General features: G+C 69.1%; 60 protein-coding genes (2 of these 60 running past the window's edge). 31 read left to right on the forward strand and 29 right to left on the reverse strand.

The genetic code is table 11. The annotated features are described in order from the left end of the window. The 8 genes from infA to JOB34_RS13755 all read left to right on the forward strand — a co-directional run. Positions 1 to 102: the 3' portion of a translation initiation factor IF-1 gene (infA, locus tag JOB34_RS13720; RefSeq protein ID WP_013493543.1), read on the forward strand. 120 nt of this gene lie to the left of the window's left edge; only the last 102 of its 222 coding nucleotides appear in the window; its start codon lies off the left edge, out of view; the stop codon is at positions 100 to 102. 78 nt (positions 103 to 180) lie between these two features. After that, positions 181 to 294, forward strand: coding sequence for a 50S ribosomal protein L36 (gene rpmJ, locus JOB34_RS13725; protein WP_179482544.1), 114 nt, complete (start codon positions 181 to 183; stop codon positions 292 to 294). 243 nt (positions 295 to 537) lie between these two features. After that, positions 538 to 912 (forward strand): 30S ribosomal protein S13, encoded by a 375-nt coding sequence (rpsM, locus tag JOB34_RS13730; protein WP_179482543.1) that lies wholly within the window; start codon positions 538 to 540, stop codon positions 910 to 912. A gap of 74 nt (positions 913 to 986) precedes the next feature. Then, entirely contained in the window at positions 987 to 1,391 is a 405-nt protein-coding gene (gene rpsK / locus JOB34_RS13735; protein WP_179482542.1) for a 30S ribosomal protein S11, read from the forward strand. A 34-nt stretch (positions 1,392 to 1,425) separates the two neighbouring features. Then, positions 1,426 to 2,034 (forward strand): 30S ribosomal protein S4, encoded by a 609-nt coding sequence (gene rpsD, locus JOB34_RS13740; RefSeq protein ID WP_179482541.1) that lies wholly within the window; start codon positions 1,426 to 1,428, stop codon positions 2,032 to 2,034. A 155-nt stretch (positions 2,035 to 2,189) separates the two neighbouring features. Continuing rightward, a complete protein-coding gene (locus JOB34_RS13745; protein WP_208053213.1) occupies positions 2,190 to 3,221 on the forward strand; it encodes a DNA-directed RNA polymerase subunit alpha in 1,032 nt (343 codons plus the stop codon). A gap of 53 nt (positions 3,222 to 3,274) precedes the next feature. Then, positions 3,275 to 4,000 carry a 50S ribosomal protein L17 gene (rplQ, locus tag JOB34_RS13750; RefSeq protein WP_208053214.1) on the forward strand — a complete coding sequence of 242 codons (726 nt, stop codon included), beginning with the start codon at positions 3,275 to 3,277 and terminating at the stop codon, positions 3,998 to 4,000. 146 nt (positions 4,001 to 4,146) lie between these two features. Beyond that, positions 4,147 to 4,302, forward strand: coding sequence for a hypothetical protein (locus JOB34_RS13755; RefSeq protein WP_208053215.1), 156 nt, complete (start codon positions 4,147 to 4,149; stop codon positions 4,300 to 4,302). A gap of 16 nt (positions 4,303 to 4,318) precedes the next feature. On the opposite strand, the gene JOB34_RS13760 is transcribed toward JOB34_RS13755, so the two are convergent. After that, positions 4,319 to 5,554 (reverse strand): MFS transporter, encoded by a 1,236-nt coding sequence (locus JOB34_RS13760; RefSeq protein WP_233767021.1) that lies wholly within the window; start codon positions 5,552 to 5,554, stop codon positions 4,319 to 4,321. Between the two features lie 82 nt (positions 5,555 to 5,636). Between JOB34_RS13760 and truA the strand changes: the two genes are divergently transcribed. After that, positions 5,637 to 6,467: a tRNA pseudouridine(38-40) synthase TruA gene (gene truA, locus JOB34_RS13765; RefSeq protein WP_347813866.1), complete on the forward strand. Its 831-nt coding sequence runs from the start codon at positions 5,637 to 5,639 to the stop codon at positions 6,465 to 6,467. A gap of 9 nt (positions 6,468 to 6,476) precedes the next feature. Here the strand turns inward: truA and JOB34_RS13770 are convergent, their stop codons facing one another. From JOB34_RS13770 to JOB34_RS13785, 4 genes are read right to left on the reverse strand one after another with little or no spacing between them, the layout of a single operon-like run. After that, positions 6,477 to 7,355: a biotin-dependent carboxyltransferase family protein gene (locus tag JOB34_RS13770; protein ID WP_347813867.1), complete on the reverse strand. Its 879-nt coding sequence runs from the start codon at positions 7,353 to 7,355 to the stop codon at positions 6,477 to 6,479. Next, entirely contained in the window at positions 7,348 to 7,974 is a 627-nt protein-coding gene (locus JOB34_RS13775) for a carboxyltransferase domain-containing protein (RefSeq protein WP_208053216.1), read from the reverse strand. Before JOB34_RS13775 ends, JOB34_RS13770 begins: the two co-directional genes overlap by 8 nt. A 10-nt stretch (positions 7,975 to 7,984) precedes the next feature. After that, positions 7,985 to 8,749 (reverse strand): 5-oxoprolinase subunit PxpA, encoded by a 765-nt coding sequence (locus tag JOB34_RS13780; RefSeq protein WP_208053217.1) that lies wholly within the window; start codon positions 8,747 to 8,749, stop codon positions 7,985 to 7,987. Positions 8,750 to 8,759: 10 nt separating this feature from the next. Further along, entirely contained in the window at positions 8,760 to 9,338 is a 579-nt protein-coding gene (locus JOB34_RS13785; RefSeq protein WP_208053218.1) for a DUF664 domain-containing protein, read from the reverse strand. Positions 9,339 to 9,462: 124 nt separating this feature from the next. Between JOB34_RS13785 and JOB34_RS13790 the strand changes: the two genes are divergently transcribed. Further along, the gene (locus tag JOB34_RS13790) at positions 9,463 to 11,181 is read left to right on the forward strand and encodes an ATP-binding cassette domain-containing protein (RefSeq protein ID WP_208053299.1); all 1,719 of its coding nucleotides are present in this window, start codon (positions 9,463 to 9,465) and stop codon (positions 11,179 to 11,181) included. 55 nt (positions 11,182 to 11,236) lie between these two features. Here JOB34_RS13790 and JOB34_RS13795 read toward each other — a convergent pair whose 3' ends face one another. The 4 genes from JOB34_RS13795 to JOB34_RS13810 form a co-directional block, all read right to left on the reverse strand. Beyond that, complete coding sequence (locus JOB34_RS13795; protein WP_208053219.1) at positions 11,237 to 11,731, reverse strand: hypothetical protein; 495 nt, start codon at positions 11,729 to 11,731, stop codon at positions 11,237 to 11,239. Beyond that, positions 11,728 to 12,909, reverse strand: a complete 1,182-nt coding sequence (locus tag JOB34_RS13800) for a zinc-dependent alcohol dehydrogenase (RefSeq protein ID WP_208053220.1) — start codon at positions 12,907 to 12,909, stop codon at positions 11,728 to 11,730. Before JOB34_RS13800 ends, JOB34_RS13795 begins: the two co-directional genes overlap by 4 nt. 182 nt (positions 12,910 to 13,091) lie before the next feature. Next, on the reverse strand, positions 13,092 to 13,778 hold the full coding sequence (locus JOB34_RS13805) for a hypothetical protein (RefSeq protein WP_208053221.1): 687 nt from the start codon (positions 13,776 to 13,778) through the stop codon (positions 13,092 to 13,094). Positions 13,779 to 13,809: 31 nt separating this feature from the next. After that, positions 13,810 to 14,328, reverse strand: coding sequence for a hypothetical protein (locus JOB34_RS13810; RefSeq protein ID WP_208053222.1), 519 nt, complete (start codon positions 14,326 to 14,328; stop codon positions 13,810 to 13,812). Between the two features lie 174 nt (positions 14,329 to 14,502). Between JOB34_RS13810 and JOB34_RS13815 the strand changes: the two genes are divergently transcribed. After that, positions 14,503 to 18,297, forward strand: a complete 3,795-nt coding sequence (locus JOB34_RS13815) for a lipopolysaccharide biosynthesis protein (RefSeq protein ID WP_208053223.1) — start codon at positions 14,503 to 14,505, stop codon at positions 18,295 to 18,297. 9 nt (positions 18,298 to 18,306) lie between these two features. On the opposite strand, the gene JOB34_RS13820 is transcribed toward JOB34_RS13815, so the two are convergent. Further along, a complete protein-coding gene (locus tag JOB34_RS13820) occupies positions 18,307 to 18,885 on the reverse strand; it encodes a helix-turn-helix domain-containing protein (protein ID WP_208053224.1) in 579 nt (192 codons plus the stop codon). Between the two features lie 245 nt (positions 18,886 to 19,130). Between JOB34_RS13820 and rplM the strand changes: the two genes are divergently transcribed. From rplM to JOB34_RS13840, 4 genes are all read left to right on the forward strand, one after another. Further along, on the forward strand, positions 19,131 to 19,580 hold the full coding sequence (rplM, locus tag JOB34_RS13825) for a 50S ribosomal protein L13 (RefSeq protein WP_208053225.1): 450 nt from the start codon (positions 19,131 to 19,133) through the stop codon (positions 19,578 to 19,580). A gap of 41 nt (positions 19,581 to 19,621) precedes the next feature. Then, on the forward strand, positions 19,622 to 20,137 hold the full coding sequence (gene rpsI, locus JOB34_RS13830; protein WP_179482509.1) for a 30S ribosomal protein S9: 516 nt from the start codon (positions 19,622 to 19,624) through the stop codon (positions 20,135 to 20,137). A gap of 137 nt (positions 20,138 to 20,274) precedes the next feature. After that, complete coding sequence (gene glmM, locus JOB34_RS13835) at positions 20,275 to 21,624, forward strand: phosphoglucosamine mutase (RefSeq protein WP_208053226.1); 1,350 nt, start codon at positions 20,275 to 20,277, stop codon at positions 21,622 to 21,624. Between the two features lie 87 nt (positions 21,625 to 21,711). After that, positions 21,712 to 22,134 (forward strand): organic hydroperoxide resistance protein, encoded by a 423-nt coding sequence (locus JOB34_RS13840; protein ID WP_179482505.1) that lies wholly within the window; start codon positions 21,712 to 21,714, stop codon positions 22,132 to 22,134. A 73-nt stretch (positions 22,135 to 22,207) separates the two neighbouring features. Here the strand turns inward: JOB34_RS13840 and JOB34_RS13845 are convergent, their stop codons facing one another. The 7 genes from JOB34_RS13845 to JOB34_RS13875 form a co-directional block, all read right to left on the reverse strand. Beyond that, the gene (locus JOB34_RS13845; RefSeq protein WP_208053227.1) at positions 22,208 to 22,795 is read right to left on the reverse strand and encodes a TetR/AcrR family transcriptional regulator; all 588 of its coding nucleotides are present in this window, start codon (positions 22,793 to 22,795) and stop codon (positions 22,208 to 22,210) included. A gap of 50 nt (positions 22,796 to 22,845) precedes the next feature. Further along, positions 22,846 to 23,745, reverse strand: a complete 900-nt coding sequence (locus tag JOB34_RS13850; protein WP_208053228.1) for a glycoside hydrolase family 16 protein — start codon at positions 23,743 to 23,745, stop codon at positions 22,846 to 22,848. A gap of 416 nt (positions 23,746 to 24,161) precedes the next feature. Next, entirely contained in the window at positions 24,162 to 25,133 is a 972-nt protein-coding gene (locus JOB34_RS13855) for a glycoside hydrolase family 16 protein (protein ID WP_208053229.1), read from the reverse strand. A gap of 97 nt (positions 25,134 to 25,230) precedes the next feature. Beyond that, positions 25,231 to 26,079, reverse strand: a complete 849-nt coding sequence (locus tag JOB34_RS13860) for an MOSC N-terminal beta barrel domain-containing protein (protein WP_208053230.1) — start codon at positions 26,077 to 26,079, stop codon at positions 25,231 to 25,233. A 12-nt stretch (positions 26,080 to 26,091) separates the two neighbouring features. Next, the gene (locus JOB34_RS13865; protein WP_208053231.1) at positions 26,092 to 27,000 is read right to left on the reverse strand and encodes a hypothetical protein; all 909 of its coding nucleotides are present in this window, start codon (positions 26,998 to 27,000) and stop codon (positions 26,092 to 26,094) included. Positions 27,001 to 27,032: 32 nt separating this feature from the next. Continuing rightward, positions 27,033 to 27,527 carry a carbonic anhydrase gene (locus JOB34_RS13870; protein ID WP_208053232.1) on the reverse strand — a complete coding sequence of 165 codons (495 nt, stop codon included), beginning with the start codon at positions 27,525 to 27,527 and terminating at the stop codon, positions 27,033 to 27,035. Then, entirely contained in the window at positions 27,524 to 29,221 is a 1,698-nt protein-coding gene (locus tag JOB34_RS13875; protein WP_208053233.1) for a fumarate hydratase, read from the reverse strand. Before JOB34_RS13875 ends, JOB34_RS13870 begins: the two co-directional genes overlap by 4 nt. A gap of 263 nt (positions 29,222 to 29,484) precedes the next feature. Here JOB34_RS13875 and JOB34_RS13880 point away from each other — a divergent pair, with 263 nt between their 5' ends. The 6 genes from JOB34_RS13880 to JOB34_RS13905 all read left to right on the forward strand — a co-directional run bounded on the left by JOB34_RS13880 (position 29,485) and on the right by JOB34_RS13905 (position 35,097). Next, positions 29,485 to 30,792, forward strand: coding sequence for an extracellular solute-binding protein (locus JOB34_RS13880; RefSeq protein WP_208053234.1), 1,308 nt, complete (start codon positions 29,485 to 29,487; stop codon positions 30,790 to 30,792). Then, on the forward strand, positions 30,789 to 31,754 hold the full coding sequence (locus tag JOB34_RS13885) for a sugar ABC transporter permease (RefSeq protein WP_347813868.1): 966 nt from the start codon (positions 30,789 to 30,791) through the stop codon (positions 31,752 to 31,754). The genes JOB34_RS13880 and JOB34_RS13885 overlap by 4 nt, the downstream gene beginning before the upstream one ends. Before the next feature lie 11 nt (positions 31,755 to 31,765). Next, the gene (locus tag JOB34_RS13890; RefSeq protein ID WP_208053235.1) at positions 31,766 to 32,614 is read left to right on the forward strand and encodes a carbohydrate ABC transporter permease; all 849 of its coding nucleotides are present in this window, start codon (positions 31,766 to 31,768) and stop codon (positions 32,612 to 32,614) included. Between the two features lie 37 nt (positions 32,615 to 32,651). Further along, positions 32,652 to 33,932, forward strand: coding sequence for a sn-glycerol-3-phosphate ABC transporter ATP-binding protein UgpC (gene ugpC / locus JOB34_RS13895; RefSeq protein WP_208053236.1), 1,281 nt, complete (start codon positions 32,652 to 32,654; stop codon positions 33,930 to 33,932). A gap of 78 nt (positions 33,933 to 34,010) precedes the next feature. Further along, the gene (locus JOB34_RS13900) at positions 34,011 to 34,373 is read left to right on the forward strand and encodes a hypothetical protein (RefSeq protein ID WP_208053237.1); all 363 of its coding nucleotides are present in this window, start codon (positions 34,011 to 34,013) and stop codon (positions 34,371 to 34,373) included. Positions 34,374 to 34,404: 31 nt separating this feature from the next. Further along, positions 34,405 to 35,097, forward strand: coding sequence for an SDR family oxidoreductase (locus JOB34_RS13905; protein WP_208053238.1), 693 nt, complete (start codon positions 34,405 to 34,407; stop codon positions 35,095 to 35,097). On the opposite strand, the gene JOB34_RS13910 is transcribed toward JOB34_RS13905, so the two are convergent. Further along, the gene (locus JOB34_RS13910) at positions 35,074 to 36,015 is read right to left on the reverse strand and encodes a carbohydrate kinase (RefSeq protein WP_208053239.1); all 942 of its coding nucleotides are present in this window, start codon (positions 36,013 to 36,015) and stop codon (positions 35,074 to 35,076) included. The genes JOB34_RS13905 and JOB34_RS13910 overlap by 24 nt on opposite strands. 10 nt (positions 36,016 to 36,025) lie before the next feature. Continuing rightward, on the reverse strand, positions 36,026 to 37,036 hold the full coding sequence (glpX, locus tag JOB34_RS13915; protein ID WP_208053240.1) for a class II fructose-bisphosphatase: 1,011 nt from the start codon (positions 37,034 to 37,036) through the stop codon (positions 36,026 to 36,028). 123 nt (positions 37,037 to 37,159) lie between these two features. Here glpX and JOB34_RS13920 point away from each other — a divergent pair, with 123 nt between their 5' ends. Continuing rightward, positions 37,160 to 37,759 (forward strand): DUF4245 domain-containing protein, encoded by a 600-nt coding sequence (locus JOB34_RS13920; RefSeq protein WP_208053241.1) that lies wholly within the window; start codon positions 37,160 to 37,162, stop codon positions 37,757 to 37,759. Continuing rightward, a complete protein-coding gene (locus JOB34_RS13925) occupies positions 37,756 to 39,225 on the forward strand; it encodes an MFS transporter (RefSeq protein ID WP_208053242.1) in 1,470 nt (489 codons plus the stop codon). Before JOB34_RS13920 ends, JOB34_RS13925 begins: the two co-directional genes overlap by 4 nt. A gap of 31 nt (positions 39,226 to 39,256) precedes the next feature. Here JOB34_RS13925 and JOB34_RS13930 read toward each other — a convergent pair whose 3' ends face one another. Further along, positions 39,257 to 39,517, reverse strand: coding sequence for an exodeoxyribonuclease VII small subunit (locus JOB34_RS13930; RefSeq protein WP_208053243.1), 261 nt, complete (start codon positions 39,515 to 39,517; stop codon positions 39,257 to 39,259). 82 nt (positions 39,518 to 39,599) lie between these two features. Then, entirely contained in the window at positions 39,600 to 40,835 is a 1,236-nt protein-coding gene (xseA, locus tag JOB34_RS13935) for an exodeoxyribonuclease VII large subunit (protein ID WP_208053244.1), read from the reverse strand. A 23-nt stretch (positions 40,836 to 40,858) separates the two neighbouring features. On the opposite strand from xseA, the gene JOB34_RS13940 reads away from it, so the two are divergent. Beyond that, on the forward strand, positions 40,859 to 41,884 hold the full coding sequence (locus JOB34_RS13940) for a 4-hydroxy-3-methylbut-2-enyl diphosphate reductase (RefSeq protein WP_208053245.1): 1,026 nt from the start codon (positions 40,859 to 40,861) through the stop codon (positions 41,882 to 41,884). On the opposite strand, the gene JOB34_RS13945 is transcribed toward JOB34_RS13940, so the two are convergent. The 5 genes from JOB34_RS13945 to JOB34_RS13965 all read right to left on the reverse strand — a co-directional run bounded on the left by JOB34_RS13945 (position 41,860) and on the right by JOB34_RS13965 (position 45,913). Next, on the reverse strand, positions 41,860 to 43,080 hold the full coding sequence (locus JOB34_RS13945; RefSeq protein ID WP_208053246.1) for a DNA recombination protein RmuC: 1,221 nt from the start codon (positions 43,078 to 43,080) through the stop codon (positions 41,860 to 41,862). The two genes, JOB34_RS13940 and JOB34_RS13945, sit on opposite strands and share 25 nt — an antisense overlap. Before the next feature lie 43 nt (positions 43,081 to 43,123). After that, on the reverse strand, positions 43,124 to 44,083 hold the full coding sequence (locus JOB34_RS13950; protein WP_208053247.1) for a DUF389 domain-containing protein: 960 nt from the start codon (positions 44,081 to 44,083) through the stop codon (positions 43,124 to 43,126). A 30-nt stretch (positions 44,084 to 44,113) separates the two neighbouring features. Beyond that, the gene (locus JOB34_RS13955) at positions 44,114 to 44,839 is read right to left on the reverse strand and encodes an anti-sigma factor (RefSeq protein WP_208053248.1); all 726 of its coding nucleotides are present in this window, start codon (positions 44,837 to 44,839) and stop codon (positions 44,114 to 44,116) included. Next, the gene (gene sigK, locus JOB34_RS13960; protein ID WP_243758102.1) at positions 44,836 to 45,426 is read right to left on the reverse strand and encodes an ECF RNA polymerase sigma factor SigK; all 591 of its coding nucleotides are present in this window, start codon (positions 45,424 to 45,426) and stop codon (positions 44,836 to 44,838) included. The genes JOB34_RS13955 and sigK overlap by 4 nt, the downstream gene beginning before the upstream one ends. A 70-nt stretch (positions 45,427 to 45,496) precedes the next feature. After that, positions 45,497 to 45,913 (reverse strand): fasciclin domain-containing protein, encoded by a 417-nt coding sequence (locus JOB34_RS13965; RefSeq protein WP_343048540.1) that lies wholly within the window; start codon positions 45,911 to 45,913, stop codon positions 45,497 to 45,499. Between JOB34_RS13965 and JOB34_RS18190 the strand changes: the two genes are divergently transcribed. After that, positions 45,912 to 46,148 (forward strand): hypothetical protein, encoded by a 237-nt coding sequence (locus tag JOB34_RS18190; protein WP_343048539.1) that lies wholly within the window; start codon positions 45,912 to 45,914, stop codon positions 46,146 to 46,148. The two genes, JOB34_RS13965 and JOB34_RS18190, sit on opposite strands and share 2 nt — an antisense overlap. An 87-nt stretch (positions 46,149 to 46,235) precedes the next feature. Here the strand turns inward: JOB34_RS18190 and JOB34_RS13970 are convergent, their stop codons facing one another. Beyond that, positions 46,236 to 47,954: a molybdopterin-dependent oxidoreductase gene (locus JOB34_RS13970; RefSeq protein ID WP_208053250.1), complete on the reverse strand. Its 1,719-nt coding sequence runs from the start codon at positions 47,952 to 47,954 to the stop codon at positions 46,236 to 46,238. 98 nt (positions 47,955 to 48,052) lie between these two features. Here JOB34_RS13970 and ychF point away from each other — a divergent pair, with 98 nt between their 5' ends. Then, entirely contained in the window at positions 48,053 to 49,132 is a 1,080-nt protein-coding gene (gene ychF, locus JOB34_RS13975; protein WP_208053251.1) for a redox-regulated ATPase YchF, read from the forward strand. A gap of 1,368 nt (positions 49,133 to 50,500) precedes the next feature. Here ychF and sigJ read toward each other — a convergent pair. Then, positions 50,501 to 51,436: an RNA polymerase sigma factor SigJ gene (sigJ, locus tag JOB34_RS13980; RefSeq protein WP_243758103.1), complete on the reverse strand. Its 936-nt coding sequence runs from the start codon at positions 51,434 to 51,436 to the stop codon at positions 50,501 to 50,503. Positions 51,437 to 51,499: 63 nt separating this feature from the next. Here sigJ and JOB34_RS13985 point away from each other — a divergent pair, with 63 nt between their 5' ends. From JOB34_RS13985 to JOB34_RS13995, 3 genes are all read left to right on the forward strand, one after another. Beyond that, positions 51,500 to 51,937: a carboxymuconolactone decarboxylase family protein gene (locus JOB34_RS13985; protein WP_208053252.1), complete on the forward strand. Its 438-nt coding sequence runs from the start codon at positions 51,500 to 51,502 to the stop codon at positions 51,935 to 51,937. A gap of 608 nt (positions 51,938 to 52,545) precedes the next feature. Next, positions 52,546 to 53,313, forward strand: a complete 768-nt coding sequence (locus JOB34_RS13990; protein ID WP_208053253.1) for a hypothetical protein — start codon at positions 52,546 to 52,548, stop codon at positions 53,311 to 53,313. 265 nt (positions 53,314 to 53,578) lie between these two features. Further along, complete coding sequence (locus tag JOB34_RS13995) at positions 53,579 to 54,196, forward strand: Pr6Pr family membrane protein (RefSeq protein WP_208053254.1); 618 nt, start codon at positions 53,579 to 53,581, stop codon at positions 54,194 to 54,196. A 3-nt stretch (positions 54,197 to 54,199) separates the two neighbouring features. Here JOB34_RS13995 and JOB34_RS17920 read toward each other — a convergent pair whose 3' ends face one another. After that, positions 54,200 to 54,691, reverse strand: coding sequence for a DUF3253 domain-containing protein (locus tag JOB34_RS17920; protein WP_208053255.1), 492 nt, complete (start codon positions 54,689 to 54,691; stop codon positions 54,200 to 54,202). A gap of 62 nt (positions 54,692 to 54,753) precedes the next feature. On the opposite strand from JOB34_RS17920, the gene JOB34_RS14005 reads away from it, so the two are divergent. Both JOB34_RS14005 and JOB34_RS14010 read left to right on the forward strand, forming a co-directional pair. Continuing rightward, positions 54,754 to 55,191: a hypothetical protein gene (locus JOB34_RS14005; protein ID WP_208053256.1), complete on the forward strand. Its 438-nt coding sequence runs from the start codon at positions 54,754 to 54,756 to the stop codon at positions 55,189 to 55,191. 111 nt (positions 55,192 to 55,302) lie between these two features. Continuing rightward, positions 55,303 to 55,383, forward strand: partial view of a DinB family protein gene (locus JOB34_RS14010; RefSeq protein ID WP_208053257.1) — the start only. The gene runs 693 nt beyond the window's last position; the window shows 81 of its 774 coding nt (coding positions 1-81); the start codon lies at positions 55,303 to 55,305; its stop codon lies beyond the right edge, outside the window.

The raw sequence follows: 55,383 nt of genomic DNA on the forward strand, positions 1-55,383 counted from the left end.
ATGCGACAGCACTACATCCGGATCCTCCCCGAGGACCGCGTCGTGGTGGAGCTCAGCCCGTATGACCTGACCCGTGGCCGCATCGTCTTCCGGTATCGCTGACGGAGCAACTGCACGAACCCATCACTGCCCGATCCCGTTCGCGGGTGTCGGGCACCGACTTCGAAGACAAAAGGTGCGATGAAAGTCCAGCCGAGCGTCAAGAAGATCTGTGACAACTGCAAGGTGATCCGCCGTAACGGCCGGGTCATGGTGATCTGCGAGAACGCCCGCCACAAGCAGCGGCAGGGCTGACCCGCAGCCAACCGGCAGCGGTCGCGTTCTTCGCCTAGAACGCGCACGTCACAACTTCATACGACGACACATATCAGTGCGACGACGTACGTCGTCGCTATTGCAGGTACCCGGCCCCGGTGAGCACTCCTCACCGGACGTCACCCCCGGCTCGGAGGCCGGGGACCCATCTCAGCCCACTCCGGCTGGTCATGGGACCGGTACCCGCACCAGACCTCCGAAGACACACAGGAGAACCGCCAGATGGCACGCCTCATCGGTGTCGACCTGCCGCGCGAGAAGCGCGTCGAGGTCGCACTCACCTACATCTACGGCGTGGGTCGCACCCGCGCCACTCAGACGCTGGAAGCAACCGGCGTCAACCCGGACACCCGTGTCCGTGACCTCAGCGAGGAGGAGCTGGTTCAGCTCCGCGACCACCTCGAGGCGAGTTTCCGCCTCGAAGGTGACCTGCGCCGTGAGGTGGCCGCCGACATCCGCCGCAAGGTGGAGATCGGTTCCTACCAGGGCCTGCGTCACCGTCGCGGCCTGCCCGTGCACGGCCAGCGCACCAAGACCAACGCGCGTACCCGCAAGGGCCCCAAGCGCACCGTCGCCGGCCGCAAGAAGGCGAAGTAAGACCCCACCGGGGTCCGTCCCTTCGCTCTTCCACCCTCGTTACTCGCTGAAGTCGAACCAGGAGATTCATACATATGCCTCCCAAGAGCCGCCCCGCGGCCGGCGCCAAGAAAGTGCGCCGCAAGGAGAAGAAGAACGTTGCGGCAGGCCACGCCTACGTTCGCAGCACCTTCAACAACACGATCGTCTCGATCACCGACCCCAACGGCGCCGTCATCGCATGGGCCTCGTCCGGTCAGGTCGGATTCAAGGGCTCCCGCAAGTCCACGCCGTACGCCGCGCAGATGGCCGCCGAGGCCGCTGCGCGTCGGGCGATGGAGCACGGCATGAAGAAGGTCGACGTCTTCGTCAAGGGCCCCGGCTCCGGTCGTGAGACCGCGATCCGCTCCCTGGCCGCCGCCGGCCTCGAGGTCGGCGCCATCCAGGACGTCACCCCTCAGCCGCACAACGGTGTCCGCCAGCCCAAGCGTCGTAGCTGAGCGCCGACCCGAGTCTTTCAAGGAGATCTGAATCATGGCCCGTTACACCGGCCCCATCACCAAGAAGTCGCGTCGCCTCAAGACCGACCTCGTCGGGGGTGACAAGTCCTTCGAGATGCGCCCCTTCCCGCCCGGCCAGCACGGCCGCGGCCGGATCCAGGAGAACGAGTACCTCCTGCAGCTGCAGGAGAAGCAGAAGGCTCGCTTCACCTACGGCATCATGGAGAAGCAGTTCGTCCGCTACTACAAGGAAGCCGTCCGCCGTCAGGGCCGGACCGGTGAGGTGCTCCTCACCATCCTGGAGTCGCGGCTGGACAACGTGGTCTACCGCGCCGGCCTCGCCCGCACCCGTCGTGCGTCGCGTCAGTTGGTCAGCCACGGCCACTTCCAGGTCAACGGCAAGAACGTCGACATCCCGTCCTACCGGGTGGAGCAGTACGACATCATCACCGTTCGCGAGAAGTCCCGCGAGATCTTCCCGATCCAGCTGGCTCGCGAGACCTTCGGTGAGCGCCCGGTCCCGGCCTGGCTGCACGTCGTGCCCGGCACGCTGCAGATCCTGGTGCACTCGCTGCCGACCCGCGCGCAGATCGACAGCGTGCTGACCGAGCAGCTGATCGTGGAGCTCTACTCCAAGAACTGATCCCTCCTCGGTTGTCAGCGGATTCCTGGCGGATACGCCTCGAATCCGCTGACAACCGGTGAAGGTCACTGCAGAACGCGCGTGAGTGGACCGAAGCTCACGCGCTGCGTACACGAGGCGTCAAATAGCGGTCGCCCGTGGGAAGGAAAGAAACAGTGCTCATCGCACAGCGCCCCACCCTGAGCGAGGAAGTCGTCGCCGACAACCGCTCACGGTTCGTCATCGAGCCGCTGGAGCCCGGCTTCGGCTACACGCTCGGCAACTCCCTGCGCCGGACCCTGCTGTCCAGCATCCCCGGTGCCTCCGTCACCAGCCTGCGCATCGATGGTGTGCAGCACGAATTCACCACGATCCCCGGTGTCAAGGAAGACGTCACCGAGATCATCCTCAACATCAAGAGCCTGGTGGTGTCCTCCGAGCAGGACGAGCCGGTCGTCATGTACCTGCGCAAGCAGGGCCCCGGCGCCGTCACGGCTGCCGACATCGCGCCGCCCGCAGGCGTCGAGGTGCACAACCCCGACCTGCAGATCGCGACGCTGAACGACTCCGGCAAGGTCGAGATGGAGCTGACGGTCGAGCGTGGCCGCGGTTACGTCTCCGCTCAGCAGAACAAGTCCGCCGATCAGGAGATCGGCCGTATCCCGGTCGACTCCATCTACTCCCCGGTGCTGTCCGTGACCTACAAGGTCGAGGCCACCCGTGTGGAGCAGCGCACCGACTTCGACAAGCTGATCGTGGACGTCGAGACCAAGAACTCGATGGCCCCCCGTGACGCGATGGCCTCGGCCGGTATGACGCTGGTCGAGCTCTTCGGTCTGGCCCGCGAGCTCAACGTCGAGGCCGAGGGCATCGACATGGGCCCCTCGCCGACGGACGCCGTTCTCGCGGCTCACCTGTCGATGCCGATCGAGGACCTGGACCTCACCGTCCGCTCCTACAACTGCCTCAAGCGCGAGGGCATCCACACCGTGGGTGAGCTCGTCGGACGCAGCGAGGCCGACCTGCTCGACATCCGCAACTTCGGTGCCAAGTCGATCGACGAGGTCAAGGAGAAGCTGGTCGAGATGGGTCTGCAGCTCAAGGACAGCCCTCCCGGGTTCGACGCGAGCGCCATCGCCGACCGGTACGACGACGATGAGGATGCACCCGAGACCGACGTCAGTTTTGCCGAGGACGAGCAGTACTGAGCCGCTTTGAGTCCGCTGCCACCGCAGCGTGATTCGTAGACCAAGGAGATTCAATGCCTACCCCTACCAAGGGCCCCCGCGTCGGCGGCGGTCCTGCGCACGAGCGGCTCATCCTGGCCAACCTGGCCACGGCGTTGTTCGAGCACGACCGGATCACCACCACCGAGGCCAAGGCCAAGCGGCTGCGTCCGCTGGCCGAGCGACTGGTCACCTTTGCCAAGCGCGGTGACCTGCACGCCCGTCGCCGGGTGCTGACGGTGGTGCGCGACAAGGGCGTCGTACACCGTCTCTTCACCGAGATCGCGCCCGACATGGCCGAGCGCAGCGGCGGCTACACCCGGATCACCAAGATCGCTCCGCGCAAGGGCGACAACGCCCCGATGGCCGTGATCGAGCTGGTCCGCGAGACCGTCAACGCCAAGCCCAAGCGCGCGGTCGTCGCCGAGGCGGAGGGCGCCACCCGACGTTCCGCTGCCGACAAGGCCGCCGAGTCCGCCGAGTCCGCTGCACCTGCCGAGGGCAAGTACGGCGCCGACTCGGCCGCCCCGCTGGACGGCGGCGCGTCGCCCGACCCCGAGAAGTTCGTGGTCAAGGGCAACGAGGACTCGATGAAGTACCACGTCGAGGGTTCGCGGTGGTACGACTCGACCGAGGCCGAGGTCTGGTTCACCACCGCCGAGGCCGCGCATGCCGCGGGCTTCGAGCCGGCCGGTGGCGAGGCTGCGCAGTCCGGTGCCCCGGAAGAGGCGTCCGACGCCTCCTCCGAGTCCGACGACTGAGCCTGCACACCGTTTCGCCGAAGGGCCGTCACCCAGGGGGTGGCGGCCCTTCGCCGTCCCCGGGTGTGGACGACCGGGTGCTGCAGTGGGACAGCCGACGGGATGCGAGGCTGGGGGCGGCACACTTCGGCCCCTAGGAGGAATCGATGACCGATCCCAGCGACGACGGCACGACCCCTGAGCAGGATGCTCCCGCAGGCACCACCGAAGCGGACGACAAGAGGGCGCAGACGGCCTCGGCCGGAGCGACCGCGGCTGACGCGGAGTCCGCTTCGGATGACCCGGAGGCGACCGACGGCTGAGCGTGCTCCAGCCAGATCAGGGTCGTGGCGCGCCCTCTACGGCGCGCTGCGACCCTGTCGTCGTTCTCCGGGAGCCGGCGTCGCGGCCGAAGGCCCGGGCGAGCGGGACGATCCCGAGGATCAGCACCATCGGGAGGGCGAACCCGTAGCGCAGCGAATCCTTGCCGACCGCTCCGGTCATCACCGACCCCAGCACCGCACCAAGATAGTTGAACTGGTTGAAGCGCGCGATGACCGCGTCGACCCGGGCACGCTCGGCCGCGGGGTCGAGCCCGGACCCTTCGTGGGCGATGGACGCCGCCGCGGAGAAGCTCAGCGGCGCGACCACCGCGACACCGACGCCGAGGACCACGAAGCCGCCCATCGCGACGTACGAGGACGGCGCGAGGACGACGATCGCGAGCCCCACCGCGCCGAGGCACGCGCCCACCCGCAGCAGCGGCGTGGCCCCGAAGCGCGCCGCCAAGCGATCACCTGACCCACGACCGATCAGGGACGCCACGAGGTAGGGCAGCGTGGCGACCGCGACGAGTCCTCCCGGGGCGCCGAACGTGCGGTCCAGGTAGGTGGGCCCCCACGTCGTGACCGCCGTGTCGACCATGTAGAAGAGCACGAGGGCCGCGCCGACCACGAGGATGCGACGCCACGGCACCTCGACGCCCGCGGGTCCCAGGTCCGTCGGCGGCGCCGCCTCGAAGGGTCCGCTCGCCCGTAGGTACGGCAGGAAGATGGCGGCCAGGGGGAGGAGAGCGAGGACGAGCGCGGCGACGCCCAGGGACACGTGGGTCAACGCCAGCGCCAGCAGGGTGCCGAGGATGCCGCCAAGGGTCCATGCGGCGTGGAAGGTCGGCATGATCGGGCGACCCACCGCGTGCTCGAGGGTCACTCCCTGCATGTTCGTCGTGGCGTCGACCATGCCGAGCGCCCAGCCGTAGAGCGCCATCCCGATCGCGAGCAGCCACAGCCGATGACTGAACCCGACGACCGGCAGCGCGAGGAGCATGAGGGTGAAACCGACGCGTAGCGCGGTGGCGCTTCCCCGCCGGGGTGCCAGTTGCTCGGCGGTGAGGGAGCCGGCCCCGGCGGCGGCCACCAGGGCCAGCAGCAGTGCCGAGAACTCGCCCGGTCCGATGTGGAACCGGTGCTGGATCGCCGGGAGCCTGGTGCTGAGCGCGATGAAGACCAGACCCTGGGTGGCGAACCCGCCGGCCACCGCGACCCGGCGTCGGGTGAAGTCTGCGGGTGGGGGCACCAGCGCATGGTGGCACGTCCGCGGCGTACGACGGGGTCCGTTGACCGATGTGACCTCACGCGCCGCCGGATACCCTCTACGGGTGCGGCTGCGGATGGACTTCGGGTACGACGGCAGCGACTTCTCGGGGTGGGCTGCACAACCCGGTCTGCGGACCGTCGAGGAGACACTGGCGCAGGCGTGGGGGACGATCCTGCGCCAGGACGCACCCCGTCTGACCGTCGCGGGGCGCACCGATGCCGGAGTGCACGCGCGAGGCGCCGTCTGCCACCTCGACCTGGACGACGCGTCGTACGAGGGGTTGCCCGCTCGCTCACCACGGACGTCGGCCGATGCCGCCGTGCGTCGCCTGAACGGGGTGCTGCCGCGCGACGTGGTCGTCCGCCGGGTGCAGCGGGCGCCGGAGGGCTTCGACGCGCGCTTCTCGGCCACCAGCCGTCGCTACAGCTATCGGATCTGCGATGACCCGGCGACCCTCGACCCGGTCCGGCGCCGCGACACCGTCCTGGTCAAGCACCCCGTCGACGTGGGTCTGATGGACGCCGCGGCGCGGAACCTGGTGGGCCTGAACGACTTCGCGGCGTTCTGCAAACGGCGGGAGGGTGCGACCACGGTGCGCACCCTGTTGGACTACCGCTGGGTGCGCGAGGAGGACGGCACGGTGGCGGCCACCGTGCTCGCCGACGCCTTCTGCCACTCGATGGTGCGGTCGCTGGTAGGTGTCGTGCTGCCGGTCGGCGAAGGGCGTCGGGAGGTGCAGTGGCCGACTCAGGTGCTGCGCGAGCGCGGTCGCCACCCGGCGGTGACGGTCATGCCACCGCACGGTCTGTGCCTCGAAGAGGTCACCTACCCGCCCGATGACGAACTGGCGGCGCGGGCCGCGCAGTCCCGCAGGACGCGCGACCCGATCTGAGCGGCAGGCTCAGTCGGTGCTCCAGGACACCGGGCGCAGCCGCAGCCGAAGTCGGTCACCGGGACGCAGTTGAGCGAGCCGGTCGGTGTCGCGATCGGCCACCACGGCCACCACGGGGTACCCGCCGGTCGTGGGGTGGTCGGCCAGGAAGATCACCGGCGCACCGGACGGCGGCACCTGGACCGCGCCGCGGACGACGCCCTCACTGCTCAGCTGTTCGTCGCTGCGCAGGCTGAGCGTGGCGCCATCGAGGCGGATGCCCACCCGGTCGAGCTGCGGGCTGACGGTCCAGACGCCCTCGGCCAACTGCCGGGCCGCGCGCCCGGTCAGCCGGTCCTGACGCGGTCCCCATGTGGCGCGAACCTCGATGGGGGCGCCCGCCGTGTCGACACCGGCGACCGCGAGGCCGGCGGTGGGTTCATCGGACGCGGTCCCGATCGGGAGACGGTCGCCGGGCGCGAGGGGCGGGGTGCCGAGCCCGGAGGTCGGGTCGGCGGCGACGCTGCCGAAGTGCCGGGTGCCGCCGAGGCCGCCGCGCACGCAGAGGTAGGTCCGCATCCCGTGCTCCGGGATCGAGAGCGTGAGCCGCTGGCCTCGGCGTACGGCGAACGGGGTGCCGAAGGGCGCCGGCTCGTCATCGAGCGTGGCGGCGACCGGTGCGCCCGTGAGGGCGAGCAGCACGGGGGAGTCGGCGCGGCAGGCGAAGCCGCCGAGCAGCACTTCGATGCCAGCGGCGCCCGAGGGGTTGCCGAGGAGCCGATTGCCCTGCGCCAGCGAGGCGCGGTCGGCGGCACCGGAGGCGGGGACGCCGAGGTGCGCGACCCCCGGCCTGCCGAGATCCTCGACCAGCGCCTGCGGCCCGACGGCCAGCACCTCGAGCTCAGCCACGGGCAGCCACCTCGACGAAGCGCACCACGGTGCCGGCGGTCAGCCGGGCGGCAGGCGTGGTGTCCGGGTCGAAGAGCACCTGTCCGGTGTGCCCGATGAGCTGCCACCCACCGGGTGAGGGCGATGGATAGACACCGGAGTAGTCGCCGGCCAGTGCGACCGCGCCCCGAGGGATGCGGGTGCGCGGCGACTTCCGGCGGGGCACGTGCAGGCCGCCGCTGTCACCGATGAGGTAGCCGAACCCTGGCTTGAAACCGACGAATTCGACGTGCCAGCGCTGCTGCGTGTGCCGTCGTACGACCTTGTCCGGCGTGATGCCGAGATGGTCGGCGACATCGCGCAGATCGGCGCCGTCGTAGGTCACCTCCACGACGAGCTCCTCCGGCGCCCCGGTCGGCCGTGCGGGCGGGTCGGACAGTGTCAGGGCGCGCAGCCAGTCGGCGACCGACGGCACCTGCGCGGGTGTCACGACCACGACGAGCACCGTGAGATGCGCCGGGACGTATGACGCGACGGCGGCCGGGCGCGACGAGCGCAACCAGTCGTGCAGCGCGTCCCGCTCCCCGGTGGAGTCCAGCTCGACCAGGATGGCCGACTCCCCGCACGGCAGCAGTCGCATTGCCCGACCCTCAGTCCAGGAACGAGGCGATCCGCACCCCGGCTGTCGAGAGGGCTGAGCGCACCGCCCGTGCCATGGCGACGGCACCCGGCGAATCGCCGTGCAGGCACACCGAGTCCGGGGTCACCTCCACGTCCGACCCGTCGATGGAACGCACCCGCCCGGTGACGACCATCGCCACCACACGCTCGGCGACCGCTTCCGCGTCGTCGAGCACGGCGCCGGGACGGCGGCGGTCGACCAGGACGCCGTCGGCGGTGTACGCGCGGTCGGCGAACGCCTCGGCGACGGCCCGCAGACCGGACTCACGTGCCGCGGCCAGCACCGCGGATCCCGGGAGCCCGAGGATCGGCAGGCTCTCGTCGACCGCGCGGACGGCAGCCACGACCGCGGCGGCCTGCGCCTCGTGGTGCACGATCGCGTTGTAGAGCGCGCCGTGCGGCTTGACGTATGCCACCCGGGTGCCCTGAGTGCGGGCGATCCCGTCGAGCGCCCCGATCTGATAGACGACGTCCGCGAAGAGATCCTGCGGTGACACGTCGATGAAGCGGCGCCCGAATCCGGCCAGGTCGCGATAGCCGACCTGGGCGCCCACCCGTACGCCACCCGCGGCCGCGGCCTGACAGGTGCGCACGAGCGTGGCCGGGTCGCCGGCGTGGAAACCGCAGGCCACGTTCGCGGAGGTGACCAGCTCCAGCAGGGCGTCGTCGTCGCCGAGCTGCCACCGACCGAAGCTCTCACCCAGGTCGGCGTTCAGGTCGATGGTGGCGCTCACCGGGCCATTCTCACCCGGGCGGCGACCAGGGCTTGACGAAGTCGTTGGCCGGGCGCCCCTCGGCCGCGGCCGCGAGCGATGCTCCGTCGGCTCCGTCGATCTGCTCCCGGATGATGTCGGCGTGCCCGGCGTGCCGGGCCAGCTCCTCGATGTGGTGCAGCAGGTAGAACCGCTCCTTCGTGGGGGTGTCCTCCAGCACGCCGTCCCAGGGCGCCGGCGGCTCGATGGATGTGGCATCGGGATCGGCGGAGCGCACGCTGGCCAGGTAGGCCTCGGCAGCGGCGTCGAACCGCTGCAGCGCAGCCTCCAGGGTGTCGTCCTCCGCCAGGGCGAAGCTGCCGGCGAATCTGGCGAAACCCTCCGGTGTGAGCTCCGTCGTGCGAGTGCCTTCCGCATCGCGCCGCAACCTGCCCTCCATCACGTAGATCGCATGCGTGATCAGACCTCCGATGGAAAGGGTGCTGCGACAGGGCGTCTCGCGCGCCTGCGCCTCGGTCAGCCCGTACGCCGCGTTGCGGATGGCGCCGATCTGCGCGCCCAGGAAGAGCGCGACGTCCTCGTTCTCGGTGTGTACTCCCGGTGCCGGCATGATCGATCCTCTCTCGCGTGCTCCTGCCAGATCTCTCCCGTGCATCGACGATAGGAGCGGCCACCGACATCCGGCGGAGAAAACGAAATGACGCATCATGCGTCGACAGGGAGAATCGACGCCTGTGGGCCACGTGGACGTGAACGGCATCGGATATCACCTGCCCGACGGCAGGCCGCTGCTCGGCGACGTGAGCCTGCGGGTGGGTGAGGGCGCGAAGGTCGCACTGGTCGGGCCCAACGGCACCGGGAAGACCACGCTGCTGCGGATCATCTCGGGGGAGATCCAGGCCGACTCCGGTGCCGTCACCCGCACCGGGGGACTCGGCGTCATGCGCCAGTTCATCGGCAAGGTGGGCCGCGACGGCACGAGTGCCACCGTGCGGGATCTGCTGGTCGGCGTCGCCCCGCAGCTCGTGGCGCAGGCAGCGCGGGCGGTGGACGCCGCCGAGCTGGCCATGATGGAGCGCGACGACGAACCCACCCAGATGGCCTACGCCCAGGCGCTCGTCGACTGGGGTGAGGTGGGCGGCTACGAGGCCGAGATCCTCTGGGACGTCTGCACGGTCGCGGCCCTCGGGGTGCCCTACGACAAGGCGCAGTGGCGCGATGTCGCCACCCTGTCCGGCGGTGAGCAGAAGCGGCTGGTGCTGGAGGCGCTGCTGCGCGGGCCGCAGGAGGTGCTGCTGCTCGACGAGCCGGACAACTACCTCGACGTGCCCACCAAGCGCTGGCTCGAGAGCGCGCTGAACGAGTCTCCCAAGACGGTGCTCTTCGTCAGCCACGACCGGGAGCTGCTCGACCAGGTGGCCACGCGCGTCGCGACCCTGGAGCCCACCGGCGCAGGGTCGATCGCCTGGATGCACCCGGGACGGTTCGCGTCGTACGCGCAGGCACGCATAGACCGCAACAACAGGCTGGAGGAGCTGCGCAAGCGCTGGGACGAGGAGCAGGCGAAGCTCAAGGCCCTCGTGCTGATGTACAAGCAGAAGGCCGCCTACAACTCCGACATGGCGGCGCGCTACCAGGCCGCGCAGACCCGGTTACGCCGCTTCGAGGAGGCGGGGCCGCCGGAGGTCACCCCGAACGAGCAGAAGGTCACGATGCGCCTCACCGGCGGCCGGACCGCCAAGCGCGCGGTGATCTGCGAGCGCCTCGAGCTCGCTGCGGGCGGCACGTCGTCGCCGAGCGAGATCCTGATGCGACCCTTCGATCTGGAGATCTGGTACGGCGAGCGCGTGGCCGTTCTCGGGTCGAACGGGTCGGGCAAGTCGCACTTCCTGCGGCTGCTCGCAGCCGGGGGCAGCGACCCCGACCTGGAGCACCAGCCGGTCGGCGACGTGCAGCCGGATCCCGTGCTGCACCAGGGCGTCGCGCGCCTGGGCTCCCGGGTGCGGCCGGGGTGGTTCGCGCAGACCCATCAGCACCCGGCGCTGCTGCGACGCACGCTGCTGGAGATCCTGCACCGCGGCGACGAGCACCGCGACGGGATGGCTCGCGAGCAGGCGTCGCGGGCGTTGGACCGCTACGAGTTGGCGCGCTCCGCGGAGCAGACCTTCGACTCGTTGTCCGGCGGCCAGCAGGCGCGGTTCCAGATCCTGCTGCTGGAGCTGTCGGGCGCGACGTTGCTGCTCCTGGACGAACCCACCGACAACCTGGACCTGCACTCGGCCGAGGCGCTGGAGGAGGGGCTCGCGGCGTTCCAGGGCGCCGTCGTGGCGGTCACGCACGACCGGTGGTTCACCCGCGGTTTCGACCGCTTCCTGGTCTTCGGTCAGGAGGGCGACGTCTACGAATCGCACGAGCCGGTGTGGGACGAACGCCGGGTACGTCGCGCCCGCTGAGCGAGCAGGGTCGCGGCGCGCCCCATCGAGCGCGCCGCGACCCTGGCGGCGTCGGTCAGCGACCGATCAGCTGCTGCAGGAACCGGGCGTGCAGGTCGCCGAGACGCTGGCGCTGGTCCTCGGCGCGGTCCAGGAGCTGCTGCAGTCGCTCGGGATCCAGCCGGCTGTCGTGCTCGGCCAGGACCAGAAGGGTCTCCCACACGCGTGACTTGGCCTGCACGGCGGAGCTCAGAGCCTCCAGCTCGAAGACGTCGGATCCGGAGGACCGTTGCAGCAGCGCGCCGTTCGGCTTGAGACGGCCGGCGTACTCACCGAGCATGCCGACCAGCATGGTGAGGGACAGCTGCCGGATCCGCAGCGCCGTCATCATCGAGCCGAGTGCGGAACGGTCCTCGCCGACCTCCACGCGCAACTGCGCGACCTCCTCGCGCACCGTCTCGTCGCTGTGGCCGTTCGCGACGCGGTCGAAGAGCTGAACACCCGCCGTCGCCCCGGCGAAGTGGTCACGCAGGTAGAACGGCAGCCAATCGCTCTCGTCGGACGCGCTCACGGCTTGAGGACCACCTTGACGCATCCGTCCTGCTTCTTCTGGAACATGTCGTACGCCGCGGGTGCGTCCTCCAGCGACGGCCGGTGGGTCGCGAGCTCGGCCAGTCCGAACGGGTCGGCGGGGTCCTCCACGAAGGGCATCAGGTCATCGATCCAGCGCTTCACGTGGCACTGGCCCATCCGGATGGAGATGCCCCGGTCGAACATCTCCATCATCGGCAGCGGATCGGCCTCGCCGCCGTAGACGCCGCTGACCGACACGGTGCCGCCTCGGCGCACGCCCTTCATGGCGGTGATGAGCGCCGCGGTGCGGTCCACCCCGGCCTTGTCGGTGAACGGCTTGGCGATGATGTCCGGAAGGTGGCCGGCCGCGGTGATCGCGGTCTCCAGCAGCGGCGACCCGTGGGCCTCCATGCCCACGGCGTCCAGCACGCTGTCCGGGCCGCGGCCGTCGGTGCGGTCGAGCAGCTCGGCGGCCACGTCGTCGGACTGGCTCATGTCGAGGACCTCGATGCCGAACCTGGCGGCCGCGTCGAGGCGTTCGGGGACCAGGTCGACCCCGATGACCCGCAGGCCGCGCTGGTGGGCGATCCGGGTGGCGAGCTGACCCACCGGGCCGAGACCGAGAACCGCGATCGTGCCGCCGTCGGGGACCTCGGCGTACTCCACGCCCTGCCAGGCGGTCGGCAGGATGTCGGACAGGTAGAGGTAGCGCTCGTCGGGGCCGTCGCCCTCGATCTTGATCGGACCGAACTGGGCCTGCGGCACCCGCAGGTACTGCGCCTGTCCGCCGGGCACCGCGCCGTACAGGTCGGTGAACCCGAAGAGGCTGGCGCCCTTGCCCTGGGACTTCACCTGGGTGGTCTCGCATTGGGCCACCAGCCCGCGCTCGCACATCCAGCAGTGCCCGCACGAGATGTTGAAGGGGATGACGACCCGGTCACCGGGCGCGATGTGGTGCACGTCGGAGCCGACCTCCTGCACCACACCCATGGTCTCGTGGCCGAGGACGTCGCCGGGGTGCAGGAACGGCCCGAGCACCTTGTACAGGTGCAGGTCGGATCCGCAGATCGCCGTCGAGGTGACCTTGATGATCGCGTCCGTCGGTGCCTGGATGCCCGGATCCGGCACGGTCTCGACGCTGACCTTTTCCGTGCCCTGCCAGGTGAGTGCTCTCATGTGGTGCCGTCCGTCCGCGCGGCGTACGCCGCATTCATCGTGCTCGTGTCCGCGCAGCTGATCGCAGGCGCGGCCATGGTGGGGGTACCCGTCCGGCAGGCAACCCCAAACATCACCGACGGGGGAGACCGCGAAACTGCGGGTCACGGGAGGCGACCGTGGAACCGACGGACGCCGGTCGGTCAACCGATGACCCCGACCGCCCGCGCCACGACCAGCAGGGAGGTGAGCAGTGCAGCCGTGGCCTGGGTTCCCATCAGCAGCTTGGCGCGGCTGGTCAACGGCATCGTGTCCGTGGGGCTGAATGCGCTGGAGTTGGTCAGTGACAGGTAGAGGTAGTCCACGAAGACCGGCCGCCAGTTGCTGGTGATCGACGAGGTCCGCGCCACCTCGGCGGCCGCGTCATGGTTCTCGTCCTGGGAGAAGCGCCAGTCGGCCGACGGGAGCTGTGAGCGGGGAGCCTCGCGGCGGCGTACCGGACCACCGCGGTCCAATTCCCAGTAGAGCAGCGCGAATCCGATGACGTTGGTGGCCCACACCTGCAGTCCGCCATAGAGGAGGTCGTGGCTCTTGGCGGCGTGGACGACGGCGTGCACGAGCATGCCGAGCGCGACCAGGTTCGCCACGATCAGCAACCCGCACTGGAAGATGGACAGCCACCCCGACCAGCGCGTCTCGCGGGTGAGCCGCCGGGGGTTGGTGGCGACCAGTGCGATGAGCAGCAGGATCTCGATCGCCGGGATGACGAACCGTGGGGCGAAGAGCAGGGTGTTGGGCAGCAGCGCGTAGAGCGCGATCGCCACCAGCACGGCGATCGTCGGCGGCAACCGGTGCTCGTAGCCGCCCGCGCCGCGGTCGTCATCACTCAAGGTGACGCCCGTACCGGCCGCGACGAACCGATCAGCACGTCTCCCAGTACTTCTGCGCGCCAGGCACTTCCAGCGGCTTCATCGTGGCGCGCCCCGGCGCGACCATGTGGTTGTCGGGTACGTCGAAATTGACCACCGCGCCCGCGCCGATGAAGCTTCCGGACCCGATCCGGATGCCGCCCACGACCGTCGCACCGGCCCCGATGATGACGTGCGAACCGATGGTGGGCACCGCATCGTCGCCTCCCCAGCGCACCGCGTAACCCAGCGTGACGTGCTGGTAGATCAGGGCCGGGCCCTCGAAGACCACGTGCTCGTCGACGATGGTCCCGAGCCCGTTGTGCATGAACGTGACGTCGTCCGGCAGCGCGAGACGGCCGGGGATGTCTGCGGTGAACACCAGTCTGTTCACCGCGTCGACCGCGAGGCCGAGGCGGCGGTGACCCTTCTCGTGCAAGCGGTACCCGATCCGCAGCGAGGTGTTGAGTCGCCGGTGCATGCTGTCCTGCGGACGGATCGCCGGCCTGACGGATCCGTCACTGGCAGTCATGCGGACGAGGGTAGCCGCTGGGATGCTGGATCCCAGGGTGTCACCACCATGACGACGGTGCGTACCGAGCAGTCGTGAGAGTCCATGAACTGCGCAGCAGCCGAACGATTGCGCACCTAGAATCGGCGCCATGTCGTGCGCCGAGCGGAACTCCCAGCGCGCCCGGCACCGCGCATGACCGCAGCGGCAACGGACGCCCCGGCGGTCGACGCCACCGCCACTCACGGCCTGTTCGGCCGCGGCCTGCTCTACGTCCTCGCCTGGTCCGGTCAGCTGCTCATCTCCACGCTGGTCTCCCCGTTCCTCACCCACCTGCTGCCCCGCTCGGACTTCGGTGTCCTGTCGGCGGCCATCGCGCTCTACCAGCTGGTCGCGGTCCTGGCCACGTTCGGGCTCGACCAGGCGCTGGAGATGCAGCGGGTCGAGGACGGCGCGGACGACCGGCGCGGACGCGGGCTGCTCGCCACCGGCATCGTGTTCGCCTTCGTCGTCATCACGGCCTTCCTCGTCCTCTCGCCGTTGTGGGGCCCGGCGCTGGGCTTCACCGGCAGCCAGCACATGGTGTACGTCGCTCTCGCCTGGACTGCACCGGGAGCCGCGGTGCAGATGGTGCTGGCGATCCTGCAGGCCGAAGACCGTCTGGCCCGGTTCATGACGGTGAGCGTCGTGTCCACGGTGAGCGGGCAGTTCATCGGTCTGGGACTGGTGCTCGGCGTCCACCGGTCGGCGCAGATGTACGGCCTCGGCATCGTCACCGCGCAGTGGGCGGCCCTGGTCCTGGGCGTGATCTGGACCCGGCCGCGGTGGCGGGGGATCGCCGACCTGGCGACCACGCGAGTCGCGCTCCGGCTCGGCATACCCCTGGTCTTTGCCGGCCTCTCGGACTTCATCCTCACCGCCGGCGACCGGTTCATCATCCAGCGCGCGCTGGGTCCGGGAGAGGTGGCCCGCTACCAGGTGGCGTTCGTGATCGGCAACGCGGTCACGCTGATCCTGCTCTTCACCAACCGTGCCTGGCTGCCGCGATTCAAGAGCATCCTCGACGTCGAGGAACGCTGGCGGGTGATCGGTGCCTCGCGGGACGGTCTCTACTGGCTGCTCGGGTGGGCTCTGCTTGCCGTCACCGTCGCCGCCCCACCGCTCCTGCGGGTCTTCGTCACGCCCAGCTACCACCCGGCTCCGTTGGCGCGGATCGTGTTCCTGGTGGGCCTGTCCTCCCTCCCCGTGGCGGCGGGTGCGGCGTCCTCGCGGATGCTGATCACGGTGCGCAGATCGGCACCGATCGCCTGGAGCGCCGGGATCGCCGTGGTGGCCAAGCTGGTGGTGACCTTCGCGCTGTTGTCCTCCCTCCATCTGGAGGCGGCCGCGATCGGTACGCTGGCCGGGCTGAGCGCGCAGACGCTGTGGCTGCGCCGTTCGGTCGTGGCGCTGCACGGCCGCTCGCCGTCGAGCAGGACCAGCCTGGGCTTCCTTGTCGCGATGATGCTGCTGTCCGGCGGTTCGACCTACCTCCCGCAGAGCACCTGGTGGAATATCGCGCGGCTCGTCTTCGGGCTGTTGTGCGTCGTGCCCCTGTTGATGTCGCTGCGCACGCTGCAGGGCAGATCGTCCGACCCCGACCACACCGCCGTTCCTGCCATTCCGGGGGGCGGCTCCGACACGCGGAGGACCCGCGGAGGGACATTGATGGCACGGCTCCAGGTCAGGAGGCCCTGGTCGGCCCCGCGCGGCAGCGGCGCGGGCGGGCGACCGGTCGCGGGAAACGCCACCGGGCCCGACGCCCCGCCACGCGAGCAGGGGCAGCCGACCCGCACGCCAGGGACCTCGCTGCGGGCCCGGTGGGCTCGCTGGACACCATGGACCCCGCCGGCGTCCTCCTCGGGCGGCGGGCTGTCGGTCACCTCGTACGTCGACATCGCGATCGTCACGCTCGGCGCCGTCGCGGTGGTGCTGGCTGCACGCGTGCTGGGGGTGCACGACCTGGGGAGCGGCGGCACCTGGCTGCTGCTGCAGCTGGTGCCCGGTCTCGCGATCTGCATCTGGGTCGAGGGCCTGCGCCCCTCGTCGCTGGTGCTCTTCAGCTGGGTCGGGTCGGCCACGGTCGTCACCGGTGTCGGGATGGGCATGGCGCTGTCCGCGCAATGGCACCCAGGCGGTGCGTACGCCGTGGTCGGCGGCGCCAGCGTGATCTCGCTGGCTGCGTTCGTCGTGCGACACCGCGACGTCGACTGGCTGCTCTGGTCGATGCGGCCGCTGACCTCCCGCGACGCGCTGTGGACCGGATGGCCCGCGGTCGTGGGGGTGCTGATCAGCCTGCTGAGCGCGCAGCCGCACCACTCCGGGCCGGTACGCGGAGGCCTGACGGCCCTGGTGCTGCCCACCTGGTTCCTCGGCCTGGCGCTGATCGTTACGGCGTTCGTGGCTGCCGTCGTGCGCAGGGTGCGGCCCTGGGTGTCGGTGATCTCGGCGGCCGTGGTCGTGATCGCCAGCCAGGCGTTGGTCTACGCGCTGCCGGCACTCCCGACCGCCGCCCGGCACGTCGGGGTGATCCGCTACGTCCTCACCTACCACCAGGTGCGTCCGAGCACCGACATCTATCAGGCGTGGTCGGGTCTGTTCACCGGACAGGCATGGCTCATCTCCGCCAGCGGCATCCACGACCCGTTCACGGTCGCGACGTGGTGGCCGGTGTTCGCGATGGGGATGGAGGCGCTCGCCGTACGGGTCCTCGCCGGCCGGATCCTCTCGCCGCGGCGCGCGTGGATCGCCGGTGGGATCTTCGCGCTCGGCAACACCCTCAACACGGTCTACTTCGCGCCGCAGGTCCTCGCGTTCGCGCCCGGGCTGAGCATCGTGGCGCTGCTGCTCGCTCCGCCCGAGGGTGAGTCCCAGCGCCGGGCCCGGCTGCGGGTGCTCGCAGCGGTGCCGGTGGCGTGCGCCATCGTCGTCCAGCATCAGATCACCCCCTTCATCGTGACTGCCGCGCTCGGCGTGCTGGTGGTCACCCGGGCGATCAAGCCGTGGTGGTCGCCGCTGATAGTCCTGGTGCCGGCGCTCGCCTGGACCGTGGCCAACCTCGGCATCCTGCGGGCGTACGTCGAACCGGGCGAGGTGGGCAACGTCATCGCGAACATCGCACCGCCGACCCACCCGCCGTCAGCAGTCGGCGAGCCGCTCGTCACGCAGGCGACGTTCCTCCTCCCGGCGTTCGCGCTCTTCGTGATCGGTTTCGTCGCCCTGCTCATGTTCGTACGCACTCGCGACCGGGTCGCATGGACGCTGGCGATCGCCGCCGCCAGCCCGGTGACCCTCTCGCTGGGGACGAACTACGGCGGTGAGGGGATCTTCCGGATCACCTTGTTCGCGCTGCCCTGGCTCGCGATCCTCGCCCTGCGGAAGGTGCCCGGGCGACACCTGGGCGTGGGCCGGTGGCTCGCCCGGGCGCGGCTGGGCACCCCGGTGGTCGCACTGGCGGCTACGGGGATGCTGGCCATCGCCGTCGTGGGTCAGACGGGGATGGACTGGGCGCGGGTGATCAGCCCGGGGGCCGTGCGCGCCGACTACATCTTCGAGACGCAGGCTTCCGCAGGGTCGCTGGTGCTCGACCTGGGGACGCAGAACGCCTCGCCGGCACTGCAGGCCGCCCGCTATCAGGACGTGATCTACACCAGCCGCGATCTGGAGGCGAAGCCCGGAACCACCGGGTACCCCACCACCGCGGGCGCGAAGTACGACCCCGTCACCGATCTGCGTCAGGTCACCGCCGAGTTCGCGAAGCAGCCGGCCACCGCTCACTATCTCTTCGTCTCCGACCAGATCGGGGCGTACGACGAGCGCTACGGCAACCAGTCGTACGCGGACTTCGTCCGGCTCCGCGCGGCGGTCCGTGCATCCACGCAGTGGAGCATCGTGGTGCGCACGCCCGACGCCGAGTTGTACCGGTTGGTCAGCGGCGGGAAGCCGCGCTGACCTGCCCGCTCAGGCGGTGCGCGGTGCGGGATCGACGGGGAGCACGGTGGTGTAGACCGCGACGCGCCGTGCCCCGGGGCTGCCGGCTCCGACCCGCCTGTACCGCTGCAGGACCTCCGCCAGCTCCTCGGCCATCGCGGAGAGCTGCTCGGTGGTGACGAGGACGTCGTGGTCGTCCAGGCCGCACGCGGTGCGCCACGGCGTCGGCCAGCCGTCCTGTTGCTCGATCCACCGATCGGTGCGCTCGGCGACGTACTGCACCAGGTCGTATTCGAGCCAGCGCGCGGCAGCGGTCTCGTCGGCGTCGGCGTCGGGTTCGGCGGACTCGCGTGCGGGCAGGGCCACCGCTTCCCACACCCGGCGCCGCCCGGTGCCCGTGCCGGTGTCCCGCACCCGTCCGGACTCCTCCAGGATCCGCAGGTGGTAGCTCGTCGCCCCGGAGTTGGTGCCGAGCGCCTCGGCGAGCTCGGTGGCCGTGCCCGGACCGTGGACGCGGAGCCGGGCGAGCAGGCGCGAGCGGAGCGGGTGGGCGAGCACGCGCAGGCTCTGCGAGCCGGTCGGCGGGGTCGACGCAGAGGATGAGGGCATGCACAATAGCTTTGCATAATTTCTCTGCATTTGACCCAAACAGGGCCCTACGTCCTCGAATCTCGTTGGTATGACAGGGCGTCAGCCTGATTTGGGCTGAACGACGGGAACTCCGTAAACTTGAGGGGTCGCGTTCACGCGCCCATCGACGTTCGGTCGTCGCCGCAGATGCGCCCTCACCGGGCGATCGGCCGGTGGCAGGTCCGACAGCCCAGCACGACAAACGATTCAGAAAGTTGACGAACGTGCGCACTTTCACGCCCAAGACGGCGCAGCTCCAGCAGGAGCGCGCCTGGCACATCATCGACGCCACGGACATCGTGCTCGGCCGCCTGGCCACGCACGCGGCGAGCCTGCTGCGCGGCAAGCACAAGACCAGCTACGCGCCGCACATGGACACCGGTGACTTCGTGATCATCATCAACGCCGACAAGGTGGCGCTGACCGGTTCGAAGATGCAGAAGAAGATCGCCTACCGCCACTCCGGTTTCCCGGGCGGCCTCAAGGCGACCTCCTACACCGACCTGATGGCCAAGGACCCGGCCAAGGCCGTCGAGAAGGCCATCCGCGGGATGGTCCCGAAGAACAGCCTCGGTCGCGCCCAGATGAGCAAGCTCAAGGTGTACGCCGGCCCCGAGCACCCGCACGGTGCCCAGCAGCCCGTCCCGTTCGAGATCACCCAGGTCGCGCAGTAACGCGCCGGCTGCCCACCACCCTTCAAGACTTCAGGAGAATCGTGGCTGACGACCAGACCACCGAGCTCGACGTCCTCGAGACCGACGAGCCAGCACTGTCCGAATACACCTCAGAGTCCGCCGGCCCTGTCGGCGACGACGCGGAGGCGCCCGTCCGTCGTTCCGCATCGGAGCCCGGCGCCGGCACCGGCCGTCGCAAGCAGGCCATCGCCCGTGTGCGCATCGTGCCCGGTAGCGGCGAGTGGAAGGTCAACGGCCGCACGCTGGCCGAGTACTTCCCGAACAAGGTCCACCAGCAGCTCGTCAACGAGCCCTTCCGGGTGCTCGAGCTCGACGGTGCGTACGACGTGCTCGTGCGCGTCTCCGGCGGTGGCCCCTCCGGCCAGGCCGGCGCCGTCCGCCTCGGCGTCGCGCGTTCGCTGAACGGCATCGACCCCGAGCTCAACCGAGCCCCGCTGAAGAAGGCCGGCTTCCTCACCCGGGACGCCCGTGTGCCCGAGCGCAAGAAGGCCGGTCTGAAGAAGGCCCGTAAGGCGCCGCAGTACAGCAAGCGCTGAGTCACCCCGCGAAGTTCTCCGCTTCGTTCCGGTACGTCGTGGGATCCCGCGGCGTACGTCGGAAGAGGTCCCCGGCGCCTGGAACACACCCCAGGCGCCGGGGCTTCTTCATGTTCGTGATGTAGGAAGGTGTGCCCATGGGACGAATGTTTGGCACCGACGGGGTGCGCGGCCTGGCCAATCGTGAGGTGACGGCGGAGCTCGCGCTCGGTCTCGCCGCCGCCGCAGCGCGCGTGCTGTCCGAGGAGGGCCAGTTCGCCGGCCACCGGCCGCACGCCGTGGTCGGGCGCGACCCGCGGGCCTCCGGCGAGTTCCTCTCCGCCGCGACCGTGGCGGGTCTGGCGTCGGCCGGTGTCGACGTGCACGACGCAGGGGTCCTTCCGACCCCCGCCATCGCCCACCTGACGGCGCACAGCGGCGCCGACCTCGGAGTGATGATCTCCGCCTCGCACAACCCGATGTCCGACAACGGCATCAAGTTCTTCTCGCGTGGGGGCCACAAGCTGCCCGACACGATCGAGGACGCGATCGAGACCCACCTGACCCAGGACTGGGACCGCCCGATCGGGGCGTCGGTCGGTCGCGTGACGGCGTACGAGGAAGGCGCGGACCGCTACGTCGCCCACCTGCTCGGAGCGCTCCCGCACCGCCTGGACGGCCTGCACATCGTCCTCGACACGGCCAACGGCGCGGCGTACGACGTCGCACCGCGCGTCTTCGAGAAGGCCGGGGCCCGCGTCACGCTCATCGGTGCCGCTCCCGACGGCGTCAACATCAACGAGGGCTGCGGCTCCACCCACCTGGAACCGTTGCGCCAGGCCGTACTGGCCGCTGGAGCCGACTTCGGGCTGGCCTTCGACGGTGACGCCGACCGCTGCCTCGCGGTCGACGGCGACGGGCACGACGTGGACGGGGACCAGATCATGGCGGTGCTCGCCATCGACCTGAAGCGTCGTGGCCGGCTGGCGCAGGACACGCTCGTAGCGACCGTCATGAGCAACCTCGGCCTGCATCACGCCATGCGTGCCGCGGGGATCACCGTGCGCCAGACCGGCGTCGGCGACCGCTACGTGCTGGAGGAGATGCGCAGGTCCGGTCTGTCCCTCGGCGGCGAGCAGTCCGGCCACGTCATCCTGCTCGAGCACGGCACGACCGGGGACGGCGTCCTCACCGGGCTGCTGCTCGCGGCATGCGTCGCCTCGCAGGGTTCGACGCTCGCGCAGCTCGCCGCCTGCGTCACGCGGCTGCCGCAGCGGCTGGTCAACGTGCCACATGTCGACAAGGACGCCGTGGACCACCACGCGACCGTGCTGTCCGCCGTCCAGGACGCCGAGGCGGCCCTGGGGGACACCGGGCGGGTACTCCTGCGCAAGTCCGGCACCGAGCCCCTCGTGCGCGTGATGGTGGAGGCGCAGACCTCCCAGCAGGCGGACGACCTGGCCGAGCAGCTCGCGGCAGTCGTCGCCACCGAGCTCGCGCTGGATTGAAAGTCCTCCTGAGGCGGTTGGCCGGGGGAATGGTTGTCACCGCAGCACGTTGACCTAGGCGACAGCTCCCCAACGAAAGGTGTTCCCATGCCCTACGAAGCACTCGACTCGGTCGTCTACACGATGGACGCAACCGCCGAGGGCGGCCGCGACGGACACGTCAAGAGCGAGGACGGCGTCATCGATGTGGTGCTCGGCAAGCCGGGGAGCAAGTCCAACCCCAAGGCCAACCCCGAGACCCTCTTTGCCGCCGGGTACGCCTCGTGCTTCTCCGGGGCATTGAACGCCGTGGCCTCCCGGGCCGGGCACGACACCAGCGAGTCGACCGTGACCGCCTCGGTGAGCCTGGGCAAGACCGGCGAGGGATTCGGCCTCGCCGTGAAGCTGGTCGCGCACATCCCCGGCGTCGACGAGGCGACCGCGCAGCAGCTGGTCGAGCAGGCTCACCAGTTCTGCCCGTACTCCAAGGCGACCCGCGGCAACATCGACGTCACGGTGTCCGTCGCCTGATCGTCCCCGCAGCGCGTGATGCGCCCCGTGCCGCTTGTGCGGCACGGGGCGCAGTCGTGTGAGTGGCCGTTCTTCAGGCCAGGTAGCTCTCGACCGCCTGGGTCAGCTCACGCCGTGCGATGCGATCGGAGTACCGACTGTCCTGCATGGTCTGGGCCGAGATGACGAAGCCGTGGCAGATGAGGAGCACGGTGCGCGCCAGCACCTCGGGCCGGCCGCTGCGCACGCCGCCACTCCTCTGGCCTTCGCGGATCCGGTCGACCAGTGCCGCCAGCATGATGTCCTGCGCGCGGCCGCGCCGGTCGAGCAGGTAGGGCAGTAGGAGTTCCGGATCGACGTCGATGATCTTCTGGAAGAGCGGGTCCTTGCGGATCTCGGTCACGGCGGACGACACCCGGGCGGCGATCGAGGCGGCGTCCACCTCGTCGTCGGCCGACCTGCCGCGTACGGAGCTTCCGGCCCCGGCGAACTCACGCGTCATCAGGTCCGCGGTGAGCGCGGTCATGTCCGGCCAGCGCCGGTAGAACGTCATGCGGGAGACGCCGGCACGGCGAGCCACATCCGTGACCGTCGTACGACGCCACCCGACGGCCAGGACACAGTCCCGGGCGGCGTCGAGCAGGCTCTCTTCATCGGTGGCCGAGCTACGAGTAGACGTCATATGTCACATCGTAAACAGCCGGCGGTCCCGGCGTATGCCGGGCGGCCGGATCAGGCCCGGTCGTAGGCGACGACCCAGTCGATCTGCACGTGAGCCGATCCGGCGGGTCGCAGCGGCGCGCCCCTGTTGTCGTTGCTGGGGCAGGACTGGGTGATCCACCGCATCGGGGTCGACGGGACCCTGGTCGCGCGGGAAAGGACCAGGTGGTTGTTGAGGTAGCACTTCAACGAGTTCGGGAGCCACTCGATGGTGTACGTGTGCCAGTTGGTCCACAGGCCGTTGAGGCCCGGGATCGGCACCGTCCCCTCGTGGCCGGACTGGGCGCCGCGCGGGTGGAAGAACCCGGCGACGTTGCCGCGTGCGCCCGACGGCACGGCGCGCACGTCTCCCTCGGGCCAGTCGATCTCGCCGGCTATCGGCCACTGACTGTCCACGTCGGGCCACAGGAGCGACACGCACGCCCAGTTCGTCCCAGTGGCGTTGTAGGAGCGCATCCGGTAGGACCACCGGCCGTAGAGGTGGGCGTTCGTGGTGCTGCCGGCGCGGAAGGGGAAGACGGCCGCACTGACGTTGCGGTTGGTCGCGGTGTCATGGTGCAGGTACATGTCCAGCAGCGAACCCGACGTCGAGAGCGTCTTGCTCACGTCGTAGTAGCCGTACGTGTTCACCGGTCCGTTGCCGTAGACGCCGAGTCGTCTCCCGTAGGCGCGGTATGCCGCGCACGTGGTGGCGAGCTCGCCGTACGTGGTCGGAGAGGCGACGAAACCGCCCCTCGGGACGGCCGTGGTGAAGTCTTCGCGGATCACCTGCTTCCAGCCGGGCAGATCGCCTACCGGCAGCGCGGCTCCGGACGCGCTGGTGGCTCCGGCTGCACCGGAGACGGCTGCGCCGAGTGCCAGGCCGGCGGACCCGCCGAGCAGTGCGCGTCGATTGATCGGGTGCGTCCTCATGGTGTCCTGCCTCTGCTCGCGTCCTCCCTGACCGCTCGGGCGGGTCGACCGGAGGCATGGGAGGTGGCCTCGTGCACGAGGCTAATTTCGGGGTCGGGCGGCCGGGCCTCGGAGAAGTCGCTGGATTCGGTCAAGGTTCGATGTGCCGCGCGTAAAGCGGGCGGGGGCGTCGGTCGGCTCAGGGCGGGTCGTATCCGACGACTCGGTCGATCTGCAGATGCGCAGGCCCCGCCGGTGCCGCGGTGTGGTTCCCCGTCTGCACCGGCCACCGCGTCGGCGAGGGGGAGATGTGCGGACATGCGAGCCTCGCAGTCGACCTATCGTCGATAGTCCAAAATGGATCTGCCTGCCTCAGTGTGTTCGATCCATGCGCGATACGGAAGACGCTGGGGTGGCCGGGTGAGACGTCGACCGGCTCACGCAGGGTCGTAGGCGACCACCCAGTCCAGCTGGACGTGCGCGGACAGATTGCGCGGAAGGGTGCGCCGCGCGGGATCGGGAGAGCATTGGATGTCCCATTTCAGGGAGCCGGACGGCACGTGGGTCTTGGTCGAGAAGGCCGTGATGCCGTCCACCAGGTAGGAGAGGGAACCCTTGCGCCAGTCGAGGGTGAAGGTGTGCCAGTCGCGCAACCGCAGCCCCAGGCCCGAGATCTGCTCTGCCATGTTGGTGCGGTAACCCGCCGGGTGGTGGTTCCCGCCCACGGCCCCGCTGACGTCGCACTCCGGCCAGTCCATCTCACCGGATCTGGGCCAGTCCTGCTTGCGTTCCGGGAAGAGCAGGCTGACGCAGATGATGCCGGTCCCGGTGGCGTCGAGGGAGCGCAGCCGGTAGGACCACCGGCCGTAGGTGTGCGCGTTGGAGGGTTGGCCTGCCCGAAACGGGTAGATCGCCGCGCTGAGCAGCTTCCCCGTCACGGGGTCGGTGCGGGTGTGGATGTCCAGGATGGAGTCGGTGACCGAGACGGTGCGCGCGACCCGGTAGAGGCCGCCGTTGTCCGTGGGGCCGTCCTGGTATCCGCTGAGCCGCGAGCCGTACGCCGCGTGCGCGGCACAGCTGTCGGTGAGCAGCCCGTCGTCCCCCACGACGAAGCCGCCGACGCCGACGTCGGTGGTGAAGTCCTCGGCGATGACCTGTTTCCACCCGGCCAGGTCGCCCTGCGGCATCGGTTCGCCGGAACCCCTGGGGGTCTGCACCGGCTGCGGCGTCACCCGCGTGGAGGTGCTCGAGGGCGGAGTCGCACTCGTTCCTGCACCCGTGCTGGTGCTCGTCTTCCGCTCGAGCGCCTCACACCCCACCAGCACGCCCAACGCGGCCGCGCCGAGGCCCCCGCCCACGGCGGCTCGGCGTGATATCCGGCCGCCTGAGGTCGCAGGAGAAGGTGCCATCGGGGTCCTCCGAGGATGACGTGACACAGCAACGGTAGGTGGCGACCCGCGCAGAATGCCTCGTTACGCAGAAATGTGAGGCGCCGTTCCGGTGATCTCAGCCGGGCGCGACCTGCTCCAGCACGGTGAGTTCGTCGCCGACCCGGACGGTGCCCTCGGTGTCCGGGATGAGGTTGGCGGCGAACCAGGTCGCGCCCTCCCACCTGCGGTGCCGGGCCAGCGTCCGGATCGGCTCCTTCCCCTTGCGCAGATCCTCGTCGATGGTCGTCATCACACAGCGCGCGGACGGCAGCGGCACCCGGAAGTCGACCTCGCCGATCCGTATGCGAGACCACTGGTCCTCGGCGAACGGCGCTGGTGCACCACTGATCTCGATGTTGGCGCGGAAGCGCGCCGCGGTGATGACGGTCGGTGCCTCCGCGCGTTCGACAGCCGTTTCGCGGACCCAGGTGTCCAGTTGCGCCACCGACGCGTCCGTGACCAGGTTGAGCGGGAATCCGTCGGCGAACGCCGTGTGATCACCGTCGCGGCTGTAGTCGGGGTCGAGCGCGCGCCGGGTCGGATCGTCGCACCACACGAGGTGCAGGTCGTCGTGGTCGACGGCCTGCTGCAACCATTCGTCGGCCTCCTCGCCGACCGGACGGGCCTGCATCGGCGGCTCCGAGAACATCCGGACCGTGACGAGGTCGGTCCGCGGATGCTGCACGTCCAGGTTCGGCATCCCCGGCGCGCCGAGACGCAGATCGACGTCGACGCCGGTCGCCCGGTTGTCGGCCGTCACCGAGAACAGGCGGGGGAGCTCGCGGGCCGAGACGAGCTTGCCGTCACCGTCCACCACCATCCACTCGCGGTCGCCGCGCACGCCGGCGCGACTGACGTACGCCGCCTGCACCGACCGGATCGCCGTCGACTTCACCGGATGGACCCGCAGCCCGCTGACCTGCATGAGCGCAGTGCCTCAGGCGCCCTTGGCGACGGTCCCCGGAAGGATCCCGGCGTCCAGGACGGCCTTGACGAACGGACGGCCGGCGGCGATCAGCTCCGTGGCATCGATAACCCCGTCGAAGATGCCGGCGGCGGCGTCGTCGGTCGCGACCTCCAACGCGTCGTACAGCACGACACCGGCCGGGCTGATGGTGCCCTGGTCGTCCAGCAGGCCCCGCTGCTGCAGTGCCTGCGTCGCCGCGCCCCACTCCTCGTCGGACCAGGCGCGCGACGCCCGCGCGAAGTCCGCGCCGAGCGCTCGTCGGCGCAGGGTCGGGTCGGGGTGCGGCGCCTCGTGGAAGACGAGCGCCTGGGCGCCGCTGAGTCCGGCCTGTACGAGGGCAGCCAGGTGCCCGTCGCCGCGGTACTCCCGCAGTGCGGCGAACGCGTGCCAGAGCCGCAGGTGCGGCGCGTCAGCTGCGTCCGGTGTCTCGGTGGACGCCCACGCGGCGGCCAGCGGCCGGCCGGCGTACGACAGACCCTGGGCAATCTGTGCGAATCGGGTTGCGACCCGGGCGAGTTCGGGGTCCTGCGTCAGGGGGCCGAGCGCGGTGCGCAGCGTGACCTCGACCGCCTCGAGGTGCATCGCGTAGGTGCGGTCCAGCCCGTACGCGACCGCCTCGTCCCACGCGGGCCCGACAGCGGTCGGGTTGAAGTTGTAGAACGTGGCGGCCACGACCGCGCCCGGGCAGTCGCCCAGCGGCGCGCCGCGACCCGCGAGATAGCGGGCCATCCTCGACAGACCGCTGCTCTTCTGCTGCTCGCGGATCACCGGGTTGAAGTACGCCACCACGTGCAGCGGCTCCAGGGTCTCGTACGCCGTCCGGGCGAGGCGGCGCGCCGCCTCGTCGTACCGCTGCGGGATGGGCTGCGCCTCAGGCACGGGTGCTCCGATCGGTGGGGTGATGGTGCGGGTCAGACGTGCTGGTGCAGCAGGCCGGTGTCGACGTCGTAGACGAAACCACCCACCTGCACCCGGTCGGGAATCAACGGGTGGCTGTGCACGCGAGCGACGTCCTCGGCGAGTGCCTCCACCTGGTTGTCAACGACGTGGAATCGCTGCCACGTGACATCGACACCCGCGGATGCGCCCACGCGAGAACGTAATTCGCGCTCGGTCGCCGTTGCCACAGCACACCGGGTGTGCGGCACGACGAGGACGCGTTCGACGTTCAGCAGGTGCACCCCCAGCACCAGGGCCTCCAGGGCTGCGTCGGTGACGCGGCCGCCGGGGTTGCGGAAGATCTTGGCGTCACCCGGCATCAGGCCCACCATCCGCAGCGGGTCGATGCGCGAGTCCATGCACGTGACGATCGCGACGCCCGCGGCCGCCACTCCGTCGAAACCGCCGAGCGCGAACGAGTCCGCGAACTTCTGGTTGGCCTGCAGCAGGTCCTCGAATCCGTTCACAGTCCTGACCTCTTTCCGATGGTGAACGCGGTGGGTTTGGCGGTGGCGGCGAAGAAGTCCTCACCCTTGTCGTCGACCACGACGAACGCCGGGAAGTCGCGCACCTCGATCTTCCAGATGGCCTCCATGCCCAGCTCCGGATACTCCAGCACCTCCACCGAGGTGATGCAGTCCTGCGCGAGACGGGCCGCGGGACCGCCGATCGAGCCCAGGTAGAAGCCGCCGTGCGTGCGGCACGCGTCGGTCACCTGCTTGCTGCGATTGCCCTTGGCGAGCATCACCATCGAGCCGCCCGCCGCCTGGAACTGCTCGACGTAGGAGTCCATCCGACCCGCCGTGGTCGGTCCGAACGAACCGGACGCGTAGCCCTCCGGGGTCTTGGCCGGGCCGGCGTAGTAGACCGCGTTCTGCTTCAGGTAGTCCGGCATCTCCTCACCGGCATCCAGGCGCTCCTTGATCTTGGCGTGCGCGATGTCGCGCGCCACGACCAGCGGCCCGGTCAGCGAAAGTCGAGTCTTGACAGGGTGTTTGGTCAACTCGGCGAGGATCTCGTCCATCGGGCGGTTCAGGTCGATCTCGACGACGTCCGCTTCGTCGCCGTCCCCGTCCAGCTGTTCCTGCGTGACCTCCGGCAGGAAGCGCGCCGGGTCGGTCTCCAACTGCTCGATGAAGACGCCCTCGGCCGTGATCTTGCCCAGGCACTGGCGGTCGGCGGAGCAGCTGACCGCGATCGCGACGGGCAGCGACGCGCCGTGCCGCGGCAGACGCACCACCCGCACGTCGTGGCAGAAGTACTTGCCGCCGAACTGGGCGCCGATCCCGAACTGCCGGGTCAGTTCGAGCACCCGCTCCTCCAGCTCGACGTCGCGGAACCCGTGCCCGACCGGCGACCCCTTCGTCGGCAGCCCGTCCAGATACTTGGCGCTGGCGTACTTCGCGGTCTTCAAGGCGAATTCAGCGCTGGTGCCGCCGATCACGATCGCCAGGTGGTACGGCGGGCAGGCGGAGGTGCCGAGCCCCCGCAGCTTCTCGTCTAGGAACGCCAGCATCGCGTCGGGGTTGAGGATCGCCTTGGTCTCCTGGAAGAGGAAGGACTTGTTGGCCGAGCCACCGCCCTTGGCCATGAAGAGGAACTTGTACGCCGTCTCGTGGCCGGCCGCGCTGTCGGCGTACAGCTCGATCTGCGCGGGCAGGTTGGAGCCTGTGTTGGTCTCCTCCCAGGTGGTGAGCGGCGCCATCTGGGAGTAGCGCAGGTTGAGCCGGGTGTAGGCGTCGTGGACACCGTGGGCCAGCGCGGCCTCGTCGGGCGCCCCGCCGTCGACCAGCACGTGGGAACCCTTCTTGCCCATCACGATCGCGGTGCCGGTGTCCTGGCACATCGGCAGCACGCCGGCGGCAGCGATGCCGGCGTTCTTCAGCAGGTCCAGCGCCACGAACTTGTCGTTGTTGCTCGCGTCCGGGTCGTCGACGATGCGACGCAGCTGCGCGAGATGGGCCGGGCGCAGATAGTGCGCGATGTCGTGCATCGCGGTGTCGGCGAGCAGTCGCAGCGCCGCCGGGTCGATCTCCAAGAAGGTGCGCCCGCCGGGTCCCTCCACGGTCCGGACGCCGTCGGTGGTGAGCCGGCGGTAGGTCGTGGTGTCCGCCCCGATGGGCAGCAGGTCCTCGTAGTCGAAGCGAGGTGCAGAAGACATGAAGAGGGTCGTTCCTTCGCGGGGATGGGTGGCGGTTCGCTGGCCGCCAGGGTATGCCGTGCTCCCGCCGGGCCCGCCGGGCGACCCTCGGACCGATTACCACGACGATCTGAGCCCATACCGACGGGTAGATACCGATTCGGACACATTCGCACAAGTCTGTTCGATCGCCTTGCCGTCGAAGGTCCCCATGGCCAGAGTGGTGTGCGTCACACTGAGGTCGTACACGACACGCACGACCGTCGAGGCAGGAGCCCCACCGAATGAAGAACCCAACGCCACGACGTCGTGGCTTAGCCCTGGCAGCGGCGGGTGTGATGCTCGCCAGCGGCGGGCTCGCGGCCTGCGGTAGCAGCGGCAGCAGCAGCGGCAAGCAGACCCTCACCTGGTACATCAACCCGGACGTCGGCAACACCGATGCGAGCAAGGGCGGTCAGGCGTCGCTCGCGCTGGCCTGTTCGAAGGCCTCGGGCGGGAAGTACGACATCAAGGTGCAGCTGCTGCCCAACTCCGCCGACGACCAGCGCACCCAACTGCTGCGACGGCTGATCTCGGGCGACAGCTCCATGGACCTGATGAGTATGGACCCTGCCTACGTCACCCAGTTCGCCTCGGCGAAGCTGCTCGCGCCCGTGCCGGCCGACATGGTCTCCAACTTCGAGGACGACCGGGTGCCGTCGGCGATCAAGGGCGCAACCTTCGGCGGCAAGCTCATCGCAGCACCGTTCTGGGCCAACACCCAGCTGCTCTGGTACCGCAAGTCGGTCGCCCAGGCCGCAGGCCTCGACATGAGCAAGCCCGTCACCTGGGCGCAGATCATCGCGGCCGCGAAGAAGGAGAAGAAGGAGATCGGGGTCCAGGCCAAGCTCTACGAGGGCTACTCGGTGTGGATCAACGCCCTGGTCGCCGGTGGCGGCGGCTCGATCGTGAAGAACCCGAGCGCGACGGCCGACGACACCAAGCTCGGTCTCAATACCCCGGCCGGTGAGGACGCGGCGACGATCATCTCCGAGATCGCCAAGTCCGGTCTCGGTGGCCCCGCCATGGGGTCCTCGGACGAGACGGCGGCGCTGAACCTCTTCCAGAGCGGTGCCGCGGCGTTCCTGGTCAACTGGCCCTACACCTACGCCGCGCTCACCGGCAACAAGAGCGACATCGCGGCGACCCTCTACCCGCGCACGGTCGACGGGAAGGTGGCCGCGCCGCCGTTCGGCGGCATCGACCTGGCGGTCGGCAAGACCAGCAAGCACGCCGATCTGGCCTACGACGCCGCGGCGTGCATCACCGACGAGACCAACCAGGCGTCGTACATGGCCAAGGCCGGCAACCCGGCCAGCCGCAAGGCGGCGTTCTCCGATGCCGCAGTGAAGAAGGCGTTCCCCAACGGCATCGCCGCGACGATCCTGGAGTCGCTGGGAACGGCGACGCCTCGACCGTTGTCGCCCTACTGGGCTGACATCTCCACCGGACTGCAGCAGCAGTTCAGCCCGCCCTCCTCGGTGAACAGCAACACACCGAAGAAGGCGCAGACCTTCATTTCCAACGTCCTGAAGGGGAAGGCATTGTTGTGAGTACCGTCGCGGACACCACGACCGGCGAGCGTTCGACCGCTCGCCGCTCCGAGAAGAAAGCCGGCCTCTCGGACCGGACCAGGGGCGAACGCCGCCTCGGCTGGAAGCTCGCCGGCCCGGCATTCGTCGTGATGCTGCTGGTGACGTTCTACCCGATCGTCTACGCGCTCTACCTGTCGCTGTTCAACTACCGGCTGACCGACCCGGCCGCCCGTAGGTTCGTCTGGTTCCAGAACTACATCACCTCGCTCAGCGACCCGTTGTTCTGGAAGGCCACCGGCATCACCGCCCTGATCACCATCGTCACGCTCGTCGTGGAGCTGGTCTTCGGAATGGCGATCGCGATGGTCATGAACAAGATCGTGCTGCCCCGCAGGACGTTGCGCACCGTGGTCCTGATCCCCTACTCGATCATCACCGTCGTCTCCGCGTTCTCATGGCTGTACGCGTTCAGGTTCGACACCGGCTTCGTCAACCACTGGCTGCACTTCATCTCCTTCGGCGCCTTCGACCCGTCCTACAACTGGTTCGGCGGCACGTGGTCCTCGCTGACGATCGTCTGCCTGTCGGAGATCTGGAAGACCACGCCGTTCATGTCGCTGCTGCTGCTGGCGGGTCTGGCACAGGTCGACCAGTCGATGGAGGAGGCGGCCGAAGTGGACGGCGCCTCGTGGTGGCAACGCCAGATCAAGGTGGTCTTCCCGAGCATGAAGGGCGCCATCATGGTCGCCGTCGTCTTCCGCGCGCTCGACGCGTTCCGGATCTACGACAACCCCTTCGTGATGACCGGCGGTGCCAACAACACCAACTCGCTGTCGATGCTGGTCGGTCAGACCACCGTGAGTCAGACGGAGATCGGCATGGGATCGGCGCTCGCGGTGCTGCTGTTCGTGTTCGTGCTCATCATCGCCGCCGGGCTCGTGCGGCTGTTCAAGGTCGACCTGACAGGGGGCAACAAGTAATGGACACCAGAATGAGCGGCAGGACCAAGTGGGGTCTCGCCGGAGTCTCCGTGCCGATCATGCTGTGGACGCTCATCCCGATCGTCTGGATCGTCGCGACCTCGCTGAAGAGCACGGCGGCACTGGCCGACCAGCAGCAGAACGTCTTCGGCAACTTCTGGCCCAAGAGCATCTCCTGGGACAACTACAGCCTCATCTTCACCGGGGGCGCGAAGGACCTGTTCGTGCCGGCGTTGTGGCACTCCGTCGTCGTGTGCGTGGTCGCCACGTTCATCAGCGTCATCCTGGCCACGTTCTGCGCGTACGCGATCGCCCGGCTGGACTTCCCCGGCAAGAAGGCGATTCTCGTGGTTTCTCTGACCGTGTCGTTCTTCCCGGTCATCGCGATGGTCACGCCGCTGTTCAACCTGTGGCGCATCCTGCACCTGTTCGACACTCTGCCCGGCCTGATCATCCCCTACATCACGCTGACGCTGCCGTTGTCGATCTGGATCCTGTCGGCCTTCTTCCAGCAGATCCCGTGGGAGATGGAGCAGGCCGCGCAGGTCGACGGCGCCAGCAGTTGGCAGGCGTTCGTCAAGGTCGTCGCCCCGCTGGCCGCGCCGGGAGTCTTCACCACGGCCATCATCGCCTTCTTCACGGCCTGGAACGACTTCGTCTTCTCCAGCAACCTGACCGCCGCCCGCGCACAGACCGTCCCGGCCGCACTGAACTCCTTCACCGGAGCCAGCCAGTTCACGCAGCCGACCGGTGCCATCTGTGCGGCAGCGGTCATCGTCACCATTCCCGTCGTCATCCTGGTGCTGCTCTTCCAGCGCCGGATCGTCGCCGGACTCACCTCCGGCGCCGTCAAGGGCTGACCGGCCTACCCGCCGCATCGCACGAAGGAGCTAGCCAGTGTCAAGCATCGAATTGAAGAACCTCGTCAAGAAGTACGGCGACGGGTTCCCCGCCGTCAACGACATCTCGCTCGACATCGCCGACGGCGAATTCATGATCCTCGTCGGACCGTCCGGCTGCGGGAAGTCCACGCTGTTGCGGATGGTCGTCGGGCTGGAGGACATCACCTCCGGCGAACTGGACATCAACGGCAAGCGGGTCAACGACCTGGCGCCGCGGGACCGCAACCTGGCCATGGTGTTCCAGAACTACGCGCTCTACCCGCACCTGACCGTCTTCGAGAACATCGCGTTCCCGCTGCGCCTCGCCAAGGGCAAGCACAGTGACAACGAGATCAAGCAGAAGGTCAACGACGCGGCCGACATGCTGGAGTTGCGCGAGCACCTCGAGCGCAAGCCGGCGAACCTGTCCGGTGGTCAGCGCCAGCGCGTCGCGATGGGCCGCGCGATCGTCCGGGAGGCCGACGCGTTCCTCTTCGACGAGCCGCTGTCCAACCTGGACGCCAAGCTGCGCGGCCAGATGCGCACCGAGATCGCGCGCATGCAGCGCCGTCTCGGCGTGACCACGCTCTACGTCACCCACGATCAGACCGAGGCCATGACCCTGGGCGACCGGGTCGCCGTGCTGAAGAAGGGCGTCCTGCAGCAGTGCGCGTCGCCGCGGGAGCTCTACGAACAGCCGGTCAACCTGTTCGTGGCCGGCTTCATCGGCTCGCCGCCGATGAACTTCCTGCCCGCCCGGGTCGAGGGCAACACCCTCAAGATGCCCATCGCCGACGTCGAGCTGTCCGGTGAGCTGGCGGAGAAGGTCAAGGGTAAGAGCGCGGTCATCGTGGGTCTGCGGCCCGAGCACATCAAGGACGCCTCGCTCGGCGACAACATCTCCCACGGTGTGCCGTTCAAGGCCGTGGTCGACGTGACGGAGTGGCTGGGTAACGAGCAGTACGCCTACATCCCGTTCGACTCCGACCCGTCCCTGCAGGGCACCTTGGAGGAGTTGGACCGCGACCTGGACGGTGAGGGGATGCGCACCCAGATGGTCGTCAACCTCGACTCGCGCTCACGGGTGCGGGAGGGACAGGAAGCCGATCTGGTCTTCGACCCGTCGTTCATGCACGTCTTCGACCCGGAGTCCGGCGACTGCCTGACCCGCGACGACGACCGCGCCGCCGAGATCGCCCGGGACAACGAGGAGCAGCGCAAGGCCGCCCTCGAGCGGGCACGCACCCGTGAGTCGAACGCGGCTGCGCAGAGTGCGGAGCCGCGGCAGGCCTCCTGATCGATCGGCAGGACAGTAGTACCGCAGGGCCGGGTCCCATCCATGGGTCCGGCCCTGCGGGTACGGCGGGGAGGCCGGATGCGCGTGGTCGAGTACCTGCTGATATGCATCGTGCCCGCCGCGGTGATCAGCCTGGCGTTCAAGGTCCCGTGGTTGCTTCGTCGGCTGCGCCGGGGAGCACAGGCATTGCACACCACCCACCGGCCGATCGAGCGGCTTGCCGACGATCTGCACCGGCTGGGTTCGGAGCTGCAACTGGTGCGGGCAGGCGGGGGGCCGGCCCGCAAACGCCGCCTGACGGCGATCGAGCTGGCCTACGAGGATGTCCTGCTGGAGTGCTGCGCCGCGCTCGAACTGCCGCATCCCGCACGTCCGCCCCTGACGCGCGAGGAGCGGCTGCACGTCGAGGCCGCGCTGTTGAAGGCGGGCCTGCGGTGGTGAGGGGGCGCACCGCGTTTCGTAGGGTGCCCCCATGAGCGGCACTGGCAAGACAATCCTGATCACCGGCGGAACCCGAGGGATCGGTCGGGCCGTCGCCGAGAGCCTGTCCGCCAGTCACCACCTGCTGATCGGTGGTCGTGACGAGGCGTCGGTGAAGCAGACCTGCGGCGCCCTGCGCTCGGCCGAGCCCTTCGTGGCAGATCTTGCGAACGAGGAAGCAACCGCCGCCGCCGTGGAATCCATCGGCGAGCTCGACGCCGTCGTGCACTCGGCCGGTGTGATGGGGCACGGACCGCTGACGTCGCTGAGCCGCGCCGACTGGCGTCGCACGATGGAGCTGAACGTCGTGGCGGTGGCGGACCTCACCCGCCTGCTCCTGCCGCAGCTGCGCCGTGTCAGGGGCACCGTCGTCGTGATCAACTCCGGCTCCGGTCTCACCGCGCGCGTCGATTCCGCGCTCTACTCGGCCAGCAAGTTCGCCGTGCGCGCGTTGGCCGACTCGGTGCGCGAGCAGGAGCGCGAGCACGGGGTGCGGGTCACCACGATCTACCCCGGACGCGTCGACACCGACATGCAGCGCGAGCTGGTCGAGGGCCAGGGCGGCCAGTACGACGGCGGCCTCTACATCCGACCGTCGTCGATCGCGGCCGCCGTCCGCCTCGCCATAGAGATGCCCTCCGACGCGTCGGTCGACGACCTCTCAGTCCGTCCCGGGCCCCGGTAGACCCAGCTCGGCCCTGGTCGGCGGCTGCGACCCGGCCCGCGAGACGGTCACTGCCGACGTCGCGATCCCACGATCGACAGCGGCCATGAACGCGTCGCGACCTGCCGCGCGCAGGCGTTCCCTGGCGTCGGCGCCGCCGAGCAGCCCATCGTCCAACAGCTGCGACAGCATCCCGGACATGAACGAGTCGCCGGCACCCACGGTGTCGACCAGGTCCACCCGCCGACCCGGCACGTCGACCAGCTCACCGGTGCCGCTCAGATGCACGAGCGCGCCGTCGCCACCGCGGGTGGCGACCACCAGCGACGGACCCAACTGACCCCACAGGCGCAGCACCTCGCCGAGCTCGACTCCGTCGCCGTACAGCCACGCTATGTCCTCGTCGCTGGCCTTGACCACGTCGGACAGCCCGACGAGCTCCTCGATGCCGGAGCGGACCGACGCGGCCTCCCCGATGATCGTCGGCCGCGGGTTCGGGTCGAGGGAGACGGTGCCCTGCGCGCGATGGGCGACCACGGCGTCCCGGACGGCGCTGGCGCCCGGTTGCAGGGCGGTGGCGATGGATCCGGTGTGCAGATGCCCCCGCCCTCCCGGGAGCGGGGTTGAGGGATCCCAGGCCAGATCGAACTCGTAAGTGGCAGCGCCAGATTCGTTCAACGTCGCAAGAGCGGTCGGAGTCCGGGCCGCGCTCACGCTTCCCGGTGTGAGGTCCACGCCGTCGACGGCCAGGGCGTCGCTGATGGCCAGACCGCGCTCGTCGTCGCCGATGTACGTCGCGAGCGAGACGGGGTGGCCGAGCCTGGCCAGGCCGACCGCGGTGTTGAACGGGGAGCCGCCGACGTGTTCGCGCTCCGACCCGTCCGGGCGGCGCACGATGTCGATCAGGGCCTCACCGATGACCAACGTCGAGGCGTGCACGGCGGTTTCCTCAGCCCGCCGCGGTCGCGTACTCGTGCAGCTTGGCCAGCGAGTGATGCGCGTCGATCAACCGGATCGTCCCGCTCTTGGAGCGCATCACCAACGACTGGGTGAAGCATCCGTCGGCCCGGTAGCGCACCCCGCGCAGCAACTCACCGTCGGTGATGCCGGTCGCGACGAAGAAGGCGTTGTCGCCGCGGACGAGCTCGTCGGTGCTGAGCACGGTGTCCAGGTGCAGGCCGGCGTCGATGGCCTTCTGGCGTTCGTCGTCATCCTTCGGCGCGAGGATGCCCTGGATGGTGCCGCCCAGGGCCTTCATCGCGCACGCCGTGATGATGCCTTCGGGAGTGCCACCGATGCCGAGCAGCAGGTCGATGCCGGTGTCGGGTCGTGCGGCCATGATCGCGCCCGCTACGTCGCCGTCGGCGATGTAGCGGATGCGCGCCCCCGCGTCGCGGATCTGGCTCGCGAGCTGCTCGTGACGCGGCCGGTCGAGCACGACCACCGTGACGTCGGCGGCGCTCACTCGCTTGGCCTTGGCCACCCGCCGGATGTTCTCGGCCACGGGGAGGCGGATGTCGACGACGTCGGCGATGTCCGGCCCGGCAGCGAGCTTGTCCATGTAGAAGACCGAGCTGGGGTCGTACATCGAGCCGCGCTCGCTCACCGCCATCACCGACACCGCGTTGCTCATGCCCTTGGCGGTGAGGGTGGTGCCGTCGATCGGGTCGACGGCGACGTCGACGCCCGGCCCCGTCCCGTCACCGACGTGCTCGCCGTTGAAGAGCATCGGCGCCTCGTCCTTCTCGCCCTCGCCGATGACGACCACACCGTTCATCGCGACCGAGGAGATGACCCGGCGCATCGCGGCCACGGCCGCGCCGTCGGCGTCGTTCTTCTCACCGCGCCCGACCCAGCGGCCGCCGGCCATGGCGGCTGCCTCGGTGACCCGCACCAGCTCCAGTGCCAGGTTGCGATCCGGCACCTCGGCGCTGTGACGGCTTGCCTCATCGGTGGACATGCGACTCCTCGGTCGGCGGGTCGGGCCCGCCAGCGGGGCCCCTCGATCTCGCTCGGTGAGTCTATCGGGGGTGAGTCGACGGGCGGCTGCGCCTGGCGCTCGGCCATGGGCGACGATGGAGGGGTGAGCACTCCACCCTCCGCGCAGGCTCAGGCCGGCGCACCGGCCCCCGCACGGCGCGGGATGAGCGGCACCGCGAAGAACATGGTGATCTCGATGATCGTACTGATCGCGGGCTGTCTGGTGCTGATCGCGCTCGTGCCCCGGGTGGGCTCGGTCCAGCAACCGGTCGCGAACGTCGCGGCGATCGCCCGGGAGGTCGGCATCGATCAGAAGTGGGACGTCGCCGTCGCCGACGGGCTGCCGAAGGGCTGGACGGCCACCAACGTGACGCTCATGACCGACGACCCGCCGGACACCTGGCAGGCGGGCTACACCACCCCCGGCACTCACTACGCCGCGGTCGTGCAGACCAGCAGTGACGATCGCTCGTGGGTGACACGCCAGACCGGAGCCGCCAAGAAGGTCGGCACGGTCTCCCTCGGCGGCGCCACCTGGACGCGCTACGACCGCAACGACGGCGAGCAGCGCGCGCTGGTGCGCTCCACCCCGCTCGGCGGCCTGCACACCGCCGTGATCGGGACCGCGCCGTGGTCGCAGCTGACCTTGTTCGCCAAGTCCCTTCGGCCGCTCAGCCACAGCACGCTGCACCCGACGTCGTGACAGACGCCGACGGGTACCCCGAGGGCAGCAACCCCGCGCGATGGCTCGCGCTCTACGTCTGCCTCGGCGCGGTGTTCATGTGCCTGCTCGACGTGAGCATCGTCAACGTCGCCCTGCCCTCCATGCAGGAGGGTCTCAAGGCGACGTCGTCCGATCTGCAGTGGGTGCTGTCGGGATACGCCGTGACGTTCGGCCTCGTGCTCGTCCCTGCCGGCCGGCTCGGGGACGCCTACTCGCGGCGCACGATGTTCCTCATCGGGATCACCGGCTTCGTGATCGCCAGCGTCGCGTGCGGGCTGGCCTGGTCCCCGCTCGCGATCGTCGTCTTCCGGCTGCTGCAGGGCATCTTCGCCGGACTGCTCACCCCGCAGGTCAACGGCATCATCCAGCAGCTCTTCCGCGGTCCCGAGCGCGGCCGGGCCTTCGGCTACTTCGGGGCGATCGCGGGCGTCTCGACCGCCGCGGGGCCGCTGGCAGGTGGCGGACTCATCGCCCTGTTCGGTACCGAACACGGCTGGCGCACGGTCTTCTTCGTCAACCTGCCCATCGGCATGGTGGCGATCCCGTTCGCCGCGCGTCTGCTCACCCGGGCCGGCGTGACGAGCAGCCGCGGCACCGGTCGGCGCCCCCAGCTCGACCCGGTCGGCTCGCTGCTGTTCTGCGTCGGGATCGTCTCGCTGCTGCTGCCGTTGGTGGAGCAACGGGAGTGGTCCGGCGCGGTGCGCTACCCGTTGTACGCGGTCGCCGTGCTCTTCCTGGCCCTCTTCGTCCTGTGGGAACGCCGCGTGGAGTCCCGGGGCAGGGCGCCGGTGCTCGATCTGCGGCTGTTCTCGCTGCGTAGCTTCAGCTTCGGTTCGGTGACCGGGCTGCTCTACTTCGGCGCCTTCACCTCGATCTTCTTCGTGCTCACCGTCTATCTGCAGATGGGTCAGGGCTACTCCGCGTGGCAGGCGGGACTGACGGTCACGGCATTCGCCGCGGCCACGATCCCGGCATCGCGCCTGTCGGGCTCCAAGGGCCCCGACCACCCCATCGCCTTCCTAGTGACGGGGTCGCTGCTCTTCGCCGCCGGCCTGCTGCTGACGATCCTCGCGGTGCAGATCGAGTCCGGTTCGCACGTCGGCTGGTGGATCGCGGTGCCGCTCGTGGTGGCCGGTTTCGGCAACGGGCTGGTGCTGCCCGCCAACCAGACGCGGGTGGTCTCCCAGGTGCCGGTGGAGCAGGCGAGTTCGGCCGGCGCGGCGTACCAGGTGTTCCAGCGCACCGGGACGGCACTCGGCATCGCGGTCGTCGGCTCGGTGTTTTTCGGCCAGTTGGCGAGCAGCCGGGGCGATTTCTCCCAGGCCTTCGAGTACGGCGTGAGCGTCTCGGCCGGGCTCGGCATCCTGACCGCGGTGCTCGCGGGTGCGGAGGCGTTGTCGGGCAGGCTCGCGGTGTCGCGTGCCGGCCGAGCGGTCGAGCCCTGAGCCTCCTTTAAGCCTGCCCGGTGGGTGCCGGTCAGTCCCGGTCGGCGGTCATCGCGTCGATCCGCTGCTCGGCGTTCGAGAGCCACTTCTGGCAGTGCGCGGCGAGCGCCTCGCCGCGTTCCCACAGCCGCATGCTGTCCTCGAGGCTCGGCTCGCCGCTCTCCAACCGGGTCACGATCGCGGCCAATTGATCGCGCGCCTCCTCATACCCCAGGTGGGTGATGTCGTAGTGGGCGCCGGCGGCCGGTGCCTCGTCCGCGCCGTCGGCGGCCTTCTGCTCGGTGGTGGCCATATCTAGAGCTCCATTTCCTCGGATGGTCGACGGTCGTGTCGTGCGTACGGGTCGGGCGGTAGGTTCGCGCGTCGTGCGCGCCTCACGGCTTCGTCACCGGGCGCACCGCGAAGTCGCCCTGGGCGACGGTGACCCGCAGAAGATCGGACGGCGCCACCTGGGCGACGTCGGTGACGACCTCGCCGTCCTGGGTGCGCACGACGGCGTAACCGCGTTGGAGCACCTCCCAGGGCGACAGCGCCCGCAGCTGACCGGCGAGGTGACCCACCTGATCATGCGCCCGGTCCAGACGGCGGGTCACGACGGAGGAGGAGCGTGCGCGCAGTTGCTGCACCGCGTCCGCCCGGCGCGTCACCATGGTGATCGGGTCGCGCAGCGCCGCAGCCGCGCACAGCTGATCCAGGTGCCGTCGCTCGATGGCTGCGTGGTGACGCAGTGAGCGCGCGGCTCGATCGAGCAGCCTGTCCAGCCCAGCATGCTGCTCGGCCAGGTCGGGCACGACCCGGCGTGCGGCGTCGGTGGGGGTCGAGGCGCGCAGATCCGCCACGAAGTCGAGCAGCGGTGTGTCGACGTCGTGCCCGATGGCGCTCACCACCGGGGTGCGCGCGGCGGAGACCGCGCGTAGCAGGGCCTCGTTGCTGAAGGGCAGCAGATCCTCGAACGCGCCACCGCCCCGGGCGATCACGATGACGTCGACGTCCGGCGCGGCATCCAGCTCGGCCAGGGCCGCACCCACCTGCTCGACAGTGCCCGGCCCCTGCACGGCTACCTGCCGGATCTCGAACTGCGTTGCGGGCCAGCGCAGCCGGGTGTTCTCCACGACGTCCTTCTCGGCGGCGCTCGCACGACCGCAGATCAGGCCGACCCGGCGCGGAAGGAACGGCAGCGGACGTTTGCGGGAGGCGTCGAAGAGCCCTTCGCTGCGTAGCAGCTGTTTGAGGTGCTCCAGGCGCAGCAGGAGATCGCCGACGCCGACCGGTCGCATCTGCCGGGCGTCCAGGTGCAGAGAACCGCGCTTGGTCCAGAACGTCGGCCTGGCCTGCACCACCACCCGGGCGCCGGGTCCGATGCCCGGACCCATCGCATCGAGGGTGTTGACGTGCACCGTCACCGACAGCGACATGTCCACGTCGGGGTCGCGCAGAGTGACGTAACAGGTCGGAGCGCCCGGTCGCCGCTGCAACTGCACGATCTGGCCCTCGACCCACAGCGGCGACATCTTGTCGACGTACTCGCTGATCCGCATCGACAGGGTGCGCACCGGCCAGGGCTGCTCGGCGGTGGTATCGGCGGCCTTCTCCGGAAGCGGCGCGGTCACGCGGCCACCGTAGACTGATGGGTATGACAAACACTCCAGTGGCGGCCGCACGCTCGCGCACCAAGCGGGTCCTGCTCGCCGCCCCGCGAGGGTATTGCGCCGGAGTGGACCGCGCCGTGGTGACCGTGCAGAAGGCGCTCGACCTCTACGGCCCGCCGGTCTACGTGCGTAAGGAGATCGTGCACAACAAGCACGTCGTGACCACGCTGGAGAAGCGCGGCGCGATCTTCGTGGAGGAGACCGACGAGGTGCCCGAGGGCGCGACGGTGATCTTCTCCGCGCACGGCGTGGCGCCGGTGGTGCACGAGGAGGCCGCTGCCCTCAAGCTGAAGACGATCGACGCCACCTGCCCGCTGGTCACCAAGGTGCACCGCGAGGCCGTGCGCTTCGCGAACGACGACTTCGACATCCTGCTCATCGGCCACGAGGGCCACGAGGAGGTGGTGGGGACCGCGGGGGAGGCGCCCCAGCACATCACGCTGGTGCAGAGCCCCGACCACGTCGACGAGGTCACCGTGCGCGACCCGGACAAGGTCGTGTGGCTCTCCCAGACCACACTGTCGGTGGACGAGACGATGGAGACCGTGCGGCGACTGCGGGAGAAGTTTCCGAAGCTGCAGGATCCGCCGTCGGACGACATCTGTTACGCCACTCAGAACCGCCAGTTGGCGGTCAAGCAGATGGCGCCGGACACCGACCTGATGATCGTGGTCGGCAGCCGCAACTCCTCCAACTCCGTCCGCCTCGTCGAGGTCGCGCTCGAGCACGGTTCGCGCGCGGGTCACCTGGTGGACTACGCCGACGAGATCGACGAGAGCTGGCTCGACGGCGTCACGACCGTGGGCGTGACGTCGGGTGCGTCGGTGCCGGAGGTGCTGGTGCGGGACGTGCTGGACTATCTGGCCGCACGCGGTTACGAAGACGTCACGGCCGTGCAGGCCGCGCAGGAGAGCTTGCTCTTCGCGCTGCCGAACGAGTTGCGCCGTGACCTGAAGCTCGCGGGCAACGGCGACGACAAGGTGCGTCACGACGCCGGCGCGCTGCGCTGAGCCTCACCCCCGTCGCCTGACACCCCGGCGCGGAAGTCGAGCTGGGGGCGGGCGCTCTCACCGGCCTGCTCCATGTCGCGGTCGACCGCGTCGATGAGTTCCCGTGCCGTGAGCGGGCGTACGGCGTCCTGCAGGGGAGACGGGGCGGCCGGGGGCTGATCTGCCAGCCCGAGTTCGTGCATCTTGCGGGCGGTCACCAGCACCCGGCTCTCCATGGTGCCGAGCAGTGCGTTGTAGGCCTCGACCGATCGGTGCAGCGAGCTTCCGAGCTTGTCGGTGTGTCGCCCGAGGGTCGCCAGCCGTTCGTAGAGCGTCCTGCCCAGCTCCAGCAGTTCCCTGGCGTTGGCGTTGAGGTCGTCCTGCTGCCAACTGAATGCGACCGTGCGCAGGAGAGCCAGCAGAGTGCTCGGCGACGCGAGCACCACCCGGCGGGAGATGGCGCGTTCGAAGATCGCCGGATCGGCCAGCAGGGCCGCTGACAGCACCGCGTCGGACGGGACGAACGCCACCACCATCTCCGGAGAGCCGGCGAAGGCGGCCCAGTAGCCCTTGGCGGCGAGCGCGTCCAGGTGCCCGCTGAGGGCACGGGCGTGCGCCCGCAGCGCCGCCGAGCGCGCGGCGTCGTCGATGCCCTCGCGCTGGGCGGCCAGGTAGGAGGTCAGGGGCGCCTTGCTGTCGATCACCAGCGTGCGCTCGCCCGGCAGGTGGACCACGACGTCCGGGCGCACCGCGACGCCGTCCCGGGCCCGTGCGCCGACCTGCTCCTCGAAGTCGCAGCGGGACAGCATTCCCGCGTGTTCGAGCAGGCGCCGCAGCTGGGTCTCACCCCAGGTGCCGCTGATGTTGGAGGACTTGAGGGCCCCGGCCAGCGCGGCCGTCTCCTGCTGCAGACGGGTGGTGGTCGCCCCCACCTGATCCAGTCGTGCCCCGAGCTCGCCCCACTGCGCCAGGCGGTCGCGTTCGAGCACTCCCACCTGGCGCTCGACGCGCAGGAGCGTTTCGCCCAATGGGGCGAGGACACCCGCGGTGCGCTGGTCGTCGCGGTCGGCCAGTTCCAGGTCGACGATTCGCTCGCGCAGCAGGTCGCGCTCGGTCGTGAGCGCGACGCCGCGGGCGAGGTACACCGCACGTAGCGTCATCACGGCCATCAGCGCGCCGATCACGGCACCAGCGAGAAGAGCCTCCATCACAGTCATGGACGGAGCGTGGCACGGTGCACCGACAATGTGGCGATCCGACTCAGGCGCGCCCTGCACGGAGGACCGGCTTGACCACTCGTTGGACGTGGTGCCACGCGCGACGTTGCACGATCAGGGTCAGCGTGCCCGCCGCGACCATGCCTACCAGGTTGAGGCCCAGCTGAGCAGCCGACCCCGACATCTCGTGGGGCACCCACAGGCCGAGCGCCAGCGCGAAGTTGCCGGCCGCCGGGACCGTGGTGACTGAGATGAACACCCCGACCATCGCCTGCGCCTTCTCGACGGACAGAGCGAGCACGCCCGCCGCCCCCGCCAGAAGGGCTACGACGAACGACCACGTGTTCGGTTGCCAGATGAACTGCGTCTGCGGACGTGCGCGAGCCACCATCTCGGGGTGGACGATCCCGGCGAAACGCGCGAGCACGGCGATCAGGGAGATGACGGCGACCGCGAACGCGAAGCTGCCGAGTAGGACGGCGATGCTCCGCAGCGCCAGGCGGCCGCCTCCGAGCGCGAGGCCGGTGCAAATCGCCGCCACGGTGGCGAATTCGGGCCCGACCACCATCGCGCCCACCACCAGGATGGAGGAGTCGGTGATGACCGCGACGGAGGCGAGAGCGACCGCGATCACGAGGAAGATCTCATAGCTGAGCGTGGGCCGTGCGGCGTCCTGCGCCTGCTCGAGCAGCACGTCCCACACCACGGCATCGTCGGGATCGCCCTCGACGGCCAGATCGATCTCACGAGCGGCCCGGAAGGGAGTGGCCGACGGTTGACTCAGGACCACCCCTCCCCGGTCGCACAATCCGGTGCCGCGCAGCGCGTCGAGCACCTGGCTGGTTGCCTCTCGAGCGACGTCCACCTCGATGACATCGCCGGGCGGCCGCAGGCTTGCACCGCGCACCCTCGAGAGGTTGGTCGCTGCCGGGTGCTCGAAGAGCAACGCCGCCACGGACGCACTGAGATCGTCCGGGACGGTGAGCCGCAGGTGCATGAGCATGCCTGCAGGGTAGATCCCCGAGGGGGCCCGTCAGGTCGTCGTGAGCGGCAGCGCCAGGATGGGCGTCTTCGTGGGCACCTGGGACCCGCCGGCGGGTTCGACGGTGATGTCGAACTCCTTGGCGCCCTGGACGTTGGCGGTGAGCCGATTGGTGTGATCGGTCTTGAGGATGCCGGCGTTGGTGGGCCCGTCGCTCTTGATGAACCAGCCCTGATAGGTCGTGTCGCCCTTGGTCGCGGCGACCTTGTTCAGGGTCGCGACGGCCTGATTGAGCGAGCGCGAGCTGATCACGGTGACGGTGCCGCCTTGGAACTGCACGGTCTGGCGTGTCGCGTCGGGTGCGTGCTCGATCCGGGACTGCGCGTTGGTGACCCCGTTCGACGAGCCGGCCCACGGCTGGGCGTGGATGACACCCGCGCCGGCGACGACCACGGCGGCAGCCGCGACAAGGCCGAGGACCGCGCGGCGGTGCCTGCCCGCCGTACGCGCCGACCTCGCCCCGATCGAACGCTCGGCTCGCGACGAAGGCGTCTGCGGGGTGTGCTGAATCTGCGCCAGCAGCGAGGAACGCACGTCGGGCGACGGAGCGAGCGGGGGGACGTCTGAGGCCAGTGTGACGGTGAGTTCGGCGACCTCGGCCACCTCGCGGCGGCAGGACTCGCAGTCCTGCAGATGACGCTCGGAGCGGGCCCGTTCCAGGTCGTCGACGGCGTCGAGGGCGTAGCCCACGGCATCGATGTGCGTGTCGTTGGTCATCGCTCACCTCCCATCGCGGTGCGTAACCGCTGCAATCCATCGCGTATTCGTGTCTTCGCTGTGCCGAGGGGGATGCCGAGTCGTTCGGCGACCTCTGCGTGCGTGTGACCCTCGAAATACACCAGGCTGAGGGCCTGCCGCTGGTTCTCGCCCAGAGTGCCCAGGGCGCTGCGGACCCGTTCTGCGTCGAGTGAGGCCGTCACCTGATCGACCGTGGAGTCGTACGCCGTCTCCTGCGACTCCCGCGTGTACGTCTCGTCCCGCCGTCGGGTGGCCTGCGCCGACCGGATACGGTCGACCGCCCGGCGGTGGGCGAGAGTGAACATCCAGCTGAGCGCCGACCCCTTCTGCGGATCGAACTTGGGGCTGGTGCGCCAGATCTCCAGGAAGACCTCCTGGGTGATCTCCTCGGCCTGCGCCCGGTCCACGATGAGTCGGACGATCAGACCGTTGATGCGGGGACTGGTCGCGTCGTAGAGCCGCGCGAACGCGTCTTCATCCCCTCGACCCGCCGCCGTGAGCAGGTCGGCAAGCTCCGGACCCGGTTCGTGGAGCCCGGTGTCCACTGTCCGCAAGGTGCCTGCCATGGGACCCATCTTGACTGATGGGCCCCACGACAGCGCTACCGACGTCACAGTGAACGAGATTCGTTACAGATCAGCTGGCCGGGACCAGGACCGTGTCGATGATGTATACGTTGGCGTTCGCGGTCTGCACATTGCCGCAGATGATCTTCGCGGTGGCCCCGCCCTTGACGGTCAGGGTGGGCACGGTGCCGCTCACCGTGTCGCTGGTCTTGGCGAGCGTCTGGTGGGTGCCGACGATCTTGTCCGGGCCGAGGCGGGTCGCCAGGACGTGGTTGGTGAGGATCTTGGTCAGCATCGTCTTGTCGGCGAGAACCTTGTCGAGGGTCGCCTTGGGGAGCTTGGCGAAGGCGTCGTTGGTCGGCGCGAAGACGGTCAGGTTCTGGGTGTTGTTCAGCGTGTCCACCAGGCCTGCCTTCTTGACGGCGGTGACCAGCGTCGACAGCAGCGGGTTGTTCGAGGCCGCGGTGGCGACCGTGTCCTGCGTCATGCCGCCGAACGAGCCCTTACCGGTCTTCGGTACGGCCGAGCAGCCGGGGCCGAAGGGGACGGCCGCGGTCGCGGTCGAGCCCGAGGAGGACGAGGAGCTGGAGGAGCTTGAGGGGGCGGCACTGGAGCTGCCGGAACCGCTGCTGCTGCCGCAGGCGGTCAGCGCGATGGCGCCGATCGCGGTGACGGCGGCAGCCGAGGTGATGGAACGCGTCTTCATGTGGATCTCCTGGTGAGGTCTCGCGCTACGACGAGTTCGTTGGTTGAAGTACATGAGTCATTCGGAGTGCACAGTGAGCCGGATTGGATTGGCGCCCAATCCTTCACCCGATGTTGAAGATGAGGTTGACGACCCCGCTCGAGCCGTCCGGGAAGACGTCCTTGCGTGCTTCGGACTGCAGCGAGTCCTTGCCGTAGACGACCCGCGCACGGACAGCGTGCTGCCCTGTCGCCGTGGTGTTCCACACGTAGGCCCACTGTCGCCAGTAGTCCACGTTCACGTCCGGACCCATGGTGGCGTCCTTCCAGGGGCCTTCGTCGAGACTCACCTGCACGCGTACGACTCCGTGCCGCTGGGCCCACGCGACGCCGCCGATGACGACCTTGCCGCCCTTGACCGTCGCGAAGGACCCGGGCGTGTCGATGCGTGTCGAGGGCTTGATCGGGCCGTCGATCGTCCAGCCGCGCTTGGTCCAGTAGGCCTTCGCCTTGGAGTAGTCGGTGACGGTCATCCGGGTCACCCACTTCGTGCAGCCGAGCATCCCGTAGAGGCCAGGCGTGACCAGGCGCGCGGGGAACCCGTGCGCCCGGGGGAGTGCCTGCCCGTTCATCCCGATCGCGAGGAGAGCGTCGCGGTCATCGGTCATCGCACCGAGCGGGGTGCTGATGCTGAAGCCCTCGGTGGAGGTGCTGAAGACCTGCCGGCCCGGTTTGCCCGCATCCTTGACGCCGGCCATCTTCAACAGGTCCTTGGTGCGCACGCCGAGCCAGGTCGCCCCGCCGGCGTAGGTGCCGCCCGGCTCGTTGCTGATGCAGGTCAGGCTGATGTTGCGCTCGATCAGGTTGAGCTTGGTGATGTCGTCGTAGCTGAGCTCGAGCGGGTGGTCGACGTCGCCGTCGATCCGCAGCCGCCAGGAGTCGCGCTCGACGTTCGGCACCGTCAGGGAGGTGTCGACCCGGTAGAACTTGCCGTTCGGGGTGCGCAAGGGGGTGATCGCGGGGTACTGCGCCGTGAGGCCGACGGGGATCGCCGGCGCCTTCTCCTTGGCGACGGGCAGCGCCAGCCCGGCCGTGCTGGGTACGGCGCCGAGCTTCTGGCCGATCGCCGCACTGCCGACAGCGCCGGCCGCCACTACCCCCGATCCTGCGAGGAAGACCCGGCGGGTGCTTGCGAGAGTGGGCTCATCGCTCGCCGTCGGGCGTCGCAGGACACGGTCGACCGTGCGCCGGGTGAAGGCATCGCCGGACAGCCAGAAGAGTCCGAACAGCGCCAGGGTGCCTGCCAGGGCGGTGACGATGGTCGGGACGATGTCGGAGGCCACAGCAGCGGGGCGGGTCATCGCGGCGTACCCGGCGACGGCCACGAGCACCAGCTCGAGGCCCAGGCCGAGCAGGAAGATCCTGCGCGCCAGCAGACCCGCGATGCCGGCCAGGACGAGTGCACCGGCGGAGACCGACAGCAACAGCACGAGCTTGTCGTTCGTGCCGAACTGCTTGATCGCGAAGTCCTTGAGCGCGGTCGGTGTGCGGTCGATCACTGCCTCGCCGACCGCGAGGACCGGGGAGGCCGATGCCTTGCGGAACGACGCGACGAGGTGGCCGAGGGCCATCCCGAGGCCTGCAGCCAGGATGCCGATGAGGATGGCGCGCAGTCGTCCGACCGTGCCGATCGGGTTGTGGGGATTGAGTATTCGCTTGGTCCGCGACCCGCCGTCGGCGCGTTCCGGCGAGGCCGACAGGGAGGCGGCGGTGTCGGACGCGGCGCCCGATGCCGGTGCGGCAGGCCCGTCATCGGGGGTGCCGGGGGATCGTCTCGGGGGCATGGCCGACCGCAGACGATCGAGGAAACGGGTCATGAGTCCTATTCGGAGCGCGCGACGTGGTGGATGCCCTCGCCGCGACCGCGTAACCTCTTGTCCCCGTGGCCCTCACCATCGGAATCGTCGGACTGCCCAACGTCGGCAAGTCCACGATGTTCAACGCGCTGACCAAGAACAACGTCCTGGCCGCGAACTACCCGTTCGCGACCATCGAGCCCAACGTCGGGGTGGTCCCGCTGCCCGATGGGCGCCTCGAGGTGCTGGGCAAGATCTTCGACAGCAAGCAGATCGTTCCGGCCACCGTGTCCTTCGTCGACATCGCCGGCATCGTCAAAGGCGCCTCGGAGGGGGAGGGCCTGGGCAACAAGTTCCTGGCCAACATCCGCGAGGCCGACGCCATCTGCCAGGTCATCCGTGCCTTCGACGACGACGACGTGGTGCACGTCGACGGGTCGATCTCCCCGGTGCGTGACAAGGAGATCATCGAGACCGAGCTGATCCTGGCAGACCTGGAGACCGTCGAGCGCGCGCTGCCGCGGCTCGACAAGGAGGTCAAGGGCAAGAAGACGGACAAGACGGTGCTGGACGCCGCGCTCGCCGCCAAGGACGTCCTGGATGCGGGCAACACGCTCTTCTCCCAGCGGGATTCGTTCGATTTCACCCCGATCCGCGAGCTGGGTCTCCTGACCGCCAAGCCCTTCCTCTACGTCTTCAACGTCGACGAGGCGCAGCTGACCGACACCGACCTGCAGGCGTCCCTGCAGGCGCTGGTCGAGCCGGCCGAGGCGATCTTCCTCAACGCCAAGCTCGAGATGGACCTCGCCGAGCTCGACGAGGACGACGCCACCGAGCTGCTGGAGTCGGTCGGCGTGACCGAGTCGGGGCTGGATCAGTTGGCGCACAAGGGTTTCCACACCCTCGGGTTGCAGACTTACCTGACGGCCGGGCCCAAGGAGACGCGCGCCTGGACCGTGCCGGTCGGTGCGACGGCCCCGCAGGCCGCCGGCGTCATCCACACCGACTTCCAGAAGGGCTTCATCAAGGCCGAGGTCATCTCGTACGAGGACCTGGTCGAGCTGGGCTCCGTCGCCGAAGCGCGTTCACACGGCAAGGCCCGCATGGAGGGCAAGGACTACGTCATGGCCGACGGCGACGTGGTGGAGTTCCGCTTCAACGTCTGAATTGGCGCGTTTGCGCAGGTCAGAGGCTTGCGGGGGTCGTTTAGTCCGCACCTAGTCCGCAAGAATTTCAGAACGATGGCCTCGAACGGGCCGTCCGACGTGCCGCCAGACCCGGCTGAATCTCGGGAGGTCTGCGGCCCGCGCGACTGCTCAGAATCTGTCGCCGACACATGCGCCTTCACACTTGGTGCGAAGAGGCACGTGTAATCGGTCGGAAGGCTAGTTACCCGATGCGTTGTACCCCCACGCCGCATACAGCGGAAATTCGTCTGCGGTCTCAGTTCCGCCGTACGGATCGCCAAATTGTTGGTCGTGGACCGTGGACCGTGGACATGAAGTACGACACGTCGTATCGCAACGTCTTACTCCCGTTGCTCAGGGGGGCGCAGGGGACTGTCCAGGCCGGTGCGACGTTCGAGAGGGTCCTGAGCTTGTTGACGATCCAGTTGTAGGCACCTTGGCATTGCGCGAGAGACCAGTCCGAGGTGGTCGTGTGCGTGGCCAGAAAGTAACTCTCTTTGTCCGGTGAATACGAGTGTTGTACATCGACTCCACCGACGGTCTCCAGGTACTCGTCCGAGGAGGAAAGTTTCTGGCCCGCTGGCGAGGAGTACACATTGAAGTAGGTCCATCTTCCGCCGGCCACGGGGAAACAAGAAGTCGCGTCCTGGGTGGATGCGGGGTTGATGTACTGCCCCATGGGAAGTTCGTTGATTCCACGGGATGCGCCAGCCTTCACCTGCGCCCGGGTCCAAGCTGCGTGAGGTGCGCACGCTGATTTCGACGTGAAGACAACCTCGTGCGATCCACCGTGCAAGCAAACATATCGAGCAGCTGCGGCCTGCGCCGGCACAGCGGCTGCGACGCCCCCGGACGCGAGCACGGACACCGCTGCCTCGGCAAGGACTAGTTTGCGCATTTGGACCCCTCTGGCTCTCCACGATTTCAACGATGAGGGACTCGAATTTCGAAGTCCCACCCGCTGCTCTGCGGAGCGCACTGCGACTGAAACTCATCAGCAGCCCAAACTCGAGTCGCATTCGAAGGTAGTTGCGAACGCGACCAAGCCAGGAGGTTCAGAACCCCCTGAGACCCTCGCGAAGACACCTGCGGTACACGCCGGACCCCCGGGCAAGCGTGAATCCGTGGATCAGTAACTTCTTAATAGTTGGGCCGATGAATCAGCTCGTACGCGTACCGGCTGAGGCGGCGGTCCGCCTGTCCGACGTGCCGCCCGACCCCGCCGTGGGGTGCCGCGGAGGGCCATGTCATCGGGACGCGTGGCCCATGCGCTGGCGGAGTCGTCGTCCAGCACGTTGCCGGCACCGCAGCTCAGTGCCGAGCCGGCCCGCCCCCGTGATGATCCGGCTACGTGGACTCGCCGGACGGTCCCCAGAGCGTCAACTTGTCGGGGTTGCGGATGGCCCAGATCCGACTGATCCGCCCCGCGTCGAGTCGGAATGCGAAGACGGTCACGGTGACGCCATCCTGCTGCGCGACCAACCCGGGGCGACTGTTCACCGTGCGCTCGAGCAACGTGATGTCACTACGGCTGATGATCTCGTGCAGGAAGCGTGCGATCGCCCCGGCACCGACTATCGGGTCGAGCGACGCAGTGACGAGGCCGCCGCCGTCGGCGACGACTGTCGCGTCCGGGTCCAGGAGCTCGACCAGCCCGCGGATGTCACCACGCTGCCACGCACGGCTGAAGTCCCGAACGACGCGGGGGTGGCTCGGATCGGGTGCGGCTGCGCGTTCGGTATCGCCGATGCGACGGCGCGCCGATGACGCGAGTTGTCGGCAGGCGGCCGGCGTACGCCCGACGATGTCCGCCACGTCGGCGAACGGGTAGCCGAACACGTCGTGCAGCACGAAGGCGACTCGCTCGGCCGGGGTCATCACGTCCAGCACGATGAGAAGTGCCATGGTCACCGACTCGTCCAACGTGATGCGGTCGGCAGGATCGTCCGACGCCGACCACTCAGCCGCGACGGGGACCGGCTCCGGGATCCAGGCGCCGACGTAACGCTCCCGTCGGGCGCGGGCGGAGCCGAGCACGTCCAGGCAGATGCGACTGACGACGGTGGTCAGCCAGGCGCCCGGCGAGACGATGCGCGCTCGTTCCTGCGGTGTCATCGCGAACCATCGGGTGTAGCCGTCCTGTACGGCGTCCTCGGCCTCGGCCAGCGAACCGAGCAGCCGGTAGGCCAGGTTGACCAGATGTCGCCTCTCGCCCTCGACCTGATGGGCCGTCTGGTCACTCTTACCCATCTCGTACGACTCCGCCTGGTCGAATGCATCCATGCCTACTCGACGAGACGGCGGAGGCGAATGTGAGTCGACCTCACGTTATTGGAGAGCGCTGTCATGACCAAGGTCGTGAAGCACTTCGTCGCAGCAGGGATGGCGGCGAGCAACCCGCCGCTGCCGGCCGTCACGCAGGAGCTGGTCAAGCTGCGCGCCAGCCAGATGAACGGCTGCGCCTACTGCACCGACATGCACAGTAAGGATGCTGCGCACGCGGGCGAGACCCAGCAACGGTTGAACCTGGTGGCCGTGTGGCGGGAGGCCCGGGTCTTCACCGATGCCGAGCGAGCCGCCCTCGAGCTCACCGAGCAGGGCACCCGACTCGCCGACGGCGGCAATGGCGTCACCGACGAGGCCTGGACGAATGCGATGAAGTATTTCGATCAGGAGCAACTGGCTGCTCTGGTCGCGCTCATCGCGCAGATCAATGCCTGGAACCGGATCAACGTGATCACCCGCCAACCGGGCGGCGAGTACGAGCCCGGTCAGTTCGCGTAGCGGGCGCACCGCCCGGGGCGGCTGATCTGCAAGCCTGCATCGACGTTGTGCGTCTTCGTAAAGGTACTGATCTGCTTGATGGTCTGCGAGCTGGGAACAGTCGGAGCGAGGGAATCGCCACCTGCGTCCGAGGCGCTGAAGTCGCCCGATGCAGCGATGTTTTTGCTTGCAATCAAGAGTGCCCTGAAAAGCTTAATGATCTGATGGAAGATCCTCGCCAGTCTTCGATGATGTACTAACGCGCTGTGTCGTGTTCGGCGACCACTTGCTCGATCGATCTGGTGCCAGCGAGCAGCCACAGGGGTCCACAGCACGACAGGACCGTCAGCACCGCCTGGCCAATGCACGCTCGTCACTGTTCTTGCGATGATCGGGCTGGTCTTGATGCTGGTGAGTTGGGGCTGAGCATCATGCACACCGCTCGTCCACGCGCCTGCCGCTGAGCACGGCCGGCTTCGTATCGATCTTGGCTGCGTGCGTCTTCAGCAACGGATCGCATCGAGACAGCTCGACCGAATCAGCCACTTCGGGCACACGTGACCCATAGGCTGCGACCGGGTGTGGCCGACTTGGGGGACCACGCCAACCACGCGAAAGCAGGCCCATCCATGATTCGTCGTCTTGCCGCCCTGGGCGCATTGCCCGCCATCGCAGCCCTGGGGGTCGCCGTCACCGCGCCCGCCGGCGCTGCGACCACCACGAGAACGGTCCATCACGTGAGCCGCCAGGCCATGATCCGGAACATCGCCCGGATCCACCCGGCCGCGTCCGGGACCCCGTACGGGACCTGCAAGCTGGTCGTGCCCAGCACGATCCGCCTCACCTCCGACTTCGAAGGCGACCCGTCCGACATGCCCTCGCTCACGGGTGGATGCGTCCTGCACGGAGTCGTCACAGCCTCCTGGTACGCCGGCGGGGACAACGTCTCCGATGCCGCGTACACGGTGCTCTTCGACACCGACATCATCGACGAATCCGAGAACCTGGATTACGTCGGCGTCATGACCTGGAAGGGCCGGTTCGCCTTCGACGACCAGGGCCACACCTACACCCAGAACGCCCCGGTCACCACGGTGAAGGTCGGGTCCTGGGCCGGCCTGCAGACCTCCCGGTCCGGCAGCAAGGTCACCATCAACACCCGCGCCGTGCGCTACGCCTACAGCCTGGACATGAACATCCCCTGGGCCAGCGAAACAGGAGTCATCCAGTACCGGGCCAAGGGCGGCAGCACCTGGACCGACCTGAAAGCCTTCACCACCAACTCCGCCGGCGCCACCTCCTACAGCTACACCAGCTCGGCCACTCGGGACTACCGGGCGGTCTACACCGAACAGCCCTACATCTTCGGCACCACCAGCCCCACCTCGCAACGCTGACTTCCTCACTGGTCTTGACGACGAGGGGTCGCCTCCATCGGGGGCGACCCTCCGTGACTTTTATGGTCAGGGAGTCACCGTTCTCCTGGCACTTCGGCCGCTTGAATGTGACCTCAGGATCGGCAGATGCCGGCGCTCCGGCGCGGGGCACGGCCGGGGAGGCGGACCGTCGCTAGCATCGGCCCGGTAACCCAGGCTCCGGAGGCGCGGTGTGGCCAGTGAACATGTGATCCATCCGCAACGCCTGCTCACGGTGTGGCCGATTGTGACGATCAGAGTTCTGTTCGCGTTCCTGGGATTCAGTGCCCTGGTGACCGAGGTCGCGACTCTCGTCGCTCAGCACAGGTTCGGTGCCGGTGACTTCTTCAGTTACTTCACTGTCGAGGCCAATCTGCTCACGGTCATCAGCCTGATGCTGAGCGCGTTCGCGGCGGCGGGTCGGTGGTCGAGTCGCGGGCTGGAGTTGTACCGCGGTGCGGTGGCGTTCTTCATGACGACCGTGATCCTAATCTTCATCGTGCTGCTGTCGGGTTACCCGGCATCCGAGCTCACCGCCGTCCCGTGGGACAACACGGTCCTGCACTACATCATGCCGATCGTGGTGATCCTCGACTGGCTGCTGCTCACCGGTCGCCGGGCGATGTCGGTCCGGGCCGCGCTGGGGTGGCTGTTGGGACCACTGGCCTACCTCGTCTACAGCCTGGTGCGGGGCGGGATCGTCGGCTGGTATCCCTATCCGTTCATGGATCCGGGCCGACACGGCTACCTCGGCGTCGCAGTGACCTCGGTGGTCATCGCCGTCGTGTTGTCACTGCTCGCGGTCGCGCTGGCAGTCGCGCCACGGTGGACCGCACTGCGGGGCGCACCATCGACGGGGCAGTGATGCTCACCAGTTCGGGCCACGGGCCAGGCGCACCGGCCCGACCGCCGCGTCCAGGTCGACGTCCTGGCCGTGTTGGCGTACGACGACGACCCCGCCGGTAGCCAGCTCGCCTGCCACGGAGCGGGCGTCGTCCATCAGGTCGCGCCACGACTCACCACCCACGACCCGGGCGGCATCACTCGGGCAGATGGTCGCCTCCGCGTCGCGGTGACGAAGGAGCGTCCGCATCGTCGCGACGAGCCTCGTACGGCGGCCGTCGGGCGTCGGCTCCCACCACGGGTCGCCACGCTCACCGAGCGCGACCTTCGCGTCCTCTACCCGCGGGCGGGCGGACTCGGCGTCGGTACGCACATCGCGGCGGGCGCTCATCAACTCCGCCACCAGTTCCTTGCGCAGGGCGTCGGGGATGGCGGGATCGGTGGCCCGCCACTTACGACCGTCGACCACGATGTGGTGCCCGTCGTCGGTGAGCGGGGGAGGGTCGTTGTGCGGCACGCGTCCATTGTGCGTCGCTCCCACCCGGTGCCGGCGGCCCCGGCGGCTGGTAGGACTGGAGCGTGGCCCAGCGCAAGATCACCGAGGACAACCTCGGCGCCTGGGTGATCAAGTGCGACCCGCAGCAGCATGCGCGCGTCCGCCGCGCCCTGCTGGAGCACCGACAGCACATCGTGCGAGACTGGTGCGTCGCGGACAACTACCGCAGCCGAATGATGCGACCGGGCCACAAGGCGATCCTGTGGGTCTCCGCCGCGGGTGGCACGGTGACGCGCGGGATCGCCGGCGTGGGGTGGGTGAGCAGTGAAGCGCGAGGTGACGTGAGCCTGCACATTCCTCTGCTGCACGACACCGTGTCGGACGAGGAGCTGCGCGCCACCGGGATCGACGACTTGGAGGTGCAGCGCCTGCCGGTCGGGTCCAATCCGTCGTGGGTCTCCACGGCGCAGCTGGCGGACATCGAGAAGCTCCTCGACGGGTGGCCCGAGCAGGAGGGGTGAGCGGTCCACGAGTGTCCGCCGTTTCGTGCGGACGGGGGCACGAAATTGCGGACACCCACGACAAAATGCGAGCCACTGTCCGGTGTCGGTGGACGGTGGCAGGGTCTTTGCATGGGCGATTTCACAGATGTGCAGCTGGGTGGTTCGAGCTTCACGAGGGTCGGTCTGTCCGGGTCGCGGTTCGAGCAGGTC

It is taken from the genome of Allobranchiibius sp. GilTou38 (assembly GCF_017565325.1).
GTDB lineage: Bacteria > Actinomycetota > Actinomycetes > Actinomycetales > Dermatophilaceae > Allobranchiibius > Allobranchiibius huperziae.

What these genes read in the sequence shown, in the direction of transcription:
- JOB34_RS13965 (WP_343048540.1), bottom strand. Translation starts at nt 45,913, where the DNA reads ATGACGCAGGACACGGTCGCCACCGCGGCCTCGAACAACCCGCTGCTG.
- JOB34_RS13810 (WP_208053222.1), bottom strand. Translation starts at nt 14,328, where the DNA reads ATGACTGCCAGTGACGGATCCGTCAGGCCGGCGATCCGTCCGCAGGAC.
- JOB34_RS13855 (WP_208053229.1), bottom strand. Translation starts at nt 25,133, where the DNA reads ATGGCACCTTCTCCTGCGACCTCAGGCGGCCGGATATCACGCCGAGCC.
- JOB34_RS13775 (WP_208053216.1), bottom strand. Translation starts at nt 7,974, where the DNA reads ATGCGACTGCTGCCGTGCGGGGAGTCGGCCATCCTGGTCGAGCTGGAC.
- JOB34_RS13875 (WP_208053233.1), bottom strand. Translation starts at nt 29,221, where the DNA reads ATGTCTTCTGCACCTCGCTTCGACTACGAGGACCTGCTGCCCATCGGG.
- JOB34_RS13755 (WP_208053215.1), top strand. Translation starts at nt 4,147, where the DNA reads ATGACCGATCCCAGCGACGACGGCACGACCCCTGAGCAGGATGCTCCC.
- rpsM (WP_179482543.1), top strand. Translation starts at nt 538, where the DNA reads ATGGCACGCCTCATCGGTGTCGACCTGCCGCGCGAGAAGCGCGTCGAG.
- JOB34_RS13950 (WP_208053247.1), bottom strand. Translation starts at nt 44,083, where the DNA reads ATGCTCATGCACCTGCGGCTCACCGTCCCGGACGATCTCAGTGCGTCC.
- rpsD (WP_179482541.1), top strand. Translation starts at nt 1,426, where the DNA reads ATGGCCCGTTACACCGGCCCCATCACCAAGAAGTCGCGTCGCCTCAAG.
- glpX (WP_208053240.1), bottom strand. Translation starts at nt 37,036, where the DNA reads ATGTCCACCGATGAGGCAAGCCGTCACAGCGCCGAGGTGCCGGATCGC.
- JOB34_RS13815 (WP_208053223.1), top strand. Translation starts at nt 14,503, where the DNA reads ATGACCGCAGCGGCAACGGACGCCCCGGCGGTCGACGCCACCGCCACT.
- JOB34_RS13860 (WP_208053230.1), bottom strand. Translation starts at nt 26,079, where the DNA reads ATGCAGGTCAGCGGGCTGCGGGTCCATCCGGTGAAGTCGACGGCGATC.
- rpsK (WP_179482542.1), top strand. Translation starts at nt 987, where the DNA reads ATGCCTCCCAAGAGCCGCCCCGCGGCCGGCGCCAAGAAAGTGCGCCGC.
- JOB34_RS13900 (WP_208053237.1), top strand. Translation starts at nt 34,011, where the DNA reads ATGCGCGTGGTCGAGTACCTGCTGATATGCATCGTGCCCGCCGCGGTG.
- JOB34_RS13945 (WP_208053246.1), bottom strand. Translation starts at nt 43,080, where the DNA reads ATGACTGTGATGGAGGCTCTTCTCGCTGGTGCCGTGATCGGCGCGCTG.
- sigJ (WP_243758103.1), bottom strand. Translation starts at nt 51,436, where the DNA reads ATGGATGCATTCGACCAGGCGGAGTCGTACGAGATGGGTAAGAGTGAC.
- JOB34_RS13955 (WP_208053248.1), bottom strand. Translation starts at nt 44,839, where the DNA reads ATGACCAACGACACGCACATCGATGCCGTGGGCTACGCCCTCGACGCC.
- JOB34_RS13985 (WP_208053252.1), top strand. Translation starts at nt 51,500, where the DNA reads ATGACCAAGGTCGTGAAGCACTTCGTCGCAGCAGGGATGGCGGCGAGC.
- JOB34_RS13990 (WP_208053253.1), top strand. Translation starts at nt 52,546, where the DNA reads ATGATTCGTCGTCTTGCCGCCCTGGGCGCATTGCCCGCCATCGCAGCC.
- JOB34_RS13940 (WP_208053245.1), top strand. Translation starts at nt 40,859, where the DNA reads ATGACAAACACTCCAGTGGCGGCCGCACGCTCGCGCACCAAGCGGGTC.
- JOB34_RS13905 (WP_208053238.1), top strand. Translation starts at nt 34,405, where the DNA reads ATGAGCGGCACTGGCAAGACAATCCTGATCACCGGCGGAACCCGAGGG.
- JOB34_RS13840 (WP_179482505.1), top strand. Translation starts at nt 21,712, where the DNA reads ATGCCCTACGAAGCACTCGACTCGGTCGTCTACACGATGGACGCAACC.
- JOB34_RS13970 (WP_208053250.1), bottom strand. Translation starts at nt 47,954, where the DNA reads ATGCCCCCGAGACGATCCCCCGGCACCCCCGATGACGGGCCTGCCGCA.
- JOB34_RS13800 (WP_208053220.1), bottom strand. Translation starts at nt 12,909, where the DNA reads ATGAGAGCACTCACCTGGCAGGGCACGGAAAAGGTCAGCGTCGAGACC.
- rpmJ (WP_179482544.1), top strand. Translation starts at nt 181, where the DNA reads ATGAAAGTCCAGCCGAGCGTCAAGAAGATCTGTGACAACTGCAAGGTG.
- JOB34_RS13930 (WP_208053243.1), bottom strand. Translation starts at nt 39,517, where the DNA reads ATGGCCACCACCGAGCAGAAGGCCGCCGACGGCGCGGACGAGGCACCG.
- glmM (WP_208053226.1), top strand. Translation starts at nt 20,275, where the DNA reads ATGGGACGAATGTTTGGCACCGACGGGGTGCGCGGCCTGGCCAATCGT.
- JOB34_RS13890 (WP_208053235.1), top strand. Translation starts at nt 31,766, where the DNA reads ATGAGCGGCAGGACCAAGTGGGGTCTCGCCGGAGTCTCCGTGCCGATC.
- rplQ (WP_208053214.1), top strand. Translation starts at nt 3,275, where the DNA reads ATGCCTACCCCTACCAAGGGCCCCCGCGTCGGCGGCGGTCCTGCGCAC.
- JOB34_RS18190 (WP_343048539.1), top strand. Translation starts at nt 45,912, where the DNA reads ATGCCGCCGAACGAGCCCTTACCGGTCTTCGGTACGGCCGAGCAGCCG.
- sigK (WP_243758102.1), bottom strand. Translation starts at nt 45,426, where the DNA reads ATGGCAGGCACCTTGCGGACAGTGGACACCGGGCTCCACGAACCGGGT.
- JOB34_RS13845 (WP_208053227.1), bottom strand. Translation starts at nt 22,795, where the DNA reads ATGACGTCTACTCGTAGCTCGGCCACCGATGAAGAGAGCCTGCTCGAC.
- JOB34_RS13785 (WP_208053218.1), bottom strand. Translation starts at nt 9,338, where the DNA reads ATGCCGGCACCGGGAGTACACACCGAGAACGAGGACGTCGCGCTCTTC.
- JOB34_RS13820 (WP_208053224.1), bottom strand. Translation starts at nt 18,885, where the DNA reads ATGCCCTCATCCTCTGCGTCGACCCCGCCGACCGGCTCGCAGAGCCTG.
- JOB34_RS13850 (WP_208053228.1), bottom strand. Translation starts at nt 23,745, where the DNA reads ATGAGGACGCACCCGATCAATCGACGCGCACTGCTCGGCGGGTCCGCC.
- JOB34_RS13880 (WP_208053234.1), top strand. Translation starts at nt 29,485, where the DNA reads ATGAAGAACCCAACGCCACGACGTCGTGGCTTAGCCCTGGCAGCGGCG.